The organism is Pseudonocardia thermophila, assembly GCF_900142365.1.
Classification (GTDB): Bacteria; Actinomycetota; Actinomycetes; order Mycobacteriales; family Pseudonocardiaceae; genus Pseudonocardia; species Pseudonocardia thermophila.
In genome coordinates, this window is record NZ_FRAP01000011.1 from 57,672 (window position 1) to 114,854 (window position 57,183).

General features: G+C 72.9%; 51 protein-coding genes (2 of these 51 running past the window's edge). 38 read left to right on the plus strand and 13 right to left on the minus strand.

Features of this window, described 5'->3' with window-relative positions; translation table 11 throughout:
* A protein-coding gene (locus tag BUE41_RS15225; RefSeq protein WP_073457774.1) for an amidohydrolase family protein crosses the window boundary here: on the minus strand, positions 1-802 show its 5' portion. It extends 11 nt beyond the left edge of the window; only the first 802 of its 813 coding nucleotides appear in the window; it begins with the start codon at positions 800-802; its stop codon lies beyond the left edge, outside the window.
* Positions 803-1,003: 201 nt separating this feature from the next.
* Here BUE41_RS15225 and BUE41_RS15230 point away from each other — a divergent pair, with 201 nt between their 5' ends.
* The 9 genes from BUE41_RS15230 (at position 1,004) to BUE41_RS15270 (ending at position 11,118) form a co-directional block, all read left to right on the plus strand.
* Positions 1,004-2,458, plus strand: a complete 1,455-nt coding sequence (locus BUE41_RS15230) for an aldehyde dehydrogenase family protein (protein ID WP_073457775.1) — start codon at positions 1,004-1,006, stop codon at positions 2,456-2,458.
* Between the two features lie 205 nt (positions 2,459-2,663).
* A complete protein-coding gene (locus tag BUE41_RS15235; protein ID WP_073457776.1) occupies positions 2,664-3,167 on the plus strand; it encodes a TRAP transporter small permease in 504 nt (167 codons plus the stop codon).
* Positions 3,164-4,681: a TRAP transporter large permease gene (locus BUE41_RS15240; RefSeq protein WP_200803925.1), complete on the plus strand. Its 1,518-nt coding sequence runs from the start codon at positions 3,164-3,166 to the stop codon at positions 4,679-4,681. Before BUE41_RS15235 ends, BUE41_RS15240 begins: the two co-directional genes overlap by 4 nt.
* A gap of 128 nt (positions 4,682-4,809) precedes the next feature.
* Entirely contained in the window at positions 4,810-6,045 is a 1,236-nt protein-coding gene (locus tag BUE41_RS15245) for a C4-dicarboxylate TRAP transporter substrate-binding protein (protein WP_073457777.1), read from the plus strand.
* 57 nt (positions 6,046-6,102) lie between these two features.
* Positions 6,103-7,329 (plus strand): thiolase C-terminal domain-containing protein, encoded by a 1,227-nt coding sequence (locus BUE41_RS15250; protein WP_143172177.1) that lies wholly within the window; start codon positions 6,103-6,105, stop codon positions 7,327-7,329.
* Positions 7,326-7,775 carry a Zn-ribbon domain-containing OB-fold protein gene (locus BUE41_RS15255; protein ID WP_084755096.1) on the plus strand — a complete coding sequence of 150 codons (450 nt, stop codon included), beginning with the start codon at positions 7,326-7,328 and terminating at the stop codon, positions 7,773-7,775. The genes BUE41_RS15250 and BUE41_RS15255 overlap by 4 nt, the downstream gene beginning before the upstream one ends.
* A 40-nt stretch (positions 7,776-7,815) precedes the next feature.
* Entirely contained in the window at positions 7,816-9,894 is a 2,079-nt protein-coding gene (locus tag BUE41_RS15260) for an acetate--CoA ligase family protein (RefSeq protein ID WP_073457779.1), read from the plus strand.
* Entirely contained in the window at positions 9,891-10,691 is an 801-nt protein-coding gene (locus tag BUE41_RS15265) for an amidohydrolase family protein (protein WP_073457780.1), read from the plus strand. Before BUE41_RS15260 ends, BUE41_RS15265 begins: the two co-directional genes overlap by 4 nt.
* Positions 10,684-11,118: a MarR family winged helix-turn-helix transcriptional regulator gene (locus BUE41_RS15270; protein ID WP_143172178.1), complete on the plus strand. Its 435-nt coding sequence runs from the start codon at positions 10,684-10,686 to the stop codon at positions 11,116-11,118. The genes BUE41_RS15265 and BUE41_RS15270 overlap by 8 nt, the downstream gene beginning before the upstream one ends.
* Positions 11,119-11,521: 403 nt before the next feature.
* Here the strand turns inward: BUE41_RS15270 and BUE41_RS15275 are convergent, their stop codons facing one another.
* Positions 11,522-12,070: a nuclear transport factor 2 family protein gene (locus BUE41_RS15275; protein ID WP_073457782.1), complete on the minus strand. Its 549-nt coding sequence runs from the start codon at positions 12,068-12,070 to the stop codon at positions 11,522-11,524.
* A 151-nt stretch (positions 12,071-12,221) separates the two neighbouring features.
* Between BUE41_RS15275 and BUE41_RS15280 the strand changes: the two genes are divergently transcribed.
* The 8 genes from BUE41_RS15280 (at position 12,222) to BUE41_RS15315 (ending at position 20,302) form a co-directional block, all read left to right on the plus strand.
* Positions 12,222-13,397 carry an acyl-CoA dehydrogenase family protein gene (locus BUE41_RS15280; RefSeq protein ID WP_159444913.1) on the plus strand — a complete coding sequence of 392 codons (1,176 nt, stop codon included), beginning with the start codon at positions 12,222-12,224 and terminating at the stop codon, positions 13,395-13,397.
* 3 nt (positions 13,398-13,400) lie between these two features.
* Positions 13,401-14,384, plus strand: a complete 984-nt coding sequence (locus tag BUE41_RS15285) for an acyl-CoA dehydrogenase family protein (RefSeq protein WP_073457783.1) — start codon at positions 13,401-13,403, stop codon at positions 14,382-14,384.
* A 97-nt stretch (positions 14,385-14,481) separates the two neighbouring features.
* Positions 14,482-15,246, plus strand: a complete 765-nt coding sequence (locus BUE41_RS15290; RefSeq protein WP_073457897.1) for an enoyl-CoA hydratase/isomerase family protein — start codon at positions 14,482-14,484, stop codon at positions 15,244-15,246.
* A gap of 75 nt (positions 15,247-15,321) precedes the next feature.
* Positions 15,322-16,497, plus strand: a complete 1,176-nt coding sequence (locus tag BUE41_RS15295) for an alpha/beta hydrolase family protein (protein ID WP_159444914.1) — start codon at positions 15,322-15,324, stop codon at positions 16,495-16,497.
* Positions 16,494-17,987: a class I adenylate-forming enzyme family protein gene (locus BUE41_RS15300; protein WP_073457785.1), complete on the plus strand. Its 1,494-nt coding sequence runs from the start codon at positions 16,494-16,496 to the stop codon at positions 17,985-17,987. The genes BUE41_RS15295 and BUE41_RS15300 overlap by 4 nt, the downstream gene beginning before the upstream one ends.
* 10 nt (positions 17,988-17,997) lie before the next feature.
* Positions 17,998-18,471: a MaoC family dehydratase gene (locus BUE41_RS15305; protein WP_073457786.1), complete on the plus strand. Its 474-nt coding sequence runs from the start codon at positions 17,998-18,000 to the stop codon at positions 18,469-18,471.
* A complete protein-coding gene (locus tag BUE41_RS15310) occupies positions 18,468-19,370 on the plus strand; it encodes an SDR family NAD(P)-dependent oxidoreductase (RefSeq protein WP_073457787.1) in 903 nt (300 codons plus the stop codon). The genes BUE41_RS15305 and BUE41_RS15310 overlap by 4 nt, the downstream gene beginning before the upstream one ends.
* The gene (locus BUE41_RS15315) at positions 19,367-20,302 is read left to right on the plus strand and encodes an LLM class F420-dependent oxidoreductase (RefSeq protein WP_073457788.1); all 936 of its coding nucleotides are present in this window, start codon (positions 19,367-19,369) and stop codon (positions 20,300-20,302) included. The genes BUE41_RS15310 and BUE41_RS15315 overlap by 4 nt, the downstream gene beginning before the upstream one ends.
* Here the strand turns inward: BUE41_RS15315 and BUE41_RS15320 are convergent.
* Positions 20,278-21,222, minus strand: a complete 945-nt coding sequence (locus BUE41_RS15320; protein ID WP_143172181.1) for an alpha/beta hydrolase — start codon at positions 21,220-21,222, stop codon at positions 20,278-20,280. The genes BUE41_RS15315 and BUE41_RS15320 overlap by 25 nt on opposite strands.
* Positions 21,223-21,419: 197 nt before the next feature.
* On the opposite strand from BUE41_RS15320, the gene BUE41_RS15325 reads away from it, so the two are divergent.
* On the plus strand, positions 21,420-22,574 hold the full coding sequence (locus BUE41_RS15325) for an amidohydrolase family protein (RefSeq protein WP_073457790.1): 1,155 nt from the start codon (positions 21,420-21,422) through the stop codon (positions 22,572-22,574).
* A gap of 269 nt (positions 22,575-22,843) precedes the next feature.
* Complete coding sequence (locus tag BUE41_RS15330) at positions 22,844-23,695, plus strand: alpha/beta fold hydrolase (protein WP_073457791.1); 852 nt, start codon at positions 22,844-22,846, stop codon at positions 23,693-23,695.
* Between the two features lie 100 nt (positions 23,696-23,795).
* Here BUE41_RS15330 and BUE41_RS15335 read toward each other — a convergent pair whose 3' ends face one another.
* Positions 23,796-24,977, minus strand: a complete 1,182-nt coding sequence (locus tag BUE41_RS15335; protein WP_073457792.1) for an acetyl-CoA C-acyltransferase — start codon at positions 24,975-24,977, stop codon at positions 23,796-23,798.
* A gap of 118 nt (positions 24,978-25,095) precedes the next feature.
* On the opposite strand from BUE41_RS15335, the gene BUE41_RS15340 reads away from it, so the two are divergent.
* From BUE41_RS15340 to BUE41_RS15360, 5 genes are all read left to right on the plus strand, one after another.
* Entirely contained in the window at positions 25,096-26,301 is a 1,206-nt protein-coding gene (locus BUE41_RS15340; RefSeq protein WP_073457793.1) for an LLM class flavin-dependent oxidoreductase, read from the plus strand.
* Between the two features lie 182 nt (positions 26,302-26,483).
* Positions 26,484-27,320, plus strand: a complete 837-nt coding sequence (locus BUE41_RS15345; RefSeq protein ID WP_073457898.1) for a mycofactocin-coupled SDR family oxidoreductase — start codon at positions 26,484-26,486, stop codon at positions 27,318-27,320.
* A gap of 11 nt (positions 27,321-27,331) precedes the next feature.
* On the plus strand, positions 27,332-27,529 hold the full coding sequence (locus BUE41_RS15350; protein WP_073457794.1) for a ferredoxin: 198 nt from the start codon (positions 27,332-27,334) through the stop codon (positions 27,527-27,529).
* On the plus strand, positions 27,519-28,673 hold the full coding sequence (locus tag BUE41_RS15355; RefSeq protein ID WP_073457795.1) for an NAD(P)/FAD-dependent oxidoreductase: 1,155 nt from the start codon (positions 27,519-27,521) through the stop codon (positions 28,671-28,673). The genes BUE41_RS15350 and BUE41_RS15355 overlap by 11 nt, the downstream gene beginning before the upstream one ends.
* An 18-nt stretch (positions 28,674-28,691) precedes the next feature.
* Positions 28,692-29,873 carry a cytochrome P450 gene (locus tag BUE41_RS15360; protein ID WP_073457796.1) on the plus strand — a complete coding sequence of 394 codons (1,182 nt, stop codon included), beginning with the start codon at positions 28,692-28,694 and terminating at the stop codon, positions 29,871-29,873.
* 199 nt (positions 29,874-30,072) lie between these two features.
* Here BUE41_RS15360 and BUE41_RS15365 read toward each other — a convergent pair whose 3' ends face one another.
* Positions 30,073-32,433 carry a CaiB/BaiF CoA-transferase family protein gene (locus tag BUE41_RS15365; protein ID WP_073457797.1) on the minus strand — a complete coding sequence of 787 codons (2,361 nt, stop codon included), beginning with the start codon at positions 32,431-32,433 and terminating at the stop codon, positions 30,073-30,075.
* Between the two features lie 43 nt (positions 32,434-32,476).
* Positions 32,477-33,613, minus strand: coding sequence for an acyl-CoA dehydrogenase family protein (locus tag BUE41_RS15370; protein WP_073457798.1), 1,137 nt, complete (start codon positions 33,611-33,613; stop codon positions 32,477-32,479).
* 130 nt (positions 33,614-33,743) lie between these two features.
* Between BUE41_RS15370 and BUE41_RS15375 the strand changes: the two genes are divergently transcribed.
* The 14 genes from BUE41_RS15375 (at position 33,744) to BUE41_RS15440 (ending at position 47,255) form a co-directional block, all read left to right on the plus strand.
* Positions 33,744-34,946 (plus strand): acyl-CoA dehydrogenase family protein, encoded by a 1,203-nt coding sequence (locus BUE41_RS15375; protein ID WP_084755101.1) that lies wholly within the window; start codon positions 33,744-33,746, stop codon positions 34,944-34,946.
* 79 nt (positions 34,947-35,025) lie between these two features.
* Positions 35,026-35,475: an acyl-CoA thioesterase gene (locus BUE41_RS15380; protein WP_073457799.1), complete on the plus strand. Its 450-nt coding sequence runs from the start codon at positions 35,026-35,028 to the stop codon at positions 35,473-35,475.
* A gap of 16 nt (positions 35,476-35,491) precedes the next feature.
* The gene (locus BUE41_RS15385; RefSeq protein WP_200803926.1) at positions 35,492-35,797 is read left to right on the plus strand and encodes a hypothetical protein; all 306 of its coding nucleotides are present in this window, start codon (positions 35,492-35,494) and stop codon (positions 35,795-35,797) included.
* A gap of 7 nt (positions 35,798-35,804) precedes the next feature.
* A complete protein-coding gene (locus BUE41_RS15390) occupies positions 35,805-36,275 on the plus strand; it encodes an FAS1-like dehydratase domain-containing protein (protein ID WP_073457800.1) in 471 nt (156 codons plus the stop codon).
* Positions 36,272-36,709 carry a MaoC family dehydratase gene (locus BUE41_RS15395; RefSeq protein WP_073457801.1) on the plus strand — a complete coding sequence of 146 codons (438 nt, stop codon included), beginning with the start codon at positions 36,272-36,274 and terminating at the stop codon, positions 36,707-36,709. Before BUE41_RS15390 ends, BUE41_RS15395 begins: the two co-directional genes overlap by 4 nt.
* Entirely contained in the window at positions 36,706-37,512 is an 807-nt protein-coding gene (locus BUE41_RS15400; protein WP_073457802.1) for an enoyl-CoA hydratase-related protein, read from the plus strand. The genes BUE41_RS15395 and BUE41_RS15400 overlap by 4 nt, the downstream gene beginning before the upstream one ends.
* 173 nt (positions 37,513-37,685) lie before the next feature.
* Positions 37,686-40,586, plus strand: a complete 2,901-nt coding sequence (locus tag BUE41_RS15405) for a winged helix-turn-helix domain-containing protein (RefSeq protein ID WP_073457803.1) — start codon at positions 37,686-37,688, stop codon at positions 40,584-40,586.
* A 162-nt stretch (positions 40,587-40,748) separates the two neighbouring features.
* Entirely contained in the window at positions 40,749-42,275 is a 1,527-nt protein-coding gene (locus BUE41_RS15410) for an ABC transporter substrate-binding protein (RefSeq protein WP_073457804.1), read from the plus strand.
* Positions 42,272-43,117 carry a sulfurtransferase gene (locus BUE41_RS15415; protein WP_073457805.1) on the plus strand — a complete coding sequence of 282 codons (846 nt, stop codon included), beginning with the start codon at positions 42,272-42,274 and terminating at the stop codon, positions 43,115-43,117. Before BUE41_RS15410 ends, BUE41_RS15415 begins: the two co-directional genes overlap by 4 nt.
* Positions 43,114-43,644 (plus strand): nuclear transport factor 2 family protein, encoded by a 531-nt coding sequence (locus BUE41_RS15420; protein WP_073457806.1) that lies wholly within the window; start codon positions 43,114-43,116, stop codon positions 43,642-43,644. The genes BUE41_RS15415 and BUE41_RS15420 overlap by 4 nt, the downstream gene beginning before the upstream one ends.
* Positions 43,641-44,621: an ABC transporter permease gene (locus BUE41_RS15425; RefSeq protein ID WP_073457807.1), complete on the plus strand. Its 981-nt coding sequence runs from the start codon at positions 43,641-43,643 to the stop codon at positions 44,619-44,621. Before BUE41_RS15420 ends, BUE41_RS15425 begins: the two co-directional genes overlap by 4 nt.
* Entirely contained in the window at positions 44,618-45,487 is an 870-nt protein-coding gene (locus BUE41_RS15430; RefSeq protein WP_073457808.1) for an ABC transporter permease, read from the plus strand. Before BUE41_RS15425 ends, BUE41_RS15430 begins: the two co-directional genes overlap by 4 nt.
* Complete coding sequence (locus BUE41_RS15435) at positions 45,484-46,302, plus strand: ABC transporter ATP-binding protein (RefSeq protein ID WP_073457809.1); 819 nt, start codon at positions 45,484-45,486, stop codon at positions 46,300-46,302. Before BUE41_RS15430 ends, BUE41_RS15435 begins: the two co-directional genes overlap by 4 nt.
* Positions 46,299-47,255 (plus strand): oligopeptide/dipeptide ABC transporter ATP-binding protein, encoded by a 957-nt coding sequence (locus BUE41_RS15440; protein WP_073457810.1) that lies wholly within the window; start codon positions 46,299-46,301, stop codon positions 47,253-47,255. Before BUE41_RS15435 ends, BUE41_RS15440 begins: the two co-directional genes overlap by 4 nt.
* Here BUE41_RS15440 and BUE41_RS15445 read toward each other — a convergent pair.
* From BUE41_RS15445 to BUE41_RS15475, 7 genes are all read right to left on the minus strand, one after another.
* Complete coding sequence (locus tag BUE41_RS15445) at positions 47,242-48,342, minus strand: NAD(P)/FAD-dependent oxidoreductase (protein ID WP_073457811.1); 1,101 nt, start codon at positions 48,340-48,342, stop codon at positions 47,242-47,244. The two genes, BUE41_RS15440 and BUE41_RS15445, sit on opposite strands and share 14 nt — an antisense overlap.
* A gap of 302 nt (positions 48,343-48,644) precedes the next feature.
* Entirely contained in the window at positions 48,645-48,881 is a 237-nt protein-coding gene (locus tag BUE41_RS15450) for a hypothetical protein (RefSeq protein WP_073457812.1), read from the minus strand.
* Between the two features lie 255 nt (positions 48,882-49,136).
* On the minus strand, positions 49,137-50,705 hold the full coding sequence (locus tag BUE41_RS15455) for a glycosyltransferase family 39 protein (RefSeq protein ID WP_073457813.1): 1,569 nt from the start codon (positions 50,703-50,705) through the stop codon (positions 49,137-49,139).
* Positions 50,702-53,317, minus strand: a complete 2,616-nt coding sequence (locus BUE41_RS15460; protein WP_084755107.1) for a serine/threonine-protein kinase — start codon at positions 53,315-53,317, stop codon at positions 50,702-50,704. Before BUE41_RS15460 ends, BUE41_RS15455 begins: the two co-directional genes overlap by 4 nt.
* Positions 53,307-55,295 (minus strand): acyltransferase family protein, encoded by a 1,989-nt coding sequence (locus BUE41_RS15465; RefSeq protein WP_143172182.1) that lies wholly within the window; start codon positions 55,293-55,295, stop codon positions 53,307-53,309. The genes BUE41_RS15460 and BUE41_RS15465 overlap by 11 nt, the downstream gene beginning before the upstream one ends.
* Entirely contained in the window at positions 55,292-56,437 is a 1,146-nt protein-coding gene (locus BUE41_RS15470) for a glycoside hydrolase family 113 (protein ID WP_073457816.1), read from the minus strand. Before BUE41_RS15470 ends, BUE41_RS15465 begins: the two co-directional genes overlap by 4 nt.
* Positions 56,434-57,183, minus strand: the 3' portion of a protein-coding gene (locus BUE41_RS15475) for a glycosyltransferase family 2 protein (RefSeq protein WP_200803928.1). Its footprint extends 738 nt past the window's final position; the window shows 750 of its 1,488 coding nt (coding positions 739-1,488); its start codon lies beyond the right edge, outside the window — the gene reads right to left on this strand; the stop codon is at positions 56,434-56,436. The genes BUE41_RS15470 and BUE41_RS15475 overlap by 4 nt, the downstream gene beginning before the upstream one ends.

A 57,183-nucleotide genomic window follows, 5' to 3' on the forward strand; every position in this document is an offset into this window, starting at 1 on the left:
GCTTCAGCAACCTGGCCGCGTTGCCCCCGAGTACCGCGGCCTTCTCGGCGTCCGTCAGCGGTGCGGCCACCAGGTCGGCCAGCAGCTCCGTCAGCGCGGGTACGCCGCTCGCCGCCGAGTAGAGATCGCTGCCGTACAGCACGCGCTCGGCGCCGACGCGCTTGATCAGGTTCAGCGCGAACCCGACGCCGTGGGCGAGCGCGGTGTCGAAGTGGAGGTTGGGCCGCCGCTCGGCCACGTACGGGACGAACTGCGACTGCTCGAACGTCGAGAGCACGTCCAGCACGACGATGTCGAGGTCCGGGAAGTCGCCGGCGAGCACGTCGATCTTCCACAGCGCCTCGGACGAGGACTCTCCGATCGAGTGGATGAACGGCACGAGCCCCAGCTCGCCCATCCGCTCCAGGTACCGCCGGACCCAGACGCTGTCCACGCTGACGCCCTGCATCCGCGTGTGGAAGCTGATGCCGACGAGCCCCAGTTCGGAGCGGCAGCGCTCGAGCTCCGCCAGGCCGCGTTCGCCGTTGAGCGGTTCGACGATCCCGACGGCAGCGGGGAACAGGTCGCTGCGCCGATCCCGGACGGCCGCGATCGCGTCGTTGACGCGGCGGTTGTCGGCGATCCCGTCCGGTCGCAGGTAGTCGTGGCTCGCGATGACCACCGCTTGGTCGACGCCGCGTTCGGCGAGCACGGCCGCGCGCCGGGTCACCTCTTCGTCGAGGTCGGCCACGGCATGTCCGTGCCCGGACGAGACCAGTGCGCCGACGTGGTTGTGGATGTCGATGACGTGGAACGGGTGCATGATCCTGCACTGTTGCACGGAATCGCGGGCGTCCCTTCCGTACCGGTACGGAGGAGCGCATCCGCTGCCCGGCCTACGATTCGTGAGGGTTTTCGGTCAGGCCCAGTAGTGCCGACCGGTAATACGGATTCTCTGTCATTGCTGCCCATTCCGCAGAACGCGACGACCGCGGTTCCCTCGAACCGGCCGGAGGAGAAAGAGATGCTGGACCCGACGCGCCGACCGCAGATGCTCATCGACGGCCGGTGGACCGACGCGCTCGACGGCGCCACCTACGGCACCGTGAACCCGGCGACGGAGGAGCCGCTCGGGCCCGTTCCGCACGCCTCGCCGGAGGACATGCGGCTGGCGATCGCGGCCGCCCGCCGGGCCTTCGACGAGGGGCCGTGGCCGCGGCTGCCGCTGCGCGAACGCTACCGGATCATGCACCAGCTCGCCGACCTCATGGAGGAGCACCAGGAGGCGCTCTCCCGGGTGGTCGTCACGGAGACCGGCACGACCGCCTACCTGGCCAGCATGGCCGGCCCGATCCAGATCCTGCGGGAGACCGCCGACCTGGTGCTGTCCGAGCCGTTCGCCGAGTCGCTCGCCCCGTTCCCGTTCCAGGACCGGATGATCCAGACGCAGGTCCTGCGCCAGCCGGTCGGCGTGTGCGGGCTGCTGCCCACCTGGAACGTCCCGGTGATGATCGCGATCCGCAAGATCGCGCCCGCGCTCGCCGCCGGGTGCACCGCGGTCGTGAAGGCGCCGCCGCAGACGCCGCTGACGCTGCTGGCGCTCGCCGAGATCGTCGCGGAGTCCGACCTGCCCCCTGGCGTGCTGAACTTCGTCACGGGCGACGGCATCGAGGCCTCTCGCGAGCTGGTGCGCAGCCCCCTGGTGGACCAGATCAGCTTCACCGGCGGGCTGGAGGCCGGGCGGGCGATCCAGGCGGAGGCCGCCGGCACCGTCAAGCGGGTCGTGCTGGAGCTGGGCGGGAAGTCGCCCAACATCGTCCTGGACGACGTCGATCTCGACGTGGCCGCCCGCATCGCCGCCCCGCACGCGGGGTTCGGCGCTGGGCAGGCCTGCTCGATGCTCTCCCGCGTCCTGGTGCCCCGGCCGCTGGCCGACGGGTTCGTCGAGCGGTTGGTCCCGCTGGTCGCGGGCATGCCGGTCGGCGACCCGACCGATCCGCGGACCGTCGTCGGTCCGCTGATCCGCGAGGAGCGCCGCGCCGCCGTGGAGAAGTACGTGGCGCTGGGCCTGGAGGAGGGTGCCGAGCTGGCCACCGGGGGCCGCCGGCCCCCGCACCTGGAGCGCGGCTACTTCTACGAGCCGACGGTGTTCGTGAACGCGCGCAACGACATGCGGATCGCGCAGGAGGAGATCTTCGGTCCGGTGCTGACCGTGATCCCGTACGACACCCTCGACGAGGCGATCCGGCTCGCGGAGGACACCGTCTACGGGCTCCAGGCGAACATCACCTGCCGCAACGTGGCGACCGGCCTGGAGATCGCCCGGCGGCTGCGCAACGGCGCGGTCTCGATCAACGGCGCGGTGGACGGGGTGCGGGCGCCGCGCGGCGGGTTCAAGCAGAGCGGGATCGGCCGCGAGGTGGGCAAGTGGGCGCTCGACGACTACCTCGAGTACCAGGCACTCACCTACCCCATCTGACCTGCGCCGCATCGTCCTCCGTAACGAAGCCGGTAACGACCGGTTCATAGCGTCCGGCGACCGTTACGCGGACCTCCCCGGAATCCACCGAACTCCTCACAGCGCTCCGGGAACGGTCCGCCGGACGTGGCTCCTGAGCGGAGGGACATCGATGTCAGGAACACAGGAGGATTCGCCCGTCGCCGGGTCACCGGTCGTTCGATGGGTGAGCCGGCTGTCGATCGCGCTCGTCGTTCTCGCAGCGGCCGCAACCGTCGTGCTGATGGTGCAGGTCGTCGCCGACGTCGTGGCGCGCAACGTCTTCAACTCCCCGATCCCGGCCACGTTGGAACTGGCCCAGTACTACTGGATGGTGCTCGTGGTCTTCGGCGGCCTCGGGTACGCCCAGCTGCGCGGAGAGCACGTCCGGGCGACCGTGCTGACCCACCGGCTCCCCGCGTCGTGGCAGCGCGCCACTGAGGTGAGTGCCCTGGTCCTGATGGCCGGCTTCGCCGCACTCGTCGCCGCGTACGGATGGGGCGAGGCGGTCGAGAGCACCGCGATCCGCGAGACGGCCGCCGCGTCGAGCGTGCTCGTCTGGCCGATGCACTGGGCCGTTCCGGTGGGCGCTGCGGCCCTGGCGCTGCAGGCCCTCGTGTCCGTCCACCTCGTCCTGACGCGGCCGCAGGCGAGTCGCGACCGACGCCAGCAGGAGGAACCGGCTCGATGACCTCCACGTCCGAGAACGTCGCCGAGTCCCGGATCGCGGTCACCGAGCCGCCCCGGCTCGCGGATCCGATCCCGCGGCGGCGCTTCACGCCGAGCTCGGCCGGGTTCCTGGTGATGGTCGCGGTCTGCATCGGCCTGACCGCCACGATCGTGTTCGCCGACATCAGCCGGCTCACGGTCGGGGTGCTCGTGGTGCCGCTGACCATCCTCCTGCTCATCTGCGGGGTGCACGTCTCCGTCGCGATGGCGTTCGGGGGCGCGCTCGGCCTGTGGAAGCTGGGCGGGTGGTCCGGGCTGGGCAGCGCCTTGTCCACCATCCCGTACTCCTCGGCGGCGAGCTGGAGCCTCACCGTCACGCCGATGTTCGTCCTGATGGGCATCGTGCTGGGGCAGACCGGCATCACCGGCCAGCTGTTCGACGCGGCCCGGCTGTGGCTGGGCCGGATGCGGGGCGGGCTCGCGGTCGCCACCGTCGCGTCCGGGGCCGGGCTGGCCGCGGCCAGTGGCAGCACGACCGGCATCTCCTACGCGATGGGCCGCGTGGCGATCCCCGAGATGCTCCGGTCGCGGTACTCGCCGCAGCTGGCGACCGGAGTGGTCACCGCGGCCGGCACCCTCGGTCAGATCATCCCGCCCAGCGTGCTGCTGGTCATCTACGCCGGAATCGCCCAGACCCCGGTCGGCCCGCAGCTCCTGGCGGGCGTGGTGCCCGGCGTGCTGCTCGCCGTGCTGTTCGCCGTGATGATCATGGTGCGGGCCCGGATCGATCCCGATCTCGCCCCGGCGACGCACACCGCCGCCGTCCCCTGGGGTGTGCGGCTGCGGTCGCTGGCGTCGATCTGGCCGTTGCCCGTGCTGATCCTCGTCATCATCGGCGGGATGTACTCGGGCTTCATGACCGCGACGGAGGCCGGAGCAGTCGGCGCGCTGGTGGCGATCCTCATCGGGGTCTGGAGCAAGCGGAGGGCCGGAGCCCGCGCCGTGTTCGCCGTGCTCGGGCGCTCGCTCGCCGAGACCGCGTCCGCGGTCGCGATGATCATGTTCTTGCTCATCGGCGTGCACATCCTCAGCCGGCTGGTCGCGCTCTCCGGCCTCGCTCAGGCGGCGTCGCGGATGGTCACGGCCCTCGACCTGACCCCGATCGCGCTGCTGCTGACCCTGGTCGTGACCTACCTCGTGCTCGGCATGTTCATGGACACCCTGGCCATGCTCATGCTGACGATCCCGGTCCTGCTCCCGGTGCTGGAGGCGCTGAGCATCGACCTCGTCTGGTTCGGCATCTTCGCCGTCCTCATGGCCGAGATCGCGATGATCACGCCCCCGGTCGGGGTGGTGGCGTTCATCGTCCACGGGCTCGCCCAGGACCGGGAGGTCAACCTGGGCACCGCGATCAGCCTGGCGACGGTGTTCCGCGGGTGCGTGTGGTTCGTCGCCACCGCGTTGGCGCTCGTCGTGCTGCTGATCCTCTTCCCGGATCTCGCCCTCTGGCTTCCGAGCAGCGGATCCGCGCAATGAGCGGAATTCGGCATTCGGTGCCGGAAATGCGTTGGAACGGCGCTCGTAACGTGCGTCGTAACGACACGAAAAGAACCATTTCGGCGGTGGTTCGTGCAGCGACGTACTCAACGGAGAGTGGCAGGATCATGACGAGGCCCCGGAAGGCGTTCCTCGGCGCGGCGGTGTCGGCCGCGCTGATGCTCGTGCTCAGCTCGTGCGGCGGCGGGTCGGCCGGTGGAAAGGTCGCCGACAGCATCGAGACGATGGATCCGATCACGCTGACCTACACATCGGTGAGCGCGGAGAAGAGTGCGGGCGCCCTGAACTTCGAAGTGTTCGCGAAGGAGGTCGAGGAGAAGACCGGCGGGAAGATCAGGTTCGAGCAGTACTTCAACGGATCGCTGCTGCCGGGCGACGAGACGCTCGAGGGAATCGGTTCCGGGGTGGCCGACGCGGGATTCGTGATGCCGTCGTACTACCCGCAGAAGATGGCGCTCGGGAACTGGATCATGGATCTGGGCTCGATGCCGTCCAACGACATCCCGCACGGCATGCTCGCCGGCTCCGCCGCGATCCAGGAGCTGCAGAACGACTCGGACGTGCTGAAGGAGTGGTCCGGCCACAACATCAAGGTCCTCAACATCTCCCAGCCCGGGGTGGGCAACGCACTGCTGTGCACCAAGCCGATCGACTCGGTGGAGGCCGCGAAGGGCACGCGGGTGCGCTCCGGCGGCGGGGTCTGGAACGCCGAGATCGAGGCCATGGGGATGGTGTCGGTCCAGGTCCCCGCGCCCGAGACGTACGAGGCGCTGCAGCGCGGCGTCGTCGACTGCATCACCGCGGCGCCCTCGACGCTCATGGGTTACGGCTGGTGGGACGTCGCCAAGCACTTCATCCCGGTGTCGATGAGCGCGTTCAACAGCTCCGCGCAGGTCATCAACCTCGAGGTCTGGAACAGCCTCCCGCCGGACGCCCAGGCCGTCATCACCGAGGCCGCGCACCGGTGGTTCGTCGGGGTCACGCAGGAGGTCCTGCAGAACTACGCCCGGTTCGCCACGGAGGGCCCGGCCAAGCACGGGATCGTCTTCCACGACCCGACGCCGCTCGACGCGCTGCTGAAGCAGCACCAGGAGAAGTTCATCGCCGCGAAGGTGGCCTCGCCACCGCCCGGGCTCGCCGATCCGCAGGGCCTCGTCGACAAGTACCGGGCACTGCTGGACAAGTGGATGGCGAAGACGACCGAGGCGCTCGGGACCCCGCCGCCCCCGCGCGATCCGGCTGCGATCACCGAGAGCTACATCAAGGGCGGCGACCTCGATCTCAGCCGGTTCCTGGAGATCACCGGGAAGGAACTGTTCCCGCTTCCGCCGAACACTCGATGAATTGACCCGCTGAGTTCTGAGCGATCGCGGACGAAATCGTCCGCGTAGGAGTGCAGAGTGAGTACCAGAGAATTCCGCGACAAGTTCGCCATCGTCGGCGTCGGGATGACGCCGACGGCGCGCACCCACGCCCGGGGCATGAGCGCGATGCGGCTGGAGGCGTGGGCCGCCAAGCTCGCCATCGAGGACGCCGGGCTGGCCCGGGAGGACATCGACGGCGTCGTCCACGCGATGATGGCCAGCCCGCATCCGCCGCTGCAGTGGACCGACACCTACTCCCGCATGCTGGGGCTGCGGCCGAACTTCTACCTGACGGTGGCGCGCGGCGGCCAGGCCGCGCACAACGGGCTGCTGCTGGCCACCCACTACCTGCGGCTCGGCCTGGCCAAGTACGTGATCGTGTCCTGCGGCCTGCCCGGCTGGTCGGCGTCGCACGCCCCGGAGGGTCCCGTCGGCATGCTCGGCACGGGCGGATGGCGCGGCCAGCTGGGGTTCGGCATCGGGCCGCTGGGCTTCAACGCCGCCGCGGGCGGCGGCAGCTCGCACGGGTTCTACGTGTCCCGGCACATGCACGAGTACGGCACGACGGCCGAGGACCTCGCCGAGGTGGCGCTGTCCGCGCGAGAATGGGCGAACCTGAACCCGGAGGCGCGGTTCCACGACCGGAAGCTGACGCGTGAGGACTACCTCGCCTCCGACTACGTGATCGAACCGCTGCGGAAGATGGACTGCTGCATCGAGAGCGACCTCGGCGCGGCGATCGTCGTCACCACCGCCGACCGGGCCAGGAGCGGGCCGAAACCGCCGGTCTACCTCAAGGGCCTCGGGTTCGGTGACCAGGCGCGCAAGCAGTGGTGGGACAAGAGCAACTACACCCAGGTCGACGGCGCGTTCGCGGCGAAGCAGGCGTTCGCGGAGGCCGGCGAGAACATCTGGAGCATCGACGTCGCGGAGCTCTACGACTGCTTCACGATGGAGATCATCTTCTACCTGGAGGACTACGGGTACTGCAAGAAGGGTGAGGCCGGGGAGTTCCTGAGGAGCGGCGCGACCCGGCCCGGCGGCTCGTTCCCGATCAACACCCACGGCGGGCTGCTCTCGGGCATGTACCTGTTCGACTTCCCGAACGTGGTCGAGGCGACCCGTCAGCTGCGCGGCGAGGCGGGGGACCGGCAGGTCCCCAACGCGCACCTCGCCCTCACCAACGGCCACGGAGGCGAGATGGTGGAACCGTTCATGTGCTCATCGCACGCCACGATGATCCTGGGGAACGAGCTGTCATGAGCGAGCAGAAGGTGTCCCGGCTCGGCCCCTGGGTGGAGCGGCCGTTCCCGCCGCTGCTGCCGGAGATCGTCCCGTTCTGGGAGGGACTGCGCCGGCACGAGTTCCGGCTCGTGAAGTGCCGCCGCTGCGGCGCCTGCTACTACCCGTACACGGTGTGCGTGCGGCACGCCGACATCCCCGACTTCGACGAGATGGAGTGGGCGCCCACCAGCGGCCGCGGCACGGTGTTCGCGCACCTGACCGTGCACAAGGTGGTCGACCCGGCGTTCCAGCCCGACCTGCCGTACGTGCTCGCGCTGATCGAGCTCGACGAGGGGCCCCTGTTCGCCACGCGGATCGTCGACTGCGACCCGCAGGACGTCCGCATCGGCAGGCGGGCCGCCGTGAAGTACCACGACGTGCCCGGCCAGGACCGCACCCTGCCCTTCTTCGTGCTGCAGGACTAGTCCGCAGCCCGTTCCCCAGCACCAGAACAGGAGAACGTCCATGCCGTCTGCTGCCGTGCAGCGGATCGAACGCCTGCTCCGCCCGCGCTCGGTCGCGGTCGTCGGAGCGTCGGGCGACACGAACAAGCTGGCGGGCAGGATCGTCCCGGCCATCCGCCAAGGGGGCTTCGCCGGGAAGCTGTTCCCGATCAACCCACGGCGCTCGGAAGTGGCCGGACTGCCCTGCTTCCCCAGCCTGTCGGCGGTGGGGGAGCAGATCGACCACTGCATCGTGATCCTGCCGCGGGACCAGGTGCAGGAGGTCGTCGAGGAGTGCGCCCGGCTCGGCGTGCAGGGCGTGAGCATCTTCGCCTCCGGGTACGCCGAGGCCGGTGAGGACGGCGTCCGGGCGCAGCAGCAGCTCGTCGAGCTGAGCCGCAGCGCCGATCTGCCGTTCCTCGGCCCGAACTGCATGGGCTTCGTCAACCTGGTGGACGGGCTCACCGCGACGACGTCGTCGGTGATCGCGCGCAACCAGGAAGCCGGCGATCTCGCGCTGATCTCGCAGAGCGGCGGGCTGGCGTTCGGCACCATCGCGTACGCGGTCGCCGAGAGCCCCATGGCGTTCTCGTACGCGCTCAACACCGGGAACTCCGCCGGGGTGGACTTCGGTGACCTCGTCGAGTTCCTCTACGCCGACGAGCACACCCGCCGGATCCTGATCGTCGCCGAGAGCAACGCGCACGTGGCCCAGGTCGTGCGGCGGGTGGACGAGATCGGGCTGCAGAAGCCGATCGTGCTGCTCAAGCTCGGCCGCGGAGAATCCGGCGCGGCGGCGGCGCGTGGACACACCGGCTCGCTCGCCGGTGACTACGAGCTCGTGCGCGACTGCGCCGAGGGGGCGGGGATCGTGTGCGTCGACGACGTCGCCGACGCGATCAACGCGCTGCAGGTGGTCGGCTCCGCACCCGCCCGCGAGGGGCGGCTGGGGCTGGGCGTCGTGTCGATCTCGGGGGGCAACCTCACCCTGTTCGCCGACGTCCTGAGCAGCAGCGAACTGGAGTTCGCCACCCTGCAGGCGAGCACCGTCGACACCCTGCGCGAGCTGCTGCCGGGCTCCGCGAGCGTCACGAACCCGGTCGACGCCACGTTCCTCGGCTTCGACCGCCCCGAGGTCCTCGGGCGCGTCGTCGAGACGCTCGGCAACGATCCGGACTGCAAGATCGTCGTCGTGATCACGACGACCGCGGAGGACCTGCGGCCCGCGGCGCGGGCGGTCGTCGACGCGGCGGCGAGCTCGCCCGCCCAGGTGGCGGTCGTGTGGAACGGCGGGAGCTACGACGGCGCGGCGGAAGGCATCCTCACCTCGGCCGGGATCCCGGTCGTGCGCGGATCGGCCGCGTTCGCCCGCGCGGCGGCCGCCGTGCAGCGTGCCACGCCGCGCACGCGGGACACCACCGGCGCCGCCGGGACGCTCGTCACGCCGGCCGGGTTCGGCACGGCCGAGCTGCGCGAGTCGGACTCGCTGGAGTTCCTCGACGTCAACGGCGTGCCCGTGGTGCCGTGGCGGCGCGCGACCGGCGACACCCTGGTCGCCGCCGCCGAGGAGATCGGGTTCCCGGTCGTGATCAAGGTGGACACCGCGCAGACCCGCATCTCCGACCAGGGCGGCGTGGTGCTCGACCTGCGCAACGCGGCCGAGGTGGAGAAGGCCGGGGCGGAGCTGGAGGAGAAGTTCGGCGGCGACTACCTGGTGGCCCGGTTCGCCGGTGGGGCCGAGATGTTCGCCAGCGCGTTCCAGCACCCCGACTTCGGGCCGGTGCTGGCCGTCGGCACCGGGGGCCGGCTCGTCGAGTCGATCAAGGACGTCACGTACGTCCGGCTGCCGGCCCAGCCGCAGGACATCGCCGCCGCGCTGCGCCGCACCCTGATCGGGAAGGTGCTGGACGAGGGTGCGCGCGGCATGTCGGGCTTCGACTCCGCGGTCGGCGCCGTGCACGCGCTCGGCAGGCTCGCGCTGGCCGCTCGCGACGTCGTGACGCAGATCGAGATCAACCCCTTCATCGTGGGTGATGGACGCGCGGTGGCGGTCGACGCCTCGATCCACCTGAAGGGGACCGGCCCGGAGGAGGCGCTGTGAAACTGATCCCGCCCTGCCCCGTCATCGACGTCCACCACCACTTCGCGACGATGGACGCCGCGGTCTGGACCGGAGGCGCCGGACACGGTTCGGATCCGCGAGCGGAGTTCATGGCCGAGCACCACATCGATGGGGTGTTCGTGCTGGCCGGGGCGACCGGGGTGAACGCCGCCAACGCCCCGTCGGTGAACGACGGGGTCGCGGCGTACCGGGCGAAAGACCCCGACAAGTACCTCGCCGCGTTCGCCACGGTGGACCCGACCGACGTGGCCGCGGCCGTGCGCGAGGTGGACCGAGCCGCCGTCGAACTGGGCGTGGACGGGTTCGTGTTCCACCACCACTTCCAGCAGACCACGATCAACGACCAGCGGATGCGGCCGATCCTGGAGGCGATCCAGCGCCACCGGAAGCCGGTGTTCGTCCACATCGTCAGCGGGTCGCTGCTGGAGGATCCGTGGCGGCTCGCCGAGCTCGCGCAGGAGTTCCCGGAGATCACCTTCGTCGGGCTCGACGGCTTCTCCTCGCCCGGCGGTGCGGGGGAGATGGTCCTCATCGCGAAGCAGTGCCCGAACCTCCTGTTCGACACGGCACTGCTCGCGTCGGTCGCGCACGGCCTGGACGCGTTCGTCGAGGCCGTCGGGCCCGAGCGGCTCTTGCTGGGAACGGACTTCTACACGCAGCCGCGCTTGTACCAGGTTCCGTTCCCCCTGTACGAGGTGCTCAACCTCGGGCTGACCGACGACGAGCTGGCCGCGATCCTCAGCGGGAACGCCCGGCGCCTGATCGGTCGTGCGTAGCACGACGAGCAGCGCGGCGGCGGACCTGCCGATGCGGCTGCGGCTCGTCGTCGGGCGGCTGCAGCGCAAGCTCCGCCTCGGCGTGGCCGGTGACCTGCCGCCGCTGCAGTACGGAACGCTCGCGATCCTCGACGCGCGCGGCGAGCTCCCCCTCGGGACGCTCGCCGCGCTCGAGGGCGTGCGCCCGCCGACGATGTCGCGGGTCGTCGCGACCCTCCAAGAACGCGGCCTCGTCGAGCGCGGCAACGACAACGACCGTCGTCGCCGCACCGTGCGGCTGACCGCGGCGGGCGCGGCGACGCTGGCGCTGGCCCGGCACCGGCAGACGGCTGGGCTCGCCCGTCGGCTCGCCGCGCTCGACGACGCGCAGCGGGCGGCCGTGAAGAACGTGCTGCCCGTGCTGGAGGCGCTGGCCGACCGGCACTGACGCCCGTGAGCTACCCCAGCGGGCACCGCGAGTTGCCCCGTCCGGCCCGGTGAGTTGCCCCGTGCGGCCCGGCGAGTTGTCCCGTGCGGCCCGGTGAGTTGCCCCGTGCGGCCCGGCGAGTTGCCCCGTGAGGAGGCGTGAGCTTCTCCCGACGGCCCGGCGGAACACCGGCTCCGCGACGGTGCGTCGTCCGGCCGGGGCAACGCCGGCCGCTGAACGAGGCAACCCGGCGTCCGGGAGCGAGTGAATCGTCATGCCCGGACGGGGCAGCTCGCCCTGCTCCGAAGGGCAACTCGCCGTCCTCGAACGGGCAACTCGCGCTGCCCGTCGGGGCAACTCGCTGGCCTGGACGGGGGAGCTCGCCGCGCGAGGACCGCGGCGCGGCGGACACCCGGTGGTGGGGCTAGCGGGTGGCGGGCTCGGTCGGGCGCAGCGCGCGGAGCGCCTCGCCGCGCAGGTACGACGGATCGGCGGGGCCCCACTCGGCGAGCGGGTACTGCTCGGCCGGGTCGTCGATCGCGCGCACGTCGCGGTAGTCCTTCACGACGACGCGGTGGGCGATGCGCCATTCGACGGCCCGTCGCTCGAAGAGATCGACGTAGCGGCCGTGCAGCACGGACACGATCTTGCGGCCGGCGCGCCGTTCGCGCAGCACGCACGCCGCGGTGACGTACGACTCGACGTGCGCCCGGTCGCCGTCCAGCTCGATCGTGATCGTGCTGAGGGAGTGCCGCATGACCTCGTAGCGGTCGGGGATGCGGCCGAGCGCGCGCTCGTAGAACCCGGCGGCGCTGCCGCACCAGTCCCCGTGGACCTCGGTGGCGTCCGGGTGGTAGCAGCTCGCGCACAGCCGGGCGTCGGCCCGGTCCAGGCCCCGGCAGAGCCGGTGCAGCACCTGGGTGATCTCCTCGCGGTCGAGCAGAGCCGCGAGCCGCGCCCCATCCACGTCCATCTGCCTCGCACTCCGGGCTCGCATCGTGACGCCGTTTGCCGGGAGAAGCCGACCTGCGGCGCGTTACCCGGCGCGTTAGCGGCGGGGTAACGACGACGGTAACGAGAAGCGCCGATCGTACCGGCAGAACAATCGCCTCAGGGATGTGAGCGTGTCTGTCGTGGTCTCGACGCAACCAGTTTCCCTGCCGCCCGTCGACGGTTCCGTGGCCGAGTTCGCGACCGCGTTCCGCGAATGGCTGGCCGACAACGCCGCCGTGCTGGAGCCGCACCGGCATCCGCTGCCCGGGACGATGGCGGAGGTGTTCGCCCACGAGCAGCGGCTGCGGCGGCTGCTGTGGGACGCCGGCTGGACCCGGTCGGGCTGGCCGCCGGAGTGCGGCGGCCTGGGCGGTGACCCGCTGCTGCGCGGCGTCGTGCTGGAGGAGCTGGCCGCGGCGGGCTACTCGATCCCGGAGTCGTGCGGGCTCGCCGAGATCATCGGCCCGACGATCCTGCACTTCGCGCCGGCGAGGCACGGGGAGCTCGCCGCGATGCTGCGCGGCGACGAGCTGTGGTGCCAGGGGTTCTCCGAGCCGGAGGCCGGCAGCGACCTCGCCTCGTTGCGCACCCGCGCCACGCGGGACGGTGACCGCTGGATCCTGAACGGCCAGAAGATCTGGACCAGCCGTGGCCACATCGCCCGGCGGATCCTGCTGCTCGCCCGCACCGGCACCCCGGAGAGCCGCCACCGCGGACTGTCGATGTTCCTGGTCGACCTGCAGACCCCGGGCATCACGGTCCGGCCGATCCCGTGCGCCGACGGCCGCGAGGCCCTCTCCGAGGTGTTCTTCAGCGACGCCGCGATCCCGGCCGACGCGCTGGTCGGTGAGGTCGACGGCGGCTGGGCCGTCGCGATGTACCTGCTGCAGTTCGAGCGCGGGAACTTCGCCTGGCAGCGGCAGGCCTGGCTGCGGTCCCGGCTGGTGGCCGCGCTCAACGAGCCGGACGCCGACGCAGACGCGGCCGCGGAGGCGGTCGGTGAGGCGTACCTGAACCTGCTCGCGCTGCGGGCGACTTCACTGGACACGCTGCGCCGCCTGGTGGCGGGCGAACAGCTCGGCCCGGCGATCTCCGTCGTCAAGGTGCTGCTGTCCACCACCGACAAGGCGGTGCTGGACGCCGCCCGCGCGTTGATGTGGCCCCGGCTGGAGATCGGTGACGAGCCGGGGACCGGGGTCTGGCGACAGGAGTGGTGGTTCAGCCGGATGGCCTCCGTGCTCGGGGGCACCGTCGAGGTGCAGCGGGACATCATCGCCAACCGCGTCCTCGCCCTGCCGAAGGAGTAGTCGATGCCGGAGATGTCGGAGAACGAGCTGGCCCTCCTGCGCGAGTCGACGCGGTCGCTGCTCGACTCCGCGGATCCCGTGGCGGTGCCCGGTGCACTGGCCGAACAGGGCTGGCTGGACCTGCTGTCGGAGGAGCCGGAACCGGCCTGCTCGGTGTTGTTCGAGGAGCAGGGCCGGGCCTGCGCGGCCACACCGGCCCTCGACCTCGTCGTCCTCGACGCGGCCGGTCCGGTCTCGATGCGCACGACCGCCGTGGTCTGGCCGGACTTCCGGCGCAGCCTGGAGCCCAGCTCCCGACTGGCCGACGACGTGCTCACCGTCGTCGGCGTGGTGCTCGCCGGGTGGCAGCGCGCCGACGAGTACCTGGTGCCGGTCGCCGGGCCCGGGGCCGAGTCCGCCGACTCCGTCCTGGTGCGCGTACCGGCGGACGCGGTGACCGCCATCCCGTTCGCCGGGCTCGACGCCTCGGCGGGGATGGCGCTCGTGCGCACCACCGTCAGCCGGGAGGCGGTCACTCCCACCGAGCTGCGCTGGTCCTCGGTCCTGCCGCGGGCGCAGCGCTGCGTCGGGCACGAGCTGGTCGGGCTCGCCGCCGCCGTGCACACGATCGCGCAGGAGCACGTCGCGCAGCGCCGCCAGTTCGGCAAACCGCTCAGCTCCCTGCAGACCGTCCGGCACCGCCTGGCCGACATCGAGGTCGCGCTCGCGGCGGCGCGCGGCGCTCTGGCCGCGGCCTGGACGACCGACGACCGGCGGGTCACCTGGGCCGCCAAGAGCCTCGCGTGGCGGGCCGCCGCAGCGGCGGCCCGCGACGGCCAGCAGCTCTGCGGTGCGATGGGCTTCACCCGCGAGCACCAGCTGCACCGGTTCGTGCGCCGGGCCCAGCTCGTCGACTGCCTGCTCGGTCCCGGCGCGTGGCTGGTCGGGACGCTGGGCCGCGATCTGGTGGAGACCCGCGAGGTGCCGCTCGTCCCCGCGCTGGCCTGAATAACGAAGCCGGTAACGAGCGGCAGGAAATGATTTCGCAACGGTCGGGAGATTTCCGGCCGAAACGCACGTGACGATTTGAGGACGGGTGGACGCGATGACGGCGGATCTGGTGAAGGTGGAATCCGATGGGCCGATCAGGATCCTGACGCTGAACCGCCCGGAGGCGCTGAACTCCTTCGACGACCCGCTGAAGGTCGCGTTCATCGACACGCTGCGCTCGGTCGAGCGCGATCCGGACGCGCGCGCGATCGTGCTCACCGGCGCCGGCAAGGCGTTCAGCGCGGGTGGGGACATCTCGAACTTCGAGAACCGCAGGGAGTTCCACAACCGCTTCTACTGGATGCGGATCGCGCGGGCGGTGCCCGAGTCGCTGATGCGCTGCCACCTGCCGGTGGTGGCCGCGATCAACGGCCCGGCGGTCGGCCTGGGGTGCAGCCTGGCGCTGCTGAGCGACATCGTCGTCATCGCCGACACCGCGTTCCTCGCGGACCCGCACGTGAACGCGGGGCTCGTCGCGGGTGACGGTGGCGCGGTCCTGTGGCCGCTGCTCGTCGGGTACCTGAAGGCGAAGGAGTACCTGCTGCTCGGCGAGCGCATCCCGGCGGAGGAGGCGGTGCGCCTCGGCCTGGCGAACCGCGCCGTGCCCAAGGAGGACGTCCTCCAGGAGGCACTGGGCCTCGCGCGGCGGCTGGCGGAGCTCTCCCCGCACGCGGTCCAGGAGACGAAGAAGGCGATCAACCTGCACATCGAGGCCGCTGCGCTGCGGATCACGCCGTTCGCGCTGGCCGCCGAGAGCGAGTCCTTCGTCACCGACGAGGTCAAGAGCTTCATCGAGAAGTTCACGACGAAGGCGCGGTGAACCGGGCGGCGGGTCCGGGTCGTGGTGGGTGGCGCCGTGCAGATCGGCCAGTGGCAACGGATGGACAACGGCTGGATGCTTGACGTGAGCGACGTCGTGGTCGGGGGTGAGGCGCGCAGCATCGAGGGTGCACGGGCGTGGTTGCGCCACCACCTCGAGCTCGGCCGGTATCCGATGCGCTCGGTGGACGGACCGGCGGCGGTCCGCACCATCGGCGCGCTGACCGGGGTGGATCCGCAGCAGTGGTGCGCAACGTGGCTGGGCGCCGCCGACGAGTTCGTCGCGCAGGCCGGCGCCGCGTCGGACGTGCGGACCGCGGCGAAGGCGTGGTGGCAGGCGTACCGGTTCGCGTCGCTGGCGCGGTTCCCGGCACCCAACCACCCGGCCAAGGCCCGCGCCTACGAGCTGGAGCGCGCCTACTTCCTGCGGGCGGTGAGCCTGGAGGATCCGCCCGCGCGCCGGGTCGAGGTGCCGTTCCACGGCAGGGCGGACGAAGGCGAGTCGGTCGTCTTCTACGTCGTCCGCCCGATCGGGGTCGCCCGCCCGCCGGTCGTGATCGCCTCCGTGGGCGTCGACGCCGGCAAGGAGGCCGCCTACGACATCGCCCGCCGCTACGTCGACCGCGGTGTCGCGGTCGTGCTCGTGGACATCCCGGGCGTCGGTGAGGCGCCGGTGCTCGCCGGGCCGGACGCGGAGCGGATGTGGGACCCGGTGCTCGACTGGATCGCCGCGAACGGGCTCGACGCCGACCGGGTGGCCGTGCTCGGCTCGGCGTTCGGCGGCTACTGGGCCCACAAGCTCGCGCACACCCACCGGGACCGGCTGGTCGCCGCGGTGAACTGGGGCGGCGGGGTGCACGTGTCGTTCCAGCCCTCGTGGCAACAGATGTCCTGCGAGGCCCAGTCGTACCTGACCGAACCGGTCGCGGTGCGGGCCCGGATGTTCGGCGTGACCACGTTCGACGAGTACGCCCCGCGCTGTGCGGCGCTGTCCCTGCTCGACCAGGGGCTGCTGGACACCCCGTCGTGCCCGCTGCTGCTGGTCAGCGGCAAGGACGGCCTGCAGAGCGTCGCCGACGTGACGCTGTCGCTCGAGCACGGGCAGCCGAAGACGGTCCGCCTGTTCTCCGGTGGCCACCCCGCCGTCGAGGCCGCCGCGGCGCAGGACGTCATCTGCGAGTGGCTGATCGGCCACCTGACCGGAAGCGGAAACCCGCCCACCAGGGCCTGGACGGAACGAGTCACCTCATGAACGTCGCCATGCTGCTGGAGATGGCGGCCATGGCCGGGGACGGCCGGGTCGCCGTCGGCCCCGCGGACGGCGGCGCCACCCATGCCGAGCTGCTGGAGCACAGCAGGCGGGTGGCCGGATGGATCGCGTCGACCGACGCCGCGCACGTCTGCTACCTGGGCGGCAACGGCCCGGACGTGGTCCACCTGCTGTTCGGCAGCGCGGTCGCCGGGCGCCCGTTCGTCCCGCTGAACTACCGGCTCACCCGCGATCAGCTGCGCCACCTGCTGGAACGGGTGGCGCCCGCTGTCGTGGTGACCGACGACGCCATGGCGCTGCCCGAGATCGACGTCCCGGGCGTCACCCGGGTACCGCTGGCCGCGTTCCGGGCCGCGGCCGCGCAGACCGCGGTACCGGATCCGGTCCCCGAGCCGGACCCGGACGCGGTCGCCGTGCAGATCTTCACCAGCGGCACGACGGCCGCGCCGAAGGCGGCGACCCTGCGCAACCGCCACCTGGCGTCGTACGTGCTGTCGTCGGTCGAGCTCATGACCGCGGCGCCGGACGAGTGCGCACTGGTCAGCGTGCCGCCGTACCACATCGCCGGGATGATCGGCCTGCTCACCGCCGTCTACGCCGGGCGGCGGATCGCGCCGCTGCCGCAGTTCGACGCCAAGGCCTGGGTGGTGCACGCCCGGGAGCAGCGCGCGACGCACGCCATGGTCGTGCCCACGATGCTGACCCGCATCATCGACGTCCTGGAGGCGGAGGGCGAGACGCTTCCGGCGCTGCGGCACCTGTCCTACGGCGGCGGCCGCATGCCCACCCCGGTCATCGAACGGGCGCTGCGGCTGCTGCCGCACGTCGACTTCGTCAACGGCTACGGCCTCACCGAGACCAGCTCGACGATCGCCGTGCTCGGCCCGCAGGATCACCGCGACGCGATCGCCAGCAGCGATCCGCAGGTGCGCGCCCGCCTGGCCTCGGTCGGCAAGCCGATCCCCGGCGTCGAGATCGAGGTCCGCGACCCGGCGGGCCGGGTGGTCGGTCCCGGGGAGCGGGGCGAGATCCACGTCCGCGGGCCGCAGGTGGCGGGGGAGTACGCCGGTACGAGCGTGCTCGGGCCGGACGGCTGGTTCGCCACGAAGGACGCCGGCCACATCGACGCCGACGGGTACCTGTTCCTCGACGGCCGGCTCGACGACGTGATCGTCCGCGGCGGCGAGAACGTGCCACCGGGCGAGGTGGAGGACGTGCTGGTCGCCCACCCCGCGGTCGCCGAGGCCGCCGTGGTCGGCCTGCCGCACGTCGAGTGGGGCGAGACGATCGTGGCGGCCGTCGTCCGCAAGCCGGACGCGCAGGTCAGCGGCGAGGAGCTGCGCGAGTGGGTCCGTGGCCGGCTCCGCTCCTCGCGCACCCCGGAACGGGTCGTGTTCGTCGACGCCCTGCCCTACACCGACAGCGGCAAGCTGCTGCGCCGCGTGCTGCGGGCCGAGCTGGCTGCGGGGTGAGGGGATCACCATGAGCTCGGGCGTCCCGCACCTGGCGAAGGGCCTGACCTGGGAGGATCAGCCCGTCGGGTTCCGGTTCCGCACCTTCGCCCGCACGATCACCGAGACCGATCTCGTCAACTACGTCGCGCTCTCCGGGTTCTGCGGCCCCCTCTTCTACGACGCGCGCAAGGCCGAGGCGGCCGGGTACGCGGGCCGGCTCGTGCCCGGTGTGCTCACGCTGGCCCTGGCTGAGGGGCTCGTCGTGCAGACCAACGTCATGACCGGCACCGGCCTGGGCTTCCTCGGGGCCCAGTTCGACGTGCGCCATCCCTGCTACGTCGGCGACACGATCGAGGTCGTCGTCGAGGTGACCGAGTCGCGGCCCACCAGCAAGCCGGGGCGCGGCCTGGTGAAGACGCACAACCGGGTGCTCAACCAGCACGGCGACGTCGTCCTCGAGTACCACCCGGTCCGGCTCCAACGTGGAAAGGACTCCCCATGACCGGCATGTGCGCGGACCGGGTCTGCGTCGTCACGGGCGCCGGGCGCGGCCTGGGCGAAGTGCACGCGCACGCACTCGCCGCCGCCGGTGCCCGCGTGGTCGTCAACGACCTCGGCGCCGCCAAGGACGGCACGCGACCGGACCCGTCGGTCGCCGAGGCCGTCGTCGAGAAGATCCGCGCCGCAGGCGGCCAGGCCGTGGCGCACGCGGGCGACGTCTCGACCGAGGAGGGCGCCGAGAGCCTGCTGGAGTGCGCACTGTCGACCTGGGGCCGGCTCGACGTCGTGATCAACAACGCCGGCATCCTGCGCGACAAGATGCTGGTGAACATGACGACCGAGGACTGGGACTCGGTGCTGAAGGTCCATCTCCGGTCGACGTTCCTCACCTCCCGCGCCGCCGCCCGGTACTGGCGCGAACAGCACAAGAAGGGCGTCGAGAACGACGCGCGGATCGTCAACACGACCTCGTCGTCGGGCATCTACGGCAACGTCGGCCAGTCCAACTACGGTGCCGCCAAGGCCGCCATCGCGTCGTTCACGATCATCACCTCCCGTGAGCTGGAGCGCTACGGGATCACGGTCAACGCCGTGTGCCCGACCGCGCTGACGCGGATGACCGCTGACACCCGGTTCGGCGAGAGCGAGGACGCTCGATCGGGCGTGCTCGACCCGAAGTGGGTGTCCCCGGTGGTCGTGTGGCTGGCCTCGAAGCAGTCCACCGGGGTCACCGGCCGGGTCATCGTCTCCTCGGGCCGTAACCTGGCCGTCGCCGAGGGGTGGCGGCGGGGCCCGACCGCGCCGCCCGTCGAGTCCGCCGAGGACGTCGACGGTGTGCTGCGTGACCTGCTCGACCGTGCGCAGCCGAACGCGAACCAGCGCGGCGAGGTCGTCCGGTGAAGTTCCTCGTCGAGTACCCGGTCTCGAGCGAGCGCGGCGGCGGCGAGTGGATCTCGCCCGACGGGATCCGCCGGTTCGCGCAGACGGCGGAAGAGGCCGGGATCGACGCGCTGGCCTTCACCGACCACCCGGCACCGTCGGCGAAGTGGCTGCGGCAGGGCGGGCACGAGACGTTCGACCCGTTCGCGGCGCTCGCGTTCTGCGCCGCCGTCACGACCCGGCTGCGGCTCATGACGCGGCTCGTCGTGCTGCCCTACCGCAATCCGCTCGCCACCGCCAAGTCGCTGGCCACCGTCGACGTGCTCTCCGGGGGCCGGGCGACGTTCGTGCTCGGCGCCGGGTACCTGCGGTCGGAGTTCGCGGCGCTCGGCGTGGACTTCGCCGAGCGGAACGCGCTGTTCGACGAGGCCGTCGAGGTGCTGCGCAACCTCTGGACGACCGAGGAGTTCCGCTTCGCCGGCAGGCGGTTCACGGCGCTCGGTGTCACCTCGCTGCCCCGGCCGGTGCAGCTGCCGCACCCGCCGCTGTGGCTGGGCGGGAACAGCTCGGTCGTGCTGGATCGGGTGGCCCGGTTCGGGGCCGGCTGGTCGCCGATGCTGGGCGATCCCTCGGTGGCCGCCGCGGCTCGCACCCGGTCGATCACCTCGCACGACGAGCTGCGCGGGCTCCTCGACGACCTGGGCGGGCGGATGGCGGCCGCCGGGCGCAACCTCGACGAGCTGGACATCGCGGTGCCCGATCCCGCGGCGGACCTGCGCCTCGCGATGAGCCCGGACGAGCGCCGCACCCGGCTTGCCGAGCTGGCGAAGCTCGGCGTCACCTACACGGTGGTCCGGCTGGACCCGGCCGCCGATCTCCCGACGACGTGCGCGCAGCTCGCCGAGCTCGGGCGCGCCGTGGGCGCCGCTCAACCCTGCTCCTCCCGGAGCTGAGCGGCGATCCAGGCCGCGATGTCGGCGTGGGCCTGCCGCGCCTCGGGCAGCTGGTCGTGGAGACCGAGGAAGCCGTGGAACGCGGGGTACTCCCGGGTGGTCACCGCCACCCCGGAGGCGGCCAGACGGGCGGCGTAGGCGTGCCCCTCGCTGTTGAGCGGATCGCACTCGGCCACCGCGACGAACGCCGGCGGCAGACCGGCCAGCTCAGCGCGCAGCGGGGAGCAGTACGGGTTCGTCCGGTCCCCGTCCGGCACGTACTGGTCCCAGTACCACCGCATCTTCGGCAGCGTGAGCGAGCCGCCGCCGTCGGCGAAGCGGAGGTAGGACGGGGTGTCGAAGCGGCAGTCCGTCACCGGGTACACCAGGACCTGGCAGCGCACGACGGGCCCGCCGGCGTCGCGCACGCGCAGCGTGACCCCGGCGGCGAGGTTGCCGCCCGCGCTGTCCCCGGCGATCGCGATCCGCTCGCGGGCGACGCCCAGCGCGGGTGCCTCGTCGTGGAGCCAGCCCAACGCGGCGCACGCGTCGTCGAGCGCGGCGGGGAAGGGGCTCTCGGGGGCGCGCCGGTAGTCGACGGAGACCACGACCGCGCCGGTGTCGCGGGCGAGCCTGCGGCAGATCGCGTCGTGCGAGTCGAGGTCGCAGAGCACCCAGCCGCCGCCGTGCAGGTAGAGGACCGCCGGGGCGCCCTGGACGCCGGGGTCCGGCCGGTAGACCCGCACGGGCACCTCGGGCGCACCGGGCGGGCCCGGGATCGTCCGGTCGGTGACCTCGGCGAGATCGGGCCCGGGGACGCGGCGGGCGGCCTCGGCCTGCAGACGGCGGGCCGTCGGCGCGTCGAGGACCTCGGTACCCACGGCGGGGGAGCGCTCCTGCAGGACCGCCAGGAGTCGTGCTGCGTCGGGGGAGAGTGGCACGCACCGATCGTCGGACACCGGTATTACCGGTGTCGTTACCGGGCCCCAGGGCGGGTAATGGCCGAGGTAACGGCGCCGCAACAGGGTGGAGGCCATGGCAGGCACACAGGACTGCTAGCCGCGCCCGTACTGGCTCCCGACGAGCCGCGCGCACCACAGGCTCACCGAGTCCAGTGCAGAGAGCACCGAGGAGAATCATGGCCTACGACCTGTTCAGTGCCGACGATCACGTGATCGAGCACGGCCGGGTGTGGACGGACCGAGTGTCGGCGAAGTTCCGCGACGTCGCACCGCACGTCATCGAGGAAGGCGACCGCGAGTACTGGGTCTACGAGGACACGCGCAGCGCTCAGATGGGCCTCAACGCGGTCGCGGGGAAGTCGTCGGACGTGTACACGCCGGACCCGATCCGGTTCTCCGACATGCTTCCCGGCTGCTACGACCCCGTGGCGCGGGCCAAGGACATGCTCGACAACGGCATCCGGGCGAGCGTGTGCTTCCCGACCCTGCCGAAGTTCGGCGGCACCCTGTTCCTGAAGTTCAAGGACAAGGAGCTCGCGGACGAGTGCGTCCGCGCCTACAACGACTTCATCATCGACGAGTGGTGCGCCGCCGTCCCGGGCATGTTCGTGCCGATGATCATCGGACAGCTGTGGGATCCGCCGGCGATGGCGAAGGAGATCCACCGCTGCGCCGAGAAGGGCGCCCGGGCGATCAGCTTCCCGGAGAACACGGTGCCGCTCGGTCTGCCGTCGTTCTTCACCGACCACTGGGACCCGTTCTGGCAGGCGGTCACCGAGACCGACATGGTGGTCTGCATGCACATCGGGACGAGCGGCGGCCTGCCCTCGCCCTCGCCCGACGCGCCGAACTTCGACGGCCTCGGCCCGGTGACGATCGCGCTGTCGTCGGTGAACTCGTTCGTGTCGGCCGTGAACCTGTCGATGAGCCCGGTGCCGAACAAGTTCCCGAACATCAAGGTCTGCTACTCGGAGGGCGGCATCGGCTGGGTGCCCGCGGCGGTCGAGCGCGCCGACCGGCAGTACCTGCGCCACCGCAAGTGGAGCGGCCTCGACCAGCGGCTGCCCAGCGACGTGTTCCGCACCAACTACTGGTTCTGCATGATCGAGGAGCCGGTCGGCATCAAGTACCGCTACGACATCGGCGTCGACCGGATCCTGTGGGAGTGCGACTACCCGCACGTCGACTCGCCGTGGCCGCACAGCCAGAAGGGCGTCGAGGAGATCATCGGCCCGCTCCCCGCCGAGGAGCGCGAGCTGATCACCTACAAGAACGCCGAGAAGCTGTTCAAGTGGGAGATGGCGAAGGCACCCACCGCGGTGCCGGCGTGAGCCGCGGTGCGGCGGCGGGACCTCGGAGCACACCCCGCCGCCGCACCGGGTGAGGGCCCCTCGGCACGGGGGACCTCTCGGGAGGGCGGGCACGATCTGCCCGGGTGAGGTCGTGGTGCGAACCGCGGCCCAGCGGCACGGCGGCCGTGGCGGGCCCCGCGCGACCCCGGGTGGATCGTGCCCGTTTCGTTTTCGCGGTGCGTGGCGCGCACATGGGTCGCGGGCGATGCGTGGCGAAACCGGTTCCGGCGCGGTGATCGGGGGGTTCGATGCAGGTCCAGGCGAACGGCGGATACATCCACTACGAGGTGGTCGGCGAGGGGCCACCCCTGCTGATGCCGTCCCACGCGAGCACGACGCGCTGGCGCGCCGTCGCAGCGGAGTTCGCGGGCGAGTACACGGTGATCGGCGTCGACTTCCGCGATGCCGCCGGGCTGACGCGCTTCCCGCCCGAGCCGTTCACGATCGAGGACCTCGCCGCGGACTGCCTGGCCGTGCTGCGAGCGCTCGGCTACGAGCGGGCGCACTTCGTCGGGCTCTCCCACTCGGCCCTGGTCGGCCAGGCGCTGGCGATCGAGCACCCGGAAGGCGTCGACCGCCTCGCACTGACCATGACCACCCCCGGGCACGATGCGCACCGGCCCGACGACCCGCAGCTGCGAGCGATCGAGGACCAGAAGCTCACCGTGGAGGACGAGGTCGGGGAGGCGCTGCGCCGGGCACAGGCCGGGGATCCCGAGGGCGTGCGGCGCGCGGCCGAGTTCCTGTACTCGCAGGCTGCGGTCGCCCGCGACCCGAAGCTCGTCGACGCGGGTGTCGAGCAGGTGTTCGGACCGAACTTCGCCCAGCCACCGGAGGTGCGCGGACGGTTCTGGGCGGTCATCGGCCGGTTCACCTCGCGGGGCCGGCTCGACCGGATCCGGTCCCGGACGCTCGTCGTCACCGGCAGCGGGGACCGCCTCGTCCGGCTCGACGACGCGTGGACGCTGTGGCGGCAGATCCCGCAGGCCACGCTCGTCGCGCTCGACGGGGTCGGGCACGACTGGTGGATCGAGGCTCCGGCGCGGGTGGCTGCGGTCGTGAAGCAGTTCCTGCGGGGGAGCTTCGACGCGGACGCCTGACCGCACCCAGTCCCTGGACGCAACGAACGGCCCTTTCGTCCACTCCGAGTGGACGAAAGGGCCGTTCGTTGCGTTTCAGCCGGGCCAGCACCCGGCGGGATCAGGCCCGCTCCAGCAGCGTGCCGGTCCCGAGCCCGCCCCCGCAGCACATGGTCACGAGCCCCAGCCGCCCGCCGGTGCGCTCCAGCTCGTCGACGGCCTTGGCGAGCAGCACGGTGCCGGTGGCGCCGAGGGGGTGGCCGAGCGCGATGGCGCCGCCGTTGGGGTTCACCTTCGCCGGGTCGGCGTGGGTCTCGGCGAGCCACGCCAGCACGACGGAGGCGAAGGCCTCGTTGATCTCGACGAGATCGATGTCGTCGATGCTCAACCCGGTGTCGCGGAGGATCTTCTCGGTGGCCACGATCGGCCCGGTCAGCATCAGCACCGGGTCACTGCCCACGAGCACGGATCGGCGCACGATCGCGCGGGGCCGCAGCCCGAGCTGCTCGGCCCGCCGCCGCGACATCAGCAGCGCGGCGCTCGCCCCGTCGGAGATCTGCGACGCGGTGCCGGCCGTGTGCCGGGCCGGCGCACCGCCGGCGCGGGTGATCGGCGTGAGCCCGGCGAGCGCCTCCAGCGTGGTTTCGCGCAGCCCCTCGTCCCGGTCGACCGTGATGGTGCCGGTGGCGTCGCGGGCCGGCACCTCGATCGGCACGATCTGCCGGTCGAACCGACCCTGCTCCCACGCGGCGATGGCGAGGTCCTGGGAGCGCTTGCCGAACGCGTCGAGCTGGTCGCGCTCGATGGACCACTTCTCCGCGATGCGCTCGGCGCCCTCGAACTGCGTCGTCGGCTCGTGGAAACGGGCGTAGCGGCCGCCGCGCGGCGTGCCGTAGTCCGGCTCGCGCGGCACGTTCGACCCGAGCGGGATCCGGCTCATCAGCTCCACCCCGCACGCGACGGCGACGTCGGCGATCCCGCTCGCGATCAGCCCGTGCGACAGGGTCACCGCCTCCTGCGACGACCCGCACTGCGTGTTGACGGTGACCGCCGGCACCTCCAGCGGCAGGCCCGCCGCGAGCCAGGCGTGCCGGGCCACGTTCGACGCCTGCATCCCCAGCTGGTTCACGCACCCGCCGACCACGTGGTCGACGACGTTCGGGTCCAGTCCGGTCCGCTCGACGAGGGCCAGCAGCACGTCGCCGAGCACCTCCGTCGAAGAGGCCGATGCCAGTGCGCCGTTCCGTCTGCCGATGGGTGATCGCACGGCGTCGACGATCACGACCTCTTCGGATGCACTCATGTGTCCGACGCTATGCGCGTATCCGTTACGCACCCGGTTATCGTTCACCGGAATTTCGCGAACGAGGTGTGTGAACGGCGTAACGGCTACCGTAACCGCACGTCCATAGCGTGCGGGTATGGACCTAGACCTGCTGTTCGAGATCACCGTGGCGAAGCCGTGGGAAGGTGGTCTGCACGAGGCTGAGCAAGCCAAGTTCCAGAGCGCCATCGAGCAGGTGAAGCTCGCGGACAAGCTCGGTTTCCGCACGGCGTGGTTCGTCGAGCACCATTTCCGGGAGGGCCGCTCGCACTGCTCGGCTCCCGAGGTGCTGCTCGGCGCGCTGTCGCAGGTGACCGAGCAGATCCGGCTCGGTTTCGGCGTCACCCTCATGCCCCACGGCTTCACCCACCCCGTGCGCGTGGCCGAGAAGGTCGCGACGGTCGACGTGCTCAGCGGCGGCCGTGTGGAATGGGGCACCGGCCGGTCGACGCCGGGTGAGCAGACCGCGTTCGGCGTGCCGACCGGTGACGTGAGCCGACTGCAGTGGCGCGACGCGGTGCAGTCGGTCGTGTCGATGTGGGGCAACGACCGCTTCACCTGGGACAGCGAGTACCTCAAGTTCGAGACGCCCCGGCCGGTGCTGCCGAAGCCGGTGCAGTCGCCGCACCCGCCGGCGTGGACGGCCGCGGTCAGCGAGGGCAGCGCCGCAGCCGCGGGCGAGGCGGGCCTCGGGCTGCTGTCGTTCTCCATCCTGCGCCCGCTCGAGACGATGGCCCGGCACATCCGCGAGTACCGCGAGGCCGCGCGCAACCCCAAGCCCATCACCGACGTGACCCTGAACCGCGTGGCGGCGTACACGCTGGTGCACTGCGCGGAGTCGCGCGACGTCATCGAGGAGCGCAAGGCGTGGGACTCGGTGTGGTGGTGGTACCAGAACCAGGCCGAGCTCGCCCTCGAGTGGGACTTCCCGAACTACACCCAGGAGCAGAAGGACGCGATCTTCCCGCTGCTGAAGGAGCGGGCGGAGGGCCGCTTCGACGTCCACGACTTCGCCAAGCAGGACATGGTCATCGTCGGCGACGTCGACGAGGTCGTCGAGAAGATGAAGCGCTACGCCGACGCCGGCGTCGACCAGCTGATCTGCTACTGCGAGTTCGGGCACCTCTCGCACGAGGCGATCATGGAGAACCTCGAGCTGCTGGGCACGAAGGTGCTGCCGAAGATCCGCGACTACGTGCCGAACCCGGACGCGTTCCGGCCCGGTGACGAGCTGGAGGAGAACTCCGACGTCGCACTCTCGCCCGCGGGGATCACGAGCCGTTTCCGCGGGAAGGACGAGTAGTCCGGTACGGATTCCGTACCGAGTCCGGACGGGTGATCCGGCGACCTCATGTAACGCGTTTCGTAACAGGTCGCCGGAATGCTCGGCACACCACCGGGTGCTCCCAGGACGCGGACCCGGGTGCGGGTTCCGCGGGTGGTGCCCCGGCCCATCTCCTCTTCTCGTGAACCGAGGTGCTCCACGTGCAGGGACGGCTGACCGGGAAGGTCGCCTTCATCACCGGGCTCGCCCGGGGCCAGGGCCGCGCGCACGCGCTGCGGCTGGCTTCGGAGGGGGCCGACATCGTCGGGCTCGATCTGTGCGCCCAGATCGACACGGTCGACTACCCGATGAGCACACCCGACGACCTCGCCGAGACCGTGAAGCTCGTCGAGGGCCTGGACCGCAGGATCGTCGCCCGCATCGGCGACGTCCGGGACGCCGAGTCGATCCGCTCGGTGGTCCGGTCCGGCCTCGACGAGTTCGGCCGGCTCGACTTCGTGATCGCCAACGCGGGGATCATGCCCATCTGGGGCGAGCACTCCGACACGATGGCCGCCTGGCAGGACTGCCTGGACGTGCTGCTGACCGGCGTGCTCAACACGATCGAGGCCACGTATCCGCAGCTGGTGGCGCAGGGCAGCGGCGGCTCGATCGTGATCACCAGCTCGATGGCCGGCGTCGCGCCGATGATGCGCACCCTCGAGGGCCGCACCCTCGGGCTGCTCGGCTACAGCGCGGCCAAGGCGGCGCTGGTCAACCTGGCGCAGAACTACGCCAGCATCCTGGCCGCTCACCACATCCGGGTGAACACCGTGCACCCCACCGGTACCCGGACCCCGATGGTGGTGAACGAGGTGATGGCCAACCACGTCGTGAAGGACCATCCCGACGACCTGAAGGCACTGGTCAACGCGATGCCGGTGGACATGGTCGAGCCCGAGGACATCGCCGCGGCGGTCGCGTGGCTGTGCTCGGACGACTCGCGCTACTTCACCGGCAGCTCCCTGCGCATCGACGCCGGTGCCAGCTTGCGATGACGGAGAGACCGATGAAGATCAGTGTGGATCGCGACCGCTGCGAGGGCTACGGGGTCTGCGCCGAGGTCGCCCCCGACCTGCTGCACCTCGACGACGACGGCGAGCTCGTGGTCGATGTCGAGGACCTCACCCCGGAGCAGACCGAGACCGCGGCGTCGGCCGCCCGGGTCTGCCCGGTGGCCGCGCTGAGCCTCCGCGATGCCGGCTGACGCGCTGCGCCACGTCGCGGTCGTCGGCGCCTCGCTCGCGGGCACGGTCCTGGCCGACGCGCTGCGCCGCAACGGCTTCGACGGCCGGATCACGCTGATCGGCGGCGAAGCGAGCCCGGCCTACAGCAGGCCCGCGCTCTCGAAGGGGGTCCTGACCGGCAAGGAGCAGCTCGACGACATCCTGCTGCACCCGTTGGGCTCCGACGTCGAGCAGCGGCTGGGCACGCACGTCGTCTCGGTCGATCTCGACGCTCGTCGGCTCGTCCTCGACGACGGCGACGAGATCGCCTTCGACGGCCTCGCGATCACGACGGGCGCGCGGGCGCGTCGGCTCGCCGATCTGGGCGCGGCCGAACCGGGTGCCAGGGAGACGACGTTCCGCGACATCCTCGACGCCCGCCGGCTGGGCGGCGAGCTGGACCGGGCCCGTCGCGTAGTGATCGTCGGCGCCGGCATCCTCGGCATGGAGCTGGCCTCGGCGTGCGTCGACCGCGGCGCCGAGGTGATCCTGATCGACCAGCAGCCTCCGCTGCGCGCGCAGCTCGGCGAGTTCCTGGCGGACCTCGCCGTCGCAGCGGCGCTGGAGCGGGGCGTCCGGTTCGTGCAGGACGCATCGGTGCGCATCCGCGGCCGCGAGACCCCCGTCGTCGAGCTGGGCGACGGGCGCCGGTTCGAGGGCGACGTCGTGATCAGCGCAGTGGGTTGCCTGCCGAACGTCGAATGGCTCGCCGGCACCCACCTCGACACGGCCGGCGGGGTCCGCGTCGACAGCCGGGGCCGGGCCGGGGGGAACGTCGTCGCCGCTGGGGACGTGGCCGCATACCCGTCCGGTTCGGGGCACCGCCGCACACCGCTGTGGAACAGCGCGATGGAGCAAGCCCGGACCGCGGCCGCGGCGCTGCTGCGCGGCGACGAAGCGCCGCCGCTGATCCCGCCCGAGTACTTCTGGACCGAGCAGTTCGGACTGGCGATCAAGGCGTGCGGAACGCTGCCGCCCGCCGGGCAGCCGATCTACCTCGAGGGCGGGCCCGGCGCGTCCGAGTTGCTGCTGCAGTGGCGGTCCGGGGATGTCCCCACCACCGCGGTCGCGGTGAACACCCGAGTTCCCGTCAAGAAGTTGCGAGCCCTGTCCCGGAGGGCGTGACACCACGAGGAGGGACCGATGACGATCGCCTCAGCACCGCCCCACAGCGACGTCGACCTGTTCAGCGACGAGGTCCTGCTCGACCCGTACCCCGTGTACGCGCGGCTGCGGGAGATGGGGGCCGCCGTACGCCTCGACGCGCTCGACCGGGTCTGGGCACTGACCCGCTACGACCACATCCGGGCCGCCGACGGGGACTGGCAGACCTTCTCGTCCGACGCCTCGGTCGGGCTCAACGAGGTGATCAACGCCCGGCTGGTGGGCAGCATCCTGGGCAGCGACCCGCCGTGGCACGACAAGCTGCGCGCGGTGCTCATGGCCCAGTTGTCACCGCGCTCCATCCGCCGGATCACCGACTACGTCGAAGAGGCCGCGGACCGGCTCGTGGACTCCCTGGTCGAACGCGGACGCTTCGACGCGGTCCCGGACCTCGCCACGGTGCTGCCGCTGACGGTGGTGTTCGACCTCATCGGGCTGCCCGAGAGCGGGCGCGGCAACATGATCCGCTGGGCCGACGCCATGTTCACGATCTTCGGGCCGCTGAACGACCGCACCCGCGCCGGCGTGCAGATCATCCCGGAGATGTACGAGTGGCTCGGCACCCTGCAGGCCGAGGACCTGCGCCCGGGCAGCATGGGCCGATCCATCTTCGACGTCGCCGGCGAGCAGGGCTTCGATCACCACCAGTGCGTGAAGCTCCTGGCCACCTACGTCACGGCCGGGATGGACACCACGATCAACGCGATCTCGAACGCGGTGGCGCTGTTTGCCGAGCACCCGGACCAGTGGGACGCCGTGCGCGCCGACCCCGGTCTCATCCCGAGCGCCTTCAACGAGGTGCTCCGCTACGAGTCGCCGGTCCTGGCGTTCGCCCGCCGGGTCACCCGCGACGTCGTCATCGACGGCGTCGAGGTGCCGGGCGGGGACCAGGTCGTGCTGCTGTTCGGCTCCGGCAACCGCGACGAGCGCCACTACCCGGACCCGGACCGCTTCGACGTCCGCCGCAACCCCGTCGACCACCTGTCCTTCGGCTACGGCATCCACACCTGCGCCGGGCAGGCCCTGGCGCGGATCGAGGGACACGCGATCCTGCGGGCGCTGTCCGAGCGCATCCGCCGGTTCCACACCGGCGAGCCGAAGCGGCACCTGAACAACGTCGTGCGCGGGTTGGAGTCGCTGCCCGTCGAGATCGAGACCTGACCGGGGCGGGAGACGGATCAGCCGGTGCAGCCGTGCGGGGCTGCACCGGCTTCTTCCTTTCCCGGGGCTTTTCGGGGCGGCTTCTGCCGGTTCGCGGATCAGTACCGGGATCCGGTGCGAGGCCGCTGCGCAGAGAACGACGGCGCCGTGATCAACAGACCTGTTGATCACGGCGCCGTCGTTGTCGACCCGGCTCGGTTCAGCGCACCGTGCCCTGCTCCCGCAGCGACCGGATCTCCTCAGGGGCGAAGCCGCACTCGGCGAGGATCTCGTCGGAGTGCGCACCGAGGTCGGGTGCCAGCCGGTGCGGGACCACCGCGGCGTCGCTGACCCGCAGCAACTGGTCGAACTCGCGGACGCGGCCCAGCGTGGGGTGCGGGCACTCGGCCACCCGGCGGCTGCGGTGGTTCGCCGGGTCGCGCAGGAACGCGGCGTTGTTGTACGGCCGCGGCTCCATCGCCGGGACCCCGGCCCGGCCCAGCGCGGCGAGCCACTCCTCCGTCGGCCGGGTGCGGAACGCGTCGTCGAGCAGCGCGGCGAGCTCGTAGTCGTTCTCGACGCGGGCGGCGGGGGAGGAGAACCGGTCCAGCGCGGCGAACCCGACGCCGGTCGCGCGGCTGAGGGCGGCGATCTCCTGCTCAGTGGCGGCGACGACGCAGATCCAGCCGTCCGCCGTCTCGTAGAGCCGCTCCAGCGCGGAGAAGCCGGTCTGCAGGGGGTCGAGCCGGCCGGCGTTGAGCACCTCGCGGTCGCCGGCGCGCCGCACGATGTGCGCCATGTGCACCAGCGCCGAGTTGAGCTGCGGTACCTCCACGTACGGGGCGCGGCCCTCGCGGCGGCGCACCAGCAGCGCGGTCAACATGGCGACCGCACCGATCAGGCCGCCGCCCGGGTCGGCGTTGCCCAGCGGATAGAGCGGCTCGTTGAACTGGCCGCCCGCCTCGAACCCGGCGCCGGCGTACCCGGAGATCATCGGCTCGAAGCTCTGCCGGTCCCGCAGCGGGCCGGAGCTGCCCCAGCCGGGGGCGTACAGGTAGATCGCGTCCGGGTTGATCGCGGCGACATCAGCCGCGCCGACCCCGAGCCGCTCGGCCGCGCCGGGCCGCATGTTGTGGTGGACGACGTCGGCCCAGCGCACGAGGTGGTCGAGCACCCGCCGCCCGGCATCGGTCTTGAGATCCATGGCGAGCGAGCGCTTCCCGGCCTGGGCGCTGCGGAAGAGCGGCGCCAGCCCGCGCAGCGGATCGCCCGAGGTCGGTTCCAGCTTGACGACCTGCGCGCCGAGGTCGGCGAGCAGGCGGCTGCCGTACGGCCCGGCGAAGTACGCACCGAGGTCGAGGATCTTCACCCCGTCCAGCAGTGGGCCCGTGGCGGGGGGACCCGGCGCGAACCACGGCCGTTCCCGCTCCGGGCCGCCGGCGAACGCGAGCGCCGACGGATCGGGCACCCGCTCCTCGCCGCGCACCGACGGCGCCGGGCCCCGGTCGAAGCGGATCGGCGGCGCGACCTGCTCGAGGGGGCCGAGCTGCGGATCGTCGACGGTGCACACCATCCCGTTGACGCGGGTCTGCTCCTCGTCGAACACCGCGCCCGGCCGCAGCTGCGGCACCACGCACACGTCGGCCTCGGTGAGGACGGCGACCCAGTGGTCGCGCGGCTTCGTCAGGAACGCCGCGGGCAGCTCCTTGTCGAGGACGCGCTTCTCCTCCTCGGTCAGCCGGATGCCCATCTCCGCCGCGGAGCCGTCGGAGCTGCGGATGTGCACGTCCAGGCCGAGCGCGCGCATCAGCCGGTCGAAGCCGCCCACGGCGCCCGTGTGCACGCCGATGTACTCGTCGTCGGCGCAGCGGAAGGAGCCGGTCACCAGGCGGGTCGCTCGCACGGTCGTGTAGTCGTCCTTGGTGCGGGCGGTCAGCTGAGCGTTGTCGGCGTCGCCCCAGTACAGCGACAGGTAGGCCAGCGCGCCGTCGACGAGCGAGGTCTCCACGGCCCGCCCGATCCCGTCGAAGCTGCGCCGGTAGAGCGCACCGAGCAGCCCGACGAGGGCCAGGTGGGCCGCCCCGACCGACGCGAACGGCAGCGCCTCGAAGATCGGCGGCGGGCGATGGCCGAGCTGCTCGGCCATCGTGCCGACGTAGGCGTGCACGAGCGCCTCGTAGCCGGGCAGGGCCGGGTCGACGTCGCTCGGGCCGAACCCGGTGACCGACACGTGCACCAGGTGCGGGTGCCGCTCGTGCAGCTGCGCGTACCCGAGCCCGAGCCGTTCCGCGACGCCCGGGCGCCAGCTGCAGACCACGACGTCGGCGTCGGTGAGCAGGGCGTCGATCCGCTTCGCCCCGTCGGGGCTGCGCAGATCGAGCTCGGCGCAGCGCTTGCCGCGGTTGAACACCGCGTGCTCGGCAGGGCGCCGCACCCGCAGCGGATCACCGCCGGGCGGCTCGATCCGGACGACGTCGGCGCCGTAGTCGGCGAGGAAACCACCGATCCGCGCGCCCGCGGCCTCGCGGCTGCAGTCGACGACGCGCAGCCCGGCGAGCGGACCGGGTTCGTTCGCACTCATCTGAAGATGCACCACCCCGGGGGTCTGAGGACTTCGGAGCCGATCAGCCGACCGGCTCCCGTAGCTGGTCGGCGAGCCCGGTGAGGCGGTGGAGCCGCTCGTGGTGCGCGTGCGGGTCGCCGAAGAGGATCGCGGAGCTGCGGGAGCGGCGGAAGTGCAGGTGCGCCGGGTGCTCCCAGGTGAAGCCGATACCGCCGTGGACCTGGATGTTCTTCGCCGCCACGTCGACGTAGGCCCGCGAGCAGACCGACTTCGCGACGCTCGCAGCCACCGGTAGCTCGTCCGGCGCGTCAGCAGCCGCCAGCGCAGCCCGCGCCGCTGTCTCGGCCGCGCACTGCACCTGCAGGAACATCTCCGCGCACAGGTGCTTGACGGCCTGGAAGCTGCCGATGGGGCGGCCGAACTGGACCCGGGTGCCGGCGTACTCCACCGCCATGTCCAGCACGCGGCGGCTGGCGCCCGCCTGCTCGGCGGCCAGCGCTGCCGCGGCGTACTGCAGCACCTTCTCCAGCACCGGGCCGGCCGCGCCCACGGCGCCGACCGGCCGCGCCGGGGCGTCGCGGAACACGACCTCGGCGAGCTTGCGGGTCGGGTCCATCGTCGGGATCGGGCGGACGTCGACGGCGGCCCGGTCGACGGCGAAGAGCGCCGGGCCTTCCGGGGAGGCGGTGAAGACCAGCACCAGGCCAGCCACCAGCGCGTCCAGCACGTAGTGCTTCGTCCCGGACACGGTCCACCCGGTGGCAGCCGGCGTGGCCGTGCAGCCGGCACCGACCTCGTCCCAGCGGCCGGACCGATCGGCGATCGCCACGGTGGCGACGAGCGACCCGTCCGCGATCCCCGGCAGGTAGTCGCGGCACGCGTCGGCGTCGCCCGACTCCAGCAGGGCGCGGGCGGCCAGCACCGCGCTGGCGAGGTACGGCCCGCAGAACAGCGCCCGGCCCATCTCCTCCAGCACGACCGCTTGTTCGACGAACCCGGCCCCGGCGCCGCCGTACTGCTCGGGGATCGCGATCCCGACGAGGCCGAGCTCGCGGGCGAGCTGGTCCCACACCGCCGGGTCGTGGCCCTCGTCGGTCTCCATGAGCCGGCGGACGTCGTCCTCCGCGGACTTCGCTTCGAGGAACTCCCGGATGACGGTGCGCAGTTCCGTCAGCTCCTGGTCGGGGGCAGAACTCATGCGTCGCTCGTCCAACCTCGTGCGGTGGTCATGACCAGTCCACGTTCGGCCCGCTCCGTTACCGGGCTCGTTAGAGCCGGACGGGCCGGTAACGGGCGGTGTAATAGGCCCTGCCGCATCGTCGGGCACCGTGAACGCGCTGAGTGACGACGAGGTCCATCGCCTGCTCGACGCGGTTCTGGGACCGCGGGACGCCTCGAGGCGCGCGACGACCCTCGGCGCAGGCGGGTACGACCTGGAGGCCGGGCGCCGCTACCTCGCGGCCGTCGCCGGCACCGGGCTCGCCGTGCCGACCTGGCCGGTGGAGTTCGGCGGGCTGGGCGCCGACGCCGCGGAGGCGCGGCGGCTGGAGGCCCTGCACCACCGATACGCCATGCCGGACATGTACCCGTTCCGGGTCGGGCTGAAGTTCGTCGGCCCCACCCTGCTCGCCCACGGCACGCCCGAGCAGCAGCAGCGCTGGCTCGCCGCGATCGCGAGCGGCAAGGAGATCTGGTGCCAGATGTTCTCCGAGCCCGAGGCCGGATCGGACCTGGCGAACGTCGCGACGATCGCGCGCCGCGGGCCCGCCGGGGACTGGATCCTCACCGGGCAGAAGGTCTGGACGAGCCGCGCCGCCTACGCCGACTGGGGCATCTGCCTCGCCCGTACCGACCCGGACGTGCCGAAGCACCGCGGGATGACGATGTTCGCCGTCGACATGTCCGCTCCCGGGGTTGACGTGAGGCCGCTGCGCCAGATGAACGGCGACGCCAGCTTCAGCGAGGTCTTCCTGACCGACGTCCCGGTGCCCGACGAGAACCGGATCGGCGAGGTCGGCCAGGGCTGGAAGGTCGCGCTGACGCTGCTCGCGCACGAGCGGTCCAACGCCGACCGCAGCGCGCCACCGGCCCGGGACGCCCCGCTGCTGCCGTCGTGGCTGACGGAGCTAGCGGACTCCGGGGCGCTCGCGGACCCCGTGCTGCGTGAGGAGGCGATGGAGCTGTTCTGCTACGACCGCGCCATCCACCACCTGCAGCAGCGCGCCGCGGAGCTGCGCGCCGCGGGCAAGCCCGGCCCGGAGGGCTCCGGGCTGAAGGTGCACGGCGCCCGCTCGTTCAAGCGCCGCGTCGACCTGCTCGCCCGCGCCCGCGGGGCCGAGGCGCTGCGCTCGGACTGGCCCGGCTGCGTCGACCTGCTCACGGCGCCGTCGATGTCGATCCGCGGCGGCACCGACGAGATCCAGCTCAACGTCATCGGCGAGCGCATCCTCGGCCTGCCCGCCGAGCCCCGCGTCGACCGCGATGTCCCGTGGACCGTGGCGCGCCGCGGGGCCATCACGCCGTCCCGATGACACCACCGCGATGACACCACCGCGATAACACCACTGCGATAACGCCGAACGTAATCACCGGGCGACGACGGTGGAGGACATGAGCACCCCGTTCGCCGATTTCCGCCGCGTCGAGGAGATCAAGGCACCCGACGCCGGGAAGTCGGGACACATCGACATCGTGCAGATCACCGGCCTGTTCTTCGACGCGTTCATGAGCTACCTCGTACCCGGCCTCGGCCTGGAGCGCACCGCTGTCTTCTCGCCGACGGGCCGGCCGATCGTGCGGTCGACCAGCGTGGACGTGCAGGCGGAGATCCACCCGGGCCAGGTGCTGCAGGTCGGCGTGCGCGCGGCGACGCGCCGCTCGCGCTCGTTCACCCTGGAGGGCCTGCTCGCCCACGACGACCGCCCGGTGGCCCGTGGGGAGCTGGTGCTGGTGACCATCGACCCGAGCGCCGGCCGGTCGATCGAGATCCCGGCGCAGCTGTGGGCGGCCGTGGAACGCGTCGAGGGCCGCACGATCGCGGTCGAGCCGAAGCGTGCGTAGTTCTGGAGGAACAGACGTGAAGATCCGTACCGGTCAGCGCCTGCGCAGTGCGACGTGCGACGCCGAGGTGATGGTCCTGCGCGCCCCGGCCGACGACGTCGACCTGCGCTGCGGCGGCCATCCCGTGCACGACCGGCTGGTGTCGGCCGATCCGGCACCGCTCGACGACGCCTTCGCCGGCGGCACCGAGCTGGGCAAGCGCTACGTGAACGAGGACGGCTCCCTGGAGCTGCTCTGCGTCCACGCGGGGAAGGGCTCCCTGTCCGTGGGCTCGACGCCGCTGCAGATCAAGTCGGCCCAGCCGCTCCCGGCGTCGGACTGACCACGGCATGTCGACGGAGACGACAGCCGGGACCGAGCCCGCCGCGCTCGTCGGCCGCGCCGGGGCCCCGTTCCCGGTGCGGATCGAGCACGGCAAGGTGGCGGAGTTCGCCCGCGCCGTCGGGCTCGATCCGGCTGAGCTGGCCGGGTCCGACGGGGAACCGGTCCCGCCCGCCACGTTCCTGACGACGGCCCGTCTCTGGTCCGGGCCGGCCAACGACCCGTGGACCGGGGCCGGTCGCAACCGGTCCCGGGTCCTGCACGGCGAGCAGGAGTTCGTCTTCCACGGCCGCTGCCCGCGGGTGGGGGAGACGCTGACCGCGACCTCGCGGATCGAGTCCGTCTTCGAGAAGAGCGGACGCCGCGGCGGAACGCTCCGCTTCTCGGTCACCGTCACCGAGTTCCGGGACGCCGCCGGGACCCTGGTCGCCGAGGCGCGCAGCACCGGCATCGAGACGTCGCGGGCGGCCACCGGATGAGTGCCCCACCGAGCTGGAACGACCTGCAGGTCGGGGCCGCCCCGCCGGCGTACGTGGACGGCCCGATGACGCTGACCGACATCGTCCGCTACCAGGGCGCGTCAGGGGACCTGAACCCGCTCCACCACGATCCCGGCTACGCGCAGGCGGCCGGCTACTCCGGCCCGTTCGCGGTCGGGATGCGCCAAGCCGGTGTGCTCGCCGCGCAGGCGGGGCGCTGGCTGGGGCACGCGAACGTGCGCCGGTTCCGGGTGCGGTTCCAGGAGCAGGCGTGGCCGGGCGACGTCCTGGTCTACGAGATGCGGGTGACCGGCAAGCGCGAGGAGGGCGGGGAGCGGCTCGTCGACCTCGAGCTGACCTGCACGCGCCAGGGCGGTGGGGTGCACCTGCGCGGCACCGCCACCTACGCCGTACCGGACAGGAGCGGGGCATGAGCGACTCGCCGGACGACGTCGTCCTGTACGAGGTGGCCGACGGGGTCGCCATCCTCACCTTCAACCGGCCGGAGCGGAACAACGCCTGGAACCTCGATCTGGAGTTCCGCTACTTCGACCTGCTCGACGCGGCGGAGGCCGATCCCGCGGTGCGGGTCGTCGTCGTCACCGCGACCGGCCGGTGCTTCTGCCCGGGCGCGGACTTCCAGCGGCTCGACGCGAAGGCCAACGGTGCCCCGCCCCCGGAGCGGCGGCGGCCCATCAGCTACCCGTTCCACATCCGCAAGCCGATGATCGCTGCCATCAACGGGCCGGCGGCCGGGCTGGGGCTCGTGCAGGCCGCGCTGTGCGACGTGCGCTTCGCGGCGGTCGGCACCCGGATGACGACCGCGTTCACCCGGCGCGGACTGATCGCCGAGCACCTGATCTCCTGGTTGCTGCCGCGCCTGGTCGGGCACGGCGTCGCGAGCGATCTCCTGCTCTCCGGGCGCATGTTCACCGCGGAGGAGGCGTGCGCGATGGGGCTGGTGAACCGGGTGGTGCCGGCCGAGGACCTGCTCGCCGAGACCCTCGCCTACGCCAAGGACATGGCCGCGAACTGCTCGCCACTGGCGATGGCGCAGGTCAAGCAGCAGCTGCGCGCGGACTGGCTGCGCAGCCCCGAGGCCGCGCTCGCGTCGTTCGAGGAGCTGAACCTCGATCCGCGCCGCCGGGCGGAGCTGCGGGAGGGGGTGGCGAGCTTCCGGGAACGGCGCCCACCCCGGTTCCCGCCGCTGGCGGACGTGCACCAGATCGGGATCTGACGCCGCGGGTTGCGGAAATCCCCGTGCCGGTACGGATCCGCTGCGCGTGGCCGGGTGCCAGATTGGCGGCGGTCGAGGAACGCGTGGGTGCGGGAGGTCGAGACTCGATGCCGAGCGGATTCAAGGAGCGCTGTGCTGATCGTCGGCTCCGGCCACCGAGCGTCCCCGCGAGGGTGATCGCGCGGCCCCGGCTGGACCGGCTGTTCGCGGACTGCTTCGACCGGTTCGACGTCGTTGAGGTGCTCGCCTCGCCCGGGGCGGGCAAGACGGTCGCCGCGCAGCTGTACGCCGCGAAGTCGGGGCGGCGGGTCGCCTGGCTGAACCTGGACGCCACCGACGTCGTGGCGAACCAGTTCCTCGTCCACCTCGGGCGGGCGCTGGCGGTGCTGGACCCGGACATCCCGCGGCTGGTGGACGAGGCTCTGCGCAGCGGGGTCGCGGCCGTCGAGGTCGCCGCGGCGCTCGCCGACTCGGTCGCGGCGGACGATCTGCTGCTCGTCCTCGACAACTGCGAGGAGATCGCCGAGGACCCGGCCGCGGCCGGCATCGTCACCGCGCTGCTGACCTACCTGCCGACCAGCGCGCGGACGCTGCTGCTCACGCGGGAACCGCTGGAGTCGATGCTCGCCCGCATCGGGCTCGACGGCCGGGTGGGCCGCATCGGCGACGCCGATCTCGCGTTCGACGTCTCGGAGGCGCACGACCTGCTCGAGGCGGCCGGCCGGCGCGACGTCGACGTCGAGGAGCAGCTGGCGTTCACCGGTGGCTGGGCAGCCGGGATGACGTTCGCGATGCCGCTGGACGAGCGGGCGAGCCCGACCGACATGGCCGGGTACCTCAACAGCCAGCTGCTCGCCCGGCTGCCCGAGGAGGAGCAGGCGTTCCTGCTGCGCACGTCGCTGCTGACGGTGCTCACCCCGGCGAACGTCGAGGAGATGTGGGGTCCGGGCGGGCCGGCGCTGCTCCGCCAGATCGCCCGGCGGCGGCTGCTGTCCACCGTCGAGCCGGACGGCTCGGTCGTCCTGCACCCGTGCTTCCGGCAGTTCCTCTCCGAGCAGCTCACCCTGCGCATGTCGCACGAGCTGCCGGACGTCTGGCGCAAGCACGCGCGCATCCTCGCCGCCGAGGGGGAGTACGAGGCGGCGGTCGAGGGGCTGCTGCGGCTCGACCTGCTCGACGAGGCCGCGGTGATCGTCGAGCAGGCACTCGCCACCTTGTACGAGCGCGGCGCCTGGTCGCTCATCCTCGACTGGCTCGACGCACTCGGCGCCCGCCGGGTCGCGGAGCGCTCGCTGCTGATGGGCGCTCGGATCCGGGCGCTCACCCAGGAGCGGCGGCTGCCGGAGGCGCAGAGCCTCGTCCGGGAGCTGCACGAGTCCGGGCGGCTGCGGGCGGTGGCCGACGTCGATCCGGGCGTCGTCGCGTTCGTCGGCCTCGCGTTCGTGTGGAAACCCCAGGAAGGCCTGGCGATCACCGAGCAGTACTCGCCGGACCACCACGCCGAGGCGGTCCGCTACACGCTCAAGGTCACCAGCAGTGCCGGGACCGCGCTGCCCCCACCCGGGAACGACCTGGTGAAAGAGGTCCACACGACGTTCACGTGGGGGCTCTTCCTGCAGGGCCGCCTCGACGAGCTGGCGCAGTTCTACCCGCGGCCGGGCTCGACGCACTGGCCGCCGCGGGGCTTCTACCGGACCCCGCAGCCGCTGCTGAGCATGATCTGGCGCGGTGATCTCGAGGAGGTCCGGCGGCTGTGGGACGAGGTGCCGCTCGGCGCGCGGCAGCCGAACCACCCTGACCTGTCCCACAACCTGGAGGCGTGGATCCTGCTCGCCGAGGGCGACGCGGAGGCCGCCGTGCGGGCCGGCACCGTCTCCATCGGGCTGAGCCAGCGCACGCGCTACGGCTGGGAGCCGTACTTGCAGCTCGTCGTCGCCCAGGCGCTGCTGCGGCTCGGCCGCCACTCGGACGCGCGCACCGTGCTCGCCGAGGTGGTGGCCCGCTGCACCGCGCTCAAGAAGGCGGCCTACCTGGAGTGGGCACGGGCGTACGATGGGCTCGCCCAGCTGCTGACCGGCGGTGATCCGGCCGCGGCGGCCGCCACGCTGCGGACGTGCGTGGAGGGCATGCAGCGCGCCGGCCGGCGGGTCATGCTCCCCGGTGCGCTCGCTTACCTCGCCGAGGCCACCGCCCGGCTCGGGAACGAGGCCGAGGCGCGGGAGCTGTTCGCCGGCGCGGAGCGGCTGGCCGCCGAGACCAGGTGCGTGTTCCCGCTGGAGCAGGCCCTGCTCGACCTGCCGGAGCTGGCGAGGTTCCGCGGCACCGCTCGCCCCGGTCCCGACCGGCACCAGCCCGCGCGGACCGAGCCCGTCACGCCCCGGTCGATCGAGGTGCGGCCGTTCGGGCACCGGCCGGACATCTGCATCGACGGACGGCCGTGCGGCCTGCGCCGGCTCAAGGTGATCGAGCTGGCGGCGTACCTGGCCGCGCACGACGGCGTCGTGGCCCGCCACCAGGTGCAGCTCGACCTGTTCCCGGAGCACGATCGGCGCTCGGGCAGCAACTACTTCCGCCAGATCGCCCACCAGTTCCGCCGCGCCACCGGCGTCCCGCTCACGCGGAAGGACACCGACTGGGTCACGCTGGGGCCGGGCGCCGTGCTGACGTCGGTCGACGTGCGGTTGCAGAGCATCGCGGCGAACCGGTCCAGCGACGTCCTGTCGGACTTCCTCGCCGTCGCCGAGCACTGCGAGGGCACCTACCTGGCAGCCAGCTCGCTGCCGTGGGTCGATCGCCGCCGCTTCGAGCTCGACGTCCTGCGCGGCGAGGTGCTGCACGCCGCGGCGAACGCCGCCCTGGAGAAGGGGGACCTGGCGGTCGTGGAGCGGCTCGCCGAGAGCGCGCTGCGCGAGGACCCGTTCTGCGAGTGGGCGTTCAAGGCGCTCGACGCCGCGGCCCGCCAGAGCGGGCTCGTGGAGCGGCGCCGCTCGGTCTACCGCCGGGCCAAGACCGCGCTTGCCGAGCTGGAACTCACGCCGGAGGACATCGGGCTGCATCCGCCCCGGCTGGCCTAGGGCCGGCCCGCCACTGGCGCGATCGCCGCTCGCCGCCATGAGCCGAGTGAGACTTCTGCATCATTCGCGAGTAACTATCTCTTGTGAGTGTCTCTCGCAGAATGGTAGACATCCGCCCATCGCCGCCCCAAGGGAGGGGCGCCGCGTGAGGGGATGTTGCCGATGCATCGACGACTGCGGATCGCGGGAGCCTTACTCGCGGTCGCCGGCCTCACGGCCGTCGCCGCGTGCGGCGGACCCGCCGGGGGCGGGGAGGCCCCGCGGAACCAGCTCACCATCCTGTGGGCGGCCGACGCGACCGATCTCTCCACCGACAACGGCCTCGGCCTGCAGGTCAACGCCGGGGTGCACGAGCGGCTCGCGATCTACGACGCGCTCGTCGCGCTGACCCCGACGGCGGACATCGAGTACCGGCTCGCCGAATCGCTCACGCCGGACGGGCCCACGCGCTGGACGTTGACGCTCAAGCCGGGCCTGCGGTTCAGTGACGGCACCCCGCTCGATGCCGCGGCCGTGAAGTTCAACTGGGAGCGACTCGCAGATCCGGCGACGAAGGCGCCCAGCGCGCAGATCGCCCAGCAGATCGCGGGGCTCGACGTCGTCGACGAACGCACGCTCGCGATCACGCTGAAGGAGCCGAACGGACAGTTCCCCACGCTCGTGGCGCAGAGCGCGCTGACGTTCATCGGCTCGCCGACCGCCATGCAGGCCGATCCGGCCGGCTTCGGCAGCAACCCCGTCGGCGCGGGTGCGTACGTGCTCAAGGAGTGGGTGCGCAACGATCACTCGGTCTTCGAGAAGAGTCCCACCTCGGCGATCGAGGCACCCGTCGACCGGATCGAGGTGCGGATCCTCGCTGACGAGACCCAGCGCTACAACACGCTCGCCGCGGGCGGCGGCGACGTCGACTTCACGATCAACGCCAACACGGCCGCCAAGGCGGAGAAGGCCGGTCACCAGGTCGTGACCGGCCAGACCGACGGCGGTCTGAGCCTGCAGTTCAACACCGCCAAGCCGCCGTTCGACGACGTCCGGGCCCGCCGCGCGGTGGCGCTCGCCTTCGACGGCGCCGCCCTCGGCAAGAGCGTGTTCTCCGGTCTCGTCGAGGTACCGGAGACGCTCATGCGCGCGGAGTCGAAGTACTTCGCCGACGTCCCGCTCACCCGGGCGAACCGGGAGCAGGCGCAGGCGCTGCTCGACGAGCTGGCCGCGGAGGGCGAGCCGGTGTCGTTCACGATCCTGACGCCGCTCAACTTCCAGCAGGTGGCCGAGTGGTTCCAGTCCTCGGTCAGCGGCTACCGCAACCTCACGGTGCAGGTCGAGGCCGCGCAGACGACCGGCCAGCAGCTGTTCGCCGGCGACTTCGACGCCACCCTGATCGGGCTGACCCGGTTCATCGACCCCTACCCGGCGCTGGTCAACTTCGTCTCGTCCGGCGGCAGCACCAACTTCGGCAAGTACTCCGACCCGGCCGTCGACGCCGCTGCGCGGACGATCGTCACGAGCACCGACGAGGCGGAGCGCATCCGGGCCTTCGCCGACCTGCAGGCACGGATCGCGGAGGACCTGCCGTTCGCCGGCCCGTTCTACCGGATGCCCAACTGGTTCGTCCTCGCCGAGGGGATCGACGCGGCGGCGGTGCCGATCCTCAACGACGGCGTCATCGACCTGACCCGGTTCCGCCCGTGACCCGCCCGCTCGTCACGGCGGAGGAGGTCGCGGACCGCCTCGGCGACGACTCCGTCGTGATCCTCGATGTCCGCTGGCAGCTCGGCGGACCACCGGGCCGCCGGGCGTACCTCGCGGGCCACATCCCCGGCGCACGGTTCGTCGACCTGGAGACCGACCTGACCGGGCCGCCTCACCCGGGCGCCGGCCGGCACCCGCTCCCGGCGCGGACCGACCTCGCCGCCGCGGCGCGGCGCTGGGGCGTCCGGCCCGGCTGCACCGTCGTCTGCTACGACGACCGGACGGGCCCCGGCGCCACCCGCGCGTGGTGGTTGCTGCACGGCGCGCCCGACGTGGAGGTCTTGGTCCTGGACGGCGGGTTCAGCGCCTGGACCGCCGCCGGGCTCCCGGTCGAGACGGGCCCGGTACCCGATCCCGATCCCGGACCGCTCCCGGACGTCGGGCCCGGGCTCCCGGTCGTCGACGCCGACGCGGTCGCGCGGTGGACCGGACCACTGATCGACGTACGGGCCCCCGAGCGCTACCGCGGCGAGGAGGAGCCGGTCGACCCCGTCGCCGGCCACGTCCCCGGCGCGGTCAACGTCCCGGCCGGACGACTGACCGGCCCCGACGGCCGGATGCTCGATCCCGACCGGCTGCGCGCGCTCTTCGCCGCCGCAGGCGTGGACGACCGAACGGCGCGGGTGGCCGTCTACTGCGGCAGCGGGATCACCGCGACGCAGGGCGTGCTCGCCCTCCACCTCCTCCGTGTCCCCGCCGTCCTCTACCCGGGCTCGTGGTCCGGCTGGATCTGCGACCCGGCCCGGCCCATCGCCACCGACCTCCCCCGGAGCACGACGTGACCGACCGCGATCCCGAGCTGCAGCGCCTGCTGGACATCGAGGCCATCCGCACCCTGGTGGTGCGGTTCGTGCAGCTCGGCGACCAGAACGATCACCACGGCTGGATCGACGAGTGCCTGCACGACGACGTCGAGTGGGCGGTCCGGCACATCGACGACGACGCCAGGGTCACGGCGGGCGTCGACGTCCTGCACGGCAAGGAGGCCGTCCGCGAGGTCGTGACGACGGTCGGGTACCGCGGCATCGAGCCCGGGCTCTGGCACGGCAGCCACATCGTGAGCCCGCCCGTCGTGACCGTCGACGGGGACACCGCGCACGCCGTCACCGACGCGGTGTGGCTGTGGCACGTCCCCTCGGACGGTCCGCGGGGCGAGCTCACCGTCGGCGCGCTGACCTACGACGTCCCCGACTACCGGATCATCTCGGTCGTCCAGTGGCGAGACGAGCTGGTGCGCACCCCCGCGGGGTGGCGGATCAAGGTGCACCGGCCTGCCCGGCTCGGCACCGCGCCGAGGCGGAGCCCGTGAGCCCTGCGGTCCGGGCGGTTGCGGCGCGGCTGGCGCACCTCCTCGTGGTGCTCGCCCTGGTCAGCTTGGCCGCAACGCTCATGCTGGACCTGACGCCGGTCGATCCGGCGATCGTCATGCTGGGGGAGCAGGCGACGCCGGAACAGGTCGCCCAGGTCCACGCAGCGCTCGGGCTGGACCGGCCGTTCCTCGCTCGCTACGCCAACTGGGTCGCCGGGCTGCTCACCGGCGACTTCGGCACCTCCTACCGCACGAAGGTGGACGTGCTGGACGCGATCCTCGCGGCGCTGGCGGTCACCGGCGAGCTGATCGTGCTCTCCCTGCTGGTCGCGCTCGCCGTGTCGATCCCGATCGGGATCCTCACCGCCCACCACCGCGACGACTGGTTCGACCGGCTGTGGGTGGTGGTCTCGTCGGCGCTCGTGTCGTGCCCGCCGTTCGTCAGCGCCCTCGTGCTGGTGTTCGTCTTCGCGCTGCTCGCGCGGGACTGGCCGGTGCACTTCCCGGCGACCGGCTGGACCGCGTTCACGGCCGACCCCCTGGACAACCTGTGGCACGCGGCGCTGCCCGTCGTGACGCTCGCGCTGGTGCTCGTCCCGAACTTCTCCCGGGTGCTGCGCTCCGACCTGGTCGCCACGCTCGACGACGACTTCGTGCTGTTCGCGAAGGCGAAGGGGCTGCCGATGCGGCGGGTGCTGCTGCGCCACGCGCTGCGGCCGTCGTCGTTGTCGCTGGTGACCGTCGCAGGCATCAGCATCGGCCAGCTGATGGGCGGCGCGGTCGTCGTGGAGGTGCTGTTCGGGCTGCCCGGGCTCGGGCAGCTGCTGGTCAACGCGATCACGTTGAACGATCTTCCCCTCGTGCAGGGCGCCGTCGTGTTCATCGCCGCCGTCTACGTCGCCGCGAACGCCGCCGTCGATCTCTGCTACCGCGTCCTCGATCCGCGCCTGCGCGTCGCCCACGGAGTCGTGGCATGACGATCGAGGTCGCCGTGACCGCGCCGGACGAGGTCACGCCCGCCGGCAAGCGGTCGTTCGCCGTGTGGCTCGCGATCGCGTGGGTCGCGGTCGTGGTCCTCGCAGCCGTGTGCGCGCCGATCCTGCCGCTGCGGCCGGTCGACGAGATCGTCGACGGACTCGATCCCCGGCTCGCCCCGTTCTCGTCGTGGACCGAGCCCCTCGGCACGGACTCCATCGGCCGCAGCACACTGTCGCGGCTGGTGTTCGGCGCCCGCCAGTCGATGCTCGTCGGTACCGTCGCGATCACCGCAGCGCTGGTGTGCGGGCTCGTGATCGGCGTGTGCGCCGGGTACGTCCGCCGCGCCGTCGACCGCGTCACCGGGGTGGTCGTCGACGCCGTCCTCGCGATCCCGCCGCTGGTGCTGCTGCTGGCGATCGCCGCGGTCGGGCGGCGCGGCGCCGGCACGATCGCCCTCGGGCTGGCCGTGGTGTGCACGCCGAGCATCGCGCGGCTGGCCCGCGCGCAGACCCTGCAGCTGGCCGCCCGGCCGCACGTCACCGCGTCCCGCAGCCTCGGCGCGACCGGGCTGCGCATCGTCGTGCGCGACCTGCTGCCCGAGGTCGCGCTGCGGATCGCGCCGTACGCGTTCCTGCTGATGGCGTACGTGATCATCTCCGAGGCGTCGCTGAACTTCCTCGGGCTCGGGGTGCCGCCGCCGACGCCGAGCTGGGGCGGGATGATCAACGACGGGCGGCCCTACCTCGCCGACGAGCCGTGGCTGGTCTTCGTGCCCTCGCTGACGATCCTGCTGACCGTCGTCTCCTTCACCGTGCTGGGCGACCGGTTCCGGTCCTGGCTGGACGAACGCGAGGGCAGCCGATGAGCCTGCTCGAGGTCCGGGGGCTCTCGGTGCGCTTCCGCGCCGCGCACGCGGTGCGCGGCGTCGATCTCGACGTCGGAGCGGGGGAGTGCCTGGCGCTGGTGGGGGAGTCCGGCTCCGGCAAGTCGGTGACCGCGCGCGCCCTGCTCGGCCTGCTCCCGCCCACCGCCGAGATCGCCGGGCGGGCGGTCTTCGACGGGATCGACCTGCAGATCACGTCCGGGCGGCGCAGCCCGGTCGTCGGGTCCCGGCTGACGACGGTGTTCCAGGACCCGATGCGCGCGCTCAACCCCGTGCTGCGCATCGGCGACCAGATCACCGAGGTCCTGCGCCTGCACGCCGGGATGTCCCGCGCCGCCGCGCGGGTCCGGGCCGAGGAGCTGCTGGCCGCCGTCGGGATGGCGGACCCGGGCCGGCGGCTGCGGGCGTACCCGCACGAGCTGTCCGGCGGGATGCGCCAGCGCGTCTGCATCGCGATCGCGATCGCGTGCCGGCCGGCGCTCGTCCTCGCCGACGAGCCCACGACCGCGCTCGACGTGACCGTGCAGCGCCAGATCCTCGACCTCGTCGACGAGCTGCGCCGCGCGTCGGGGATGGCGATGGTGCTGATCACCCACGATCTCGCGGTCGTCGCCGGCCGCGCGGACCGGGTCGCGGTGATGCGCGCCGGGGAGATCGTGGAGAGCGGCCCCACCCGCGATGTCTTCACCGCGCCCCGGCACCCGTACACCGCGGCGCTGCTCGACGCGGTGCCGCGCATCGACGGGCCCCGTGCGGCCGCCGTGGTTGAGGGCAGTGCGGTGGAGGGTGTGCGATGACGGAACCCGCGCTGCGGATCGAGCACCTGACGGTCAGGTACCCACTCGGCGGGCGCCGGTTCGCCCACGCCGTCACCGACGTCAGCCTGACCGTGGCGCCGGGCGAGATCGTCGGGCTGGTGGGGGAGTCCGGCTGCGGGAAGTCCTCGGTGGCCCGCTCCGTGATGGCGCTGCGCCGGCCCGACGCCGGCCGGGTCCTGATCGGCGGCGTCGACGTGACCGCGCTGCGGGGGGCTGCGCTGCGCCGGGCGCGGCGGGACTTCCAGATGGTGTTCCAGGACCCGCGTTCGTCGCTCAACCCGCACCGCACGGTGCGCCAGATCCTCACCGAGGGCCTGGCGATCCAGCGCGTGCCGCGGCCGTGGGACGACCAGGTCGACGACGTCCTGCGGGCCGTCGGGCTCGACCCGGCGACGTACGCCGACCGGCGGCCCCGGCAGTTGTCCGGTGGGCAGTGCCAGCGGGTCGCCATCGCCCGCGCCGTCCTGCTGCGGCCGCGGCTGCTGGTGTGCGACGAGCCCGTGTCGGCGCTGGACACCACCGTCTCGGCGCAGGTGCTGGACCTGCTGCGTGATGTCCGCGACCGCTACGGCGTCGCGATCCTGTTCATCGCGCACGACCTCGCCGTGGTGCGCGGGCTCTGCGACCGGGTGGCCGTCATGTACCTGGGGCGGATCTGCGAGACCGGCGCCGTCGACGAGGTGCTGGCCAGGCCGCGGCATCCGTACACGCGCGCCCTGCTGGACGCGGTGCCGCGGCTCGACGGCGCCGTGCCCGCGGGCGAGGCGCTGCGCGGCGATCCCGCGTCGAACGTCGATCCGCCGTCCGGCTGCCGGTTCCATCCCCGCTGCGCGTACGCCTCGCCGCGGTGCGCTGCCGAGGAGCCCGTGCTCGCCGGGAAGGACGAGGCCGTGGCGTGCCACCACCCGCTCGCCCCGGTCAAGGCCGGGTGAACCGGTCGGCGCGGAACGGCTGCAGATCCACGGCCGGTTCCTCACCCAGCACGACCGCGGCGACGACGGCGCCGGCGAACGGGGCGATGGTCAGCCCGGCCGGGCCGAACCCGGTGGCGAGCACGATCTCCGGGTGGCCGGGCAGTGGGCCCAGCACCGGCAGACCGTCCGGGGTGAGTGGGCGGAACCCGACCCTCGTCTCGACGAGCGTGGCGTCCTGCAGCCCGGGTGCGAGGGTGAGGGCCTGCTGCAGGACCTGCATCTGGCCCGCGGCGGTGATGCGCAGATCGAAGCCCGAGCCGGTTTCGCGGGTCGCGCCGACCACCACCCGGTCGCCCGGGAAGGCCAGCAGGTAGTGGTCGCCGTCGAGCGGGGACACGACCGGCCACCCCGCCGTTCCCGTCCCCGGCGGCATGCGCAGGTGGCTGATCTGGCCGCGTTGCGGCTCGACCGGCAGGTCCACACCGAGCGGGGCCACCAGCCGTCCGCTCCACGCGCCCGCGGCGACCACGACGGCGTCGGCGCCGACCGGCTCCCCGTCGACGAGCACGCGGCCCGCCCCCAACTGGGCCGTGCCGGTGCGGACCTCGGCGCCGCGGCGGCGGGCCGCGTCGAGCAGGCTCGCGCGGATCTGGCGGCCGTCCACCCGGGCTCCACCGGAAACGTGGACGGCGCACAGATCGGGAGCCAGCGGCGGGACGACGTTGCGGGGTTCGCGACCGGTGAGCAGCCTGACCTCGCCCACCCCGGGGAAGGTCGCGGCGCGCGCGGTCAGCCGGCGGTGCGTGGCGTCGAGGGCCTCGGGGGAGCGGCTGACGATCAAGCGGCCCACCACCTCGTACGACGTCGGCTCCGGGGTGTCCCCGGCGAGCGCGGTGATCAGCTCCGGGTAGTAGGTGGCGGCCGGGCCGGCGAGGGCGAAGTACCGCTCGTCGGGGCTGGCCCAGGGCGCGACGATGCCGGCGCCGGCCGCCGTCGCGGGGCCGGGGCGTTCAGCGTCGACGACGGTGACGCGGGTGCCGCGGCGAGTGAGGTGGTAGGCGACCGAGGCGCCTGCGATGCCGGAGCCGATCACGAGCACGTGCATGGGGGTGAGGGTGCCAGGGATCCTGGGGTGCGAGTCGCGGATTCCGTGACCGCGAGTCGTGGGTTTCGAGGATGTGCTCCTGGCGGAGAGCCGCGTTCCTGCCAGGAGATGGCAGGAGAGCCACCGTGTTGCGCCCGGCTCCTTCGTCGCCGGATCGCGGCTCGTGCGCTCCCCGCGTCGACGACGGCCCTGCACCCGCTCGGGGCTCGCGGCCCGGTGCGTCGTCGAGGTGCGCCTGCGGTGCTCGCGTCCTCGTCCTCGGGTGCTGCGCGGTTCCTCGGGTGCTGCGCGCCTTCCTGCGATCAGCACGTCGACCACGACCCCCGGCCCGGCGACGGCGGACCGACCAGCTTCGACGACGGAGAAGGACGCTGCGCGGTCCGCACCCACGTCGAAGGGATCGCAGTCGCGCGCAGGCCCGCCCGCAGATCGTCATCGCCGAAGGACCAGTCGTGGCGGGTGCGGAGCAGTTCGTCGACGAGATCGGGCCGGTCGATGCCGGGGAGGTCCGGTGAGACGGGGTAGCCGGCGTTGGCCATGACCCGCTGCAGGAGCGTGGCTCGGGCGTTCGGGTTCGGGTGCGGGCAGCGCGATCGCTCAGGCGATCTCCAGGTGCTCGGGGACGGGTCAGGAAACTGATGCGGATACGGAAATCGGCGCGGACCGCCGCTATCCCCGCCGCGCCTCGGCCGGAACGCGGGACTCGGCCGACGAGACGCTGGACTCGCCGGGCCGGATGCGGGACTCGCCGAACGGTTCGCCCGCCAGCGCGGGGACCGCAGCGGGCGGCGGGATCAGCCTGCGGGCGCGTCGATCGACGGGAGTGCGTACTCACGCAGGACGATCGCGGTGAACCGCTGCTCGGCCACCCGCTCGAGCACGGAGTCGAGGTGCCGGCCGACGATGCCGTCGGGGTCGGTGTACCAGTCGTGGCTGTAGACGAGCCAGACGCGCCGGTGCCCGCGCAGCAGCTCGTCGATCCGCGGTACGTCGGCCTGCGTCATCCGCGGCTCCAGCACGCCCCGCTCGAACAGCTCGGCGGGCACCCCGTGCTCGTCGATCCGCGGGCCCACGCCCGTGTAGTAGAAGTCGAACGGGATCCGCGTCCACCCGGCGTTGAACAGCACGAGATCGCCCGGCTCCGCGGCCTCGGCCAGGTACAGCGCGGCGCCCTCCCAGTCCTCCGTGCTCCCGGCCCGGTAGTAGGAGACCAGCGAGACGGTGTTGAGGACGAGGAGCGCGGCCGTGGCCGCCGCGACCAGCGCGCGCCGGCGGATCCGGGACAGCGCGACGGCGGCGAGCACGATCAGCGGCACCGACGTCCAGATCAGCGTCTGCGAGTAGAAGATGGGGCGGCGGATGCTGGCCAGCAGCTCCAGCAGCAGCGGGCCGGCGAACAGCGCGAGCAGCAGCAACGCCTCCGGCCGGCCGCGCAGCCTCAGACATCCCGCCACGGCGAGCCCGACCGCGGCGAGCGCCACGACGGCGGTCAGCGGGCCGGGGGCGTGCGCGCTGAGCATGTTGCGCAGGTGCTCGGCGAGCGCGCCGAGCGTCGGCGGGGGCAGCCAGAACTCGGCGTCCACCTGCCCGGCCTGCTTGAGGAATCCGGGCAGCCACGGCAGCCAGCCGGCCAGCCCGAGCCCCAGCCCGAGCGCGAGCGGGCGCAGATCGGTGCGCCGCTGCGCGCTGATCAGCACGGTGGCGCCCGGGTCGACCGCCCCGTCGGGGGCGACGACGCGAGGGGGTGTCCGCCGGCGCACCGCGACGACCGCCACGACCCCGGCGAGCACCACCGGCAGCAGCACACCGATGTTGTGGCTGAGCATCGTGCCGGCCACACCCACCGCGAGCCCGGCGACGGCGGACCGGATCTCGCGCTGCGTCCGACCGCGGGTGTCGAGCAGGTACAGGGCGGCGAGCGTCGCGAGGGCGGCGAAGAACGTCAGCATCGTGTACATCCGCGCCTGCTGCGCGTACCAGACGTGCAGGGGGGACACCGCCTGCAGCACCGCCGCGAGCAGACCGACGACCGGTCCCGCGACCCGGCGGCCGATCAGGGCCACCACCGGCACCGTGGCGACGCCCCACAGCGCCGAGAACACCCGCAGCCCGGTCTCCCGGTCGTCGGGCGCGAGCCACAGGTGCAGCAGCGAGTAGTACACCGGCGGGTGCTGGTCGACCAGCAGCACGTAGCTCCAGATCGCGTCCAGCGGCTGCACGGCGAGCCACCAGCTGAACGCCTCGTCCACCCACAGGCTCTTCTCGGCGATCCCGACCAGGCGCAGCACGAGCGCGCCCACGGTCACCGCGACGACCGCTCCCACCCACCACGGGCGGGCCGCGGCGGGTGCGGCGTGGGTCATGCCCGCCCCGGCCGCATCACGGAGACCGCGTCGGCGCGCTCACCGACCACCAGGACCCGCCCGTCCGGTGCGACGGCGATCGCCACCGGCCCGGCCGGGGCCGCGACCGGCTCCGACAGCGACCGGTCCCCGGTGGTGAGCACCCGCACGAAGTCGCCGTCGCGGCCGGTCACGTACAGCTGCCCGCCGTCACGGCTGAGCGCGATCCCGACCGGGCTCGGCCCGATCGCGACCGTCCCGATCACCGCGTTCGTGGCGGTGTCGAGGATCGAGACGGTTCCGCCGTCCTGGTTGGTGACGTAGAGGCGGGAGCCGTCCGGGCTGACCACCGCACCCAGCGGGGCGTCCCCGACCGGCACGGTGGCCACGACCGCGCCGGTCTGCGTGTCGATCACCGAGACGTCGTCGGTGCCGAAGTTCGGTACGTAGAGGCGGCGGCCGTCGGGGCTGATGTCCATGCCGTACGGCTGGTCGCCGACCTTGATCGGTCGGCCGATCCGGCGCGTGGTGGCGACGTCGATCGTGACGATCTCGCCGCGGTCGGCCACCCCCGCGTAGAGCCGGGTGCCGTCGGGGGAGAGGGCGATGCCGTCGACGAACCCGCCGATCGGCACGGTCGCGGCGACCGTGTTCGTCGCCGCGTCGACGATCGTGACGGTGCCGGAGCCGGTGGTCGTGACGAACACCCGGCTGCCGTCGGCCGAGACCCGCACGCTGTTGGGGAGGGCCCCGACGGGGATCGGCGCGGCGACGGGCTCGCCGGTGGCGGTGTCGAGCACGGAGAGGGTGCCCGCGTCCTTGTTCGTGATGTAGGCGCGGCTCCCGTCGGGGCTCAGCGCGATCTCGGCCGGTGCGGCGCCGGTGGTGAAGGTGGCCACGGTGGTGAGCACCGGCCGGGCCGGCGGCTGGAAGACGAACAGCGCCAGCATGATCACTCCCGCGACGGCCAGCGCGGACAGCACCGACCCGATGACGATCAGCAGCGGGCTCGTCCGCTTGCGCCGGCGCGGTGCGCGGTCCGTCGGACCGGAGACCGCTGCCTCGGGTTCGAAGCCCCGCCCCGGGAGCACCGGCGCCGGCGTCGGCCGGCGGGGGATCGTGACCACGGTCGGGTCCGAGCCGGGATCGGCCGGCCAGCCCGCCGGCCGCGGTGCTGGGCCGGCGAGCTTCCAGGTCGGCCCGGCGAGCGGGTCATCGCCGAGGTCGGTCGGACCGGTGGTCGCCGGGGCGACCGGCGGATGCGGGGTAGTGGCCGCGGTGGCGGGGGTCTCCCAGAACCCCTGCTGGGGTGCCTCGGGTGCGGGGGGGCGCTCGGTCGGCTCGGGCGGTGCCGGCGGCGGGGGCGGCGGCTGCACCTCGGTCGGCGGCTCGGGCACGGCGACCGGGGTCTCACCGGACGCCGTGACGGTCTCCTCGGCCGGCGCCTTGCTCAGGGTGACGCGCGGCCCGGACGAGTCAGGCCCCACCGGGCCGGACGGCGTCCCGTCGGCTGCCGGGACCTCACCGGACGACGTCACGGTGTCCTCGGGCGCCGAGTCCGCGCCCGAGGACGGGGCAGCCGCGACCGCGGGGGCCGCGACGGACGGCGTCTCGACCGGCGGCAGTGACGAGGCGTCGGCGGTCGTGGTGGGCGGTGCTGAGCCCGCAACGGGGCGGAGCGCGTCGGCGGTGAGCGTCGACTCGGCGATCACCGGCGCCACCGCGGGCGCCACGGGCGGGGTCCAGGTCTCCAGCAGCTCCCGGGCCGCGGCGGCGAGGGCGCCGCAGCTGTCGTAGCGGTCGGCGGCCTTCTTCGCCATGCCGGTGGCGATGATGTCGTCCAGCCCCGGCGGCACGCCGTCGGCCAGCTCCGACGGGCGCGGGATCGGCCGGTTGAGGTGCGCTTGCAGCTGCCCCAGCAGGTCGTCGGCCAGGTACGGCTTGTGGCCGACCACGATCTCGAACAGCAGGCAGGCCAGCGAGTAGACGTCGACGCGGTGGTCCCACGGCTCACCGACCATCCGCTCGGGCGCCATGTACGACGCGGTGCCGAGCGCGAGCCCGGGCCGGCTGAGGGTGGAGCCGCCGATGTTGGCGGCCACGCCGAAGTCGGTGAGGTAGGCGAACCCGCGCTCCACCACCTGCTCGGGTTTGCCGACGAGCAGGATGTTGGACGGCTTCACGTCCCGGTGGACCAGGCCGTCCTCGTGCGCGGCGTCGAGGGCGTCGGCGATCTGCGAGACGATGTCGACGGCGCGGGGCAGCGTGAGCGGCCCCTTCCTGAGCACGGTGCCGAGGTCGACACCCTCGACCAGGCGCATGTCGATGTAGAGCTGGCCGTCGATCTCGCCGTAGTCGTGGATCGGGACGACGTGCGGTTCCCGCAGCTTGGCCGCGAGCGCCGACTCGCGCTGGAACCGGGTGCGGAACTCCTCGTCGGTGGCGAGGTGGCGGGGCATCCGCTTGATCGCGACGACGCGGTTGCGGCGGGTGTCGTAGGCCCGGTAGACGACGCCCATCCCGCCCCGGCCGATGACCTCGTCCAGGCGGTAGTGCCCGAACATGCCGATGATGCGGGTCGGCTCGTCGGCGGCCGACCCGCCCGTGGGGCCCACCACCGGGTCAGCACCCATCCTCGATCCCCTCCCGATCCGGTGCGCAGCCCGTGGCGAAGCCGCGCGTCCGGGTCGCCGTCGCGTCCGGGGCCAGCAGGGTCACCAGCCGGTCCTCCAGCGGCCCGGCCAGCGCCGCGATCCCGGCCCCGGTGAGGTGAACGCCGTCGCCGAACCGGGGCGCGCCCGGCTCCCCCACGGTGCGGCAGTACCCGACTGGGCACAAGGGCCCGTCGGGGTCGAACCGGACGAGCGCGGCGTGCGTCGCCACCGCCTCGACGAGCAGCGCGTCGAGGCAGCTGCTGCGGGCGTCGGCGGACGGACGGCCGGTGTCGGTGCCCAGCGCGGGGACGAGGACCGGACGGCCGGGTGCGCCAGCGGTGAGCGCCCCGACGGCGTCGGTGACCAGCGCCCGGTAGAGCGCCCGGAACGCCGGGTCGCACGGTGCCGGCAGGGTGCTCGGCGCCCGGCGCGGCGCCGCGTCGGCGGACAGGTCGAGCACGACCGCGACCGGCCGGGTGGCGGCGACCGCGGCCCGCCAGCGGGCTGCGGTGCCGGTGCAGTCCGGGGCCGGTAGCGGGGCCTGGGCGAGCGCGGTCGGGCGGCTCGGCGAGTCCGGCACGGGCGGGTCGGGCAGCAAGCCGCACCCGGGGCGGGTCGCGTCGACCACGGAGAACCGCGACGCCGCGAGGGCCGCGGCGGCATCGGCCCCGCTGGAGCCGCCGAGGACGAGGACGGCGGGTCCGCCGGTGCTCCCGACCGGGCGCCGGTCAGCGAGCACGACGGTCGCGGCGAGCCCGGCGACCAGCGCGGCCGCGAGCCCGGCCCGCAGCACCGCGCCGATGCGGGGCGGGTGGCCGGCGGCGGCGTCGCGGCGGCGGCGCAGCAGGCCGTCCTGCACGAGGAGGCCGAGGAACCAGGCCAGCGCGGTGCCGACGGCGATGAGCGCGAACGGCCGCGCCCCCGGCACCGCGAGCTGGATCAGCCAGAACACCGGGGCGTGCAGCAGCAGGATCGGGTACGCCGAGCGGCCCAGCTCGAGCGGCAGCCCCCGGCCGAGCACCCCGGCGAGCTTCCCGGCCGGCTCGCCGCTGTCGAGGTGCAGCGCCAGCAGCACCAGGGCGGTGGCGAGCGCGGCGGACGCGGGCCCGCCGGTGGCGAGCCAGTCCTCGCGCCAGCGCGTCGCCACGACGGCGGACGCGACGAGTCCGCCGAGGCCGAGCGCCGCGAGCGGCCACGCGGCCCGGTGCGTCGGCCGGGGCAGGGCCGCGGCCGTGGCTCCCGCGGTGGCGCCGAGCAGGAACTCGGCGGCCCGCACGTGGCTGCCGAACGCCAGCTCGACCGGGTCGGCGCCCCAGCGGGCCCGCAGCAGGCCCGCGGCGACCGAGAGCACCGCCAGCAGGGCCACCACGGCGACGATCCGCAGCGCCCCGCGGCCCGCGCGCACGCGCAGCACCCACCGCAGGCCGTGCAGCACCAGCGGCCAGAGCAGCGTGAACTGCACCAGCAGGGCGATCAGCCACAGCGTCCCGAACGGGTCGATCCGGTCGAGTCGGGTGGCGTACCAGTCCCCGTGCGCGAAGAGCAGATCGGTGAGTTCCGGGGGGAGCGGCAGAGCGCCGGCCCGCAGGAGTTCCACCCAGTTCTGCACCCCCAGCAGCCCGCCGGCCGCGTCGACGGCGGCCTGCCCGACCTGCTGGGTGCGGCCGAGGAGCGCGACCGCGGCGAGCCCGGCCAGCAGCACGAGCAGCAGCAGCGGGCCGTGCCGGCCGAGCTGGTCGCGGTACCAGGCACCGAGGCGGACCGGCCAGCCCGCGGTGTCCTTCGCCGTGAGCACGGTGACCGTCACGACGAACCCGGCTGCGGCGAGCACGAGATCGGGGCCGAGCAGCTCGACGGCGAACCCACCGCTGGTCTGCAGCGCCACCACGAGGACGGCCAGCCCGGCGAAGGCCGTGACGGCCGGCGGAACGGCGCGCCCGGGCGCGACGGCGCTCATCCCGCCCGCCCCCACTCAGCGAAGCAGTCGCGCATCGCCGGCTGGGCCGCGCGGCCGAGCCAGGAGTCGTGCAGGTCGTTGACGGGATCGGCGGCGGCCGGGTCCACGTCGAAGCCGATCTTCCACCAGTACAGCCCGCCCAGGTCGCGGTCGCGGGCCGCGCGGCAGGCGGCGACGAACCAGCGCCGCTGGACGTCCTCGTCGAGCTCCGCGCCGTCCCGGTGCGGGACAGCGGGGTTGAGCAGGGTCTCCGCCTCCGCGGCGGCGCCGACCTCGGAGAGCACGACGCCCGGGCCGATGCGGGCCTCGGCGAGCCACTGCGACCAGGCGGTGGTGAGCCGCTCCTCGTCGTCGCGCGGGGTCACGTCGAGCCACGGGTAGGCGTCGACGGTGACGACGTCGACCGGGATCCCGGCCTGCGCGGAGGTGTAGGCGTCCCAGTTGGCCGAGTAGGACAGCTGGCCGCGGTAGACCTCGCGGGCGCGGGCGACCAGCCCGACCCAGTGCCGGTCGCGCTGCAGCGTGTTCAGCTCGGCACCCACGACCACCGTGTCCACACCGACGCGCTGGGCGACGTGCAGGTACGGCGTCAGGAACGCTTCGTAGGAGGCGTACCACGCGTCGACGTCGGCCGGCAGCAGCTTGCCGCGCCACGCGCGCGGGTCCTGCTCCATCAGGTTCGCCTCGTCCAGCAGCGGCCGCAGCGTGGTGCGCAGACCCATCGCCTTCGCCTGGGCGAGCACGAGCCCGACCCGCTCGGGAGAGGGCGTGCGCTCGTCGGCGTGCACCGTGCTCGCGGTGAGCGACTCGGTGAAGAACGGGAAGGTGATCGCCACGGCGTTGGCCTCCATGCCGATCACCTGGGCGAACAGCCGACGGGCCTTCGCGAGCACCACCTCGTCGGGGTCATCGGGGTTGTTGACCCAGTAGACCTGCACCCCCAGCTCGGGCACGCCGGGCCGCCAGGGCGCGGCGACCGCGGGCCCGGTCCGCGGTGGGGTCGGGACGGGTCCGGTGGCCGACAGCAGCGCCCGGGCGACCGGCGGGTCGGGCTCGGCGGCCGGGACGGTCCAGCTGCCCAGCGCGACCGCCAGCGCCGCGGCGACACCGGCGGTCCAGCGGATGAGGCTCGTGCGGTTCACAGCGGCTTCGCGATCACGGTGAAGGTGGTCTCGCCGTGGCGCACGAAGCGGACGACGCCGCAGAGCACGCCCGCGGCCTCCCACAGGGAGAACAGCGGCATGAGCGCGACCACAGCGATCCGCTCCCACCAGCGCCGACGGCCGTCGGCGGAGGCGCGGGCGTTGAGCTTGAGCCCCTCCCAGTAGGTCCAGACCTGGTAGGCGATGTTCATCGCCCACACCGGCAGGAGCGCCGCGGTCACGGGCAGGGTGTCGAGGTCGCCCAGCAGCGCGCCGGCGACGAGGACGACGGCGACGTGCTGCAGCGGCCCGCAGCCCCAGATGATCATGTTGTGGATCAGCAGGAGCCGATGGCGCAGCGGCACCGATCGGTTCACCGACAGCTCCATCAGCCCCCAGGCCCAGCGCTCGCGCTGGCGCACCAGATCGGTGACGCTCGCCGGCGTCGCCCCGAGGGACCGGCCGGCGAACCAGTCGCTGCGGCCCGGGTAGCGGTCGGCGAAGTGCAGCGCGAACTGGGCGTCCTCGACGATGGCGCGGGGCCCGAAGTCCCAGCCGATCTCGGCCTCGACCGAGGCGCGGACCAGCAGCAGCTCGCCGTGCACGCCGGCCCGGGGGGTGCCGGTACCGGTGGTGAGCGCGAAGGTCGACAGATCGCACGCGGGGCGGACGGCGTCGGCGAGCCACAGCAGCCGCTGCGCCCCGTGCTCGCGCGGGTAGGTGAGCACGCCCTGGGCGAGGTGCTT

What these genes read in the sequence shown, in the direction of transcription:
- BUE41_RS15230 (WP_073457775.1), top strand. Translation starts at nt 1,004, where the DNA reads ATGCTGGACCCGACGCGCCGACCGCAGATGCTCATCGACGGCCGGTGG.
- BUE41_RS15240 (WP_200803925.1), top strand. Translation starts at nt 3,164, where the DNA reads ATGACCTCCACGTCCGAGAACGTCGCCGAGTCCCGGATCGCGGTCACC.
- BUE41_RS15245 (WP_073457777.1), top strand. Translation starts at nt 4,810, where the DNA reads ATGACGAGGCCCCGGAAGGCGTTCCTCGGCGCGGCGGTGTCGGCCGCG.
- BUE41_RS15255 (WP_084755096.1), top strand. Translation starts at nt 7,326, where the DNA reads ATGAGCGAGCAGAAGGTGTCCCGGCTCGGCCCCTGGGTGGAGCGGCCG.
- BUE41_RS15260 (WP_073457779.1), top strand. Translation starts at nt 7,816, where the DNA reads ATGCCGTCTGCTGCCGTGCAGCGGATCGAACGCCTGCTCCGCCCGCGC.
- BUE41_RS15275 (WP_073457782.1), bottom strand. Translation starts at nt 12,070, where the DNA reads ATGGACGTGGATGGGGCGCGGCTCGCGGCTCTGCTCGACCGCGAGGAG.
- BUE41_RS15285 (WP_073457783.1), top strand. Translation starts at nt 13,401, where the DNA reads ATGCCGGAGATGTCGGAGAACGAGCTGGCCCTCCTGCGCGAGTCGACG.
- BUE41_RS15290 (WP_073457897.1), top strand. Translation starts at nt 14,482, where the DNA reads ATGACGGCGGATCTGGTGAAGGTGGAATCCGATGGGCCGATCAGGATC.
- BUE41_RS15295 (WP_159444914.1), top strand. Translation starts at nt 15,322, where the DNA reads ATGCTTGACGTGAGCGACGTCGTGGTCGGGGGTGAGGCGCGCAGCATC.
- BUE41_RS15300 (WP_073457785.1), top strand. Translation starts at nt 16,494, where the DNA reads ATGAACGTCGCCATGCTGCTGGAGATGGCGGCCATGGCCGGGGACGGC.
- BUE41_RS15305 (WP_073457786.1), top strand. Translation starts at nt 17,998, where the DNA reads ATGAGCTCGGGCGTCCCGCACCTGGCGAAGGGCCTGACCTGGGAGGAT.
- BUE41_RS15310 (WP_073457787.1), top strand. Translation starts at nt 18,468, where the DNA reads ATGACCGGCATGTGCGCGGACCGGGTCTGCGTCGTCACGGGCGCCGGG.
- BUE41_RS15325 (WP_073457790.1), top strand. Translation starts at nt 21,420, where the DNA reads ATGGCCTACGACCTGTTCAGTGCCGACGATCACGTGATCGAGCACGGC.
- BUE41_RS15330 (WP_073457791.1), top strand. Translation starts at nt 22,844, where the DNA reads ATGCAGGTCCAGGCGAACGGCGGATACATCCACTACGAGGTGGTCGGC.
- BUE41_RS15335 (WP_073457792.1), bottom strand. Translation starts at nt 24,977, where the DNA reads ATGAGTGCATCCGAAGAGGTCGTGATCGTCGACGCCGTGCGATCACCC.
- BUE41_RS15340 (WP_073457793.1), top strand. Translation starts at nt 25,096, where the DNA reads ATGGACCTAGACCTGCTGTTCGAGATCACCGTGGCGAAGCCGTGGGAA.
- BUE41_RS15350 (WP_073457794.1), top strand. Translation starts at nt 27,332, where the DNA reads ATGAAGATCAGTGTGGATCGCGACCGCTGCGAGGGCTACGGGGTCTGC.
- BUE41_RS15355 (WP_073457795.1), top strand. Translation starts at nt 27,519, where the DNA reads ATGCCGGCTGACGCGCTGCGCCACGTCGCGGTCGTCGGCGCCTCGCTC.
- BUE41_RS15360 (WP_073457796.1), top strand. Translation starts at nt 28,692, where the DNA reads ATGACGATCGCCTCAGCACCGCCCCACAGCGACGTCGACCTGTTCAGC.
- BUE41_RS15365 (WP_073457797.1), bottom strand. Translation starts at nt 32,433, where the DNA reads ATGAGTGCGAACGAACCCGGTCCGCTCGCCGGGCTGCGCGTCGTCGAC.
- BUE41_RS15370 (WP_073457798.1), bottom strand. Translation starts at nt 33,613, where the DNA reads ATGAGTTCTGCCCCCGACCAGGAGCTGACGGAACTGCGCACCGTCATC.
- BUE41_RS15380 (WP_073457799.1), top strand. Translation starts at nt 35,026, where the DNA reads ATGAGCACCCCGTTCGCCGATTTCCGCCGCGTCGAGGAGATCAAGGCA.
- BUE41_RS15390 (WP_073457800.1), top strand. Translation starts at nt 35,805, where the DNA reads ATGTCGACGGAGACGACAGCCGGGACCGAGCCCGCCGCGCTCGTCGGC.
- BUE41_RS15395 (WP_073457801.1), top strand. Translation starts at nt 36,272, where the DNA reads ATGAGTGCCCCACCGAGCTGGAACGACCTGCAGGTCGGGGCCGCCCCG.
- BUE41_RS15400 (WP_073457802.1), top strand. Translation starts at nt 36,706, where the DNA reads ATGAGCGACTCGCCGGACGACGTCGTCCTGTACGAGGTGGCCGACGGG.
- BUE41_RS15410 (WP_073457804.1), top strand. Translation starts at nt 40,749, where the DNA reads ATGCATCGACGACTGCGGATCGCGGGAGCCTTACTCGCGGTCGCCGGC.
- BUE41_RS15430 (WP_073457808.1), top strand. Translation starts at nt 44,618, where the DNA reads ATGACGATCGAGGTCGCCGTGACCGCGCCGGACGAGGTCACGCCCGCC.
- BUE41_RS15435 (WP_073457809.1), top strand. Translation starts at nt 45,484, where the DNA reads ATGAGCCTGCTCGAGGTCCGGGGGCTCTCGGTGCGCTTCCGCGCCGCG.
- BUE41_RS15440 (WP_073457810.1), top strand. Translation starts at nt 46,299, where the DNA reads ATGACGGAACCCGCGCTGCGGATCGAGCACCTGACGGTCAGGTACCCA.
- BUE41_RS15445 (WP_073457811.1), bottom strand. Translation starts at nt 48,342, where the DNA reads ATGCACGTGCTCGTGATCGGCTCCGGCATCGCAGGCGCCTCGGTCGCC.
- BUE41_RS15450 (WP_073457812.1), bottom strand. Translation starts at nt 48,881, where the DNA reads ATGGCCAACGCCGGCTACCCCGTCTCACCGGACCTCCCCGGCATCGAC.
- BUE41_RS15455 (WP_073457813.1), bottom strand. Translation starts at nt 50,705, where the DNA reads ATGACCCACGCCGCACCCGCCGCGGCCCGCCCGTGGTGGGTGGGAGCG.
- BUE41_RS15460 (WP_084755107.1), bottom strand. Translation starts at nt 53,317, where the DNA reads ATGGGTGCTGACCCGGTGGTGGGCCCCACGGGCGGGTCGGCCGCCGAC.
- BUE41_RS15465 (WP_143172182.1), bottom strand. Translation starts at nt 55,295, where the DNA reads ATGAGCGCCGTCGCGCCCGGGCGCGCCGTTCCGCCGGCCGTCACGGCC.